This is a genomic window from Nostoc sp., assembly GCF_036917935.1.
Classification (GTDB): Bacteria; Cyanobacteriota; Cyanobacteriia; order Cyanobacteriales; family Nostocaceae; genus Nostoc.
Genome location: NZ_JBALEL010000022.1, coordinates 1 through 57,671, shown reverse-complemented (window position 1 = coordinate 57,671; position 57,671 = coordinate 1). Strand labels below are relative to the sequence as shown.

60 protein-coding genes and 2 pseudogenes are annotated in these 57,671 nt (G+C 41.7%); 27 read left to right on the top strand and 35 right to left on the bottom strand.

Features of this window, described 5'->3' with window-relative positions; genetic code table 11:
* Positions 1-637 precede the first annotated feature (637 nt).
* Positions 638-1,765 (bottom strand): succinylglutamate desuccinylase/aspartoacylase domain-containing protein, encoded by a 1,128-nt coding sequence (locus tag V7K62_RS09760; RefSeq protein ID WP_334863733.1) that lies wholly within the window; start codon positions 1,763-1,765, stop codon positions 638-640.
* A 342-nt stretch (positions 1,766-2,107) separates the two neighbouring features.
* Positions 2,108-2,746 carry a histidine phosphatase family protein gene (locus V7K62_RS09755; protein ID WP_334863731.1) on the bottom strand — a complete coding sequence of 213 codons (639 nt, stop codon included), beginning with the start codon at positions 2,744-2,746 and terminating at the stop codon, positions 2,108-2,110.
* A 137-nt stretch (positions 2,747-2,883) separates the two neighbouring features.
* On the opposite strand from V7K62_RS09755, the gene V7K62_RS09750 reads away from it, so the two are divergent.
* Positions 2,884-3,060, top strand: coding sequence for a hypothetical protein (locus V7K62_RS09750; RefSeq protein WP_334863730.1), 177 nt, complete (start codon positions 2,884-2,886; stop codon positions 3,058-3,060).
* Position 3,061: 1 nt separating this feature from the next.
* Here the strand turns inward: V7K62_RS09750 and V7K62_RS09745 are convergent, their stop codons facing one another.
* The 3 genes from V7K62_RS09745 to V7K62_RS09735 form a co-directional block, all read right to left on the bottom strand.
* Positions 3,062-3,346: a PEP-CTERM sorting domain-containing protein gene (locus V7K62_RS09745; protein WP_334863729.1), complete on the bottom strand. Its 285-nt coding sequence runs from the start codon at positions 3,344-3,346 to the stop codon at positions 3,062-3,064.
* 254 nt (positions 3,347-3,600) lie between these two features.
* On the bottom strand, positions 3,601-3,783 hold the full coding sequence (locus V7K62_RS09740; protein ID WP_099103871.1) for a CsbD family protein: 183 nt from the start codon (positions 3,781-3,783) through the stop codon (positions 3,601-3,603).
* A gap of 350 nt (positions 3,784-4,133) precedes the next feature.
* The gene (locus V7K62_RS09735; RefSeq protein ID WP_334863728.1) at positions 4,134-4,598 is read right to left on the bottom strand and encodes a hypothetical protein; all 465 of its coding nucleotides are present in this window, start codon (positions 4,596-4,598) and stop codon (positions 4,134-4,136) included.
* 254 nt (positions 4,599-4,852) lie between these two features.
* On the opposite strand from V7K62_RS09735, the gene uvrB reads away from it, so the two are divergent.
* The 6 genes from uvrB to V7K62_RS09705 all read left to right on the top strand — a co-directional run bounded on the left by uvrB (position 4,853) and on the right by V7K62_RS09705 (position 9,975).
* Positions 4,853-6,850 (top strand): excinuclease ABC subunit UvrB, encoded by a 1,998-nt coding sequence (gene uvrB / locus V7K62_RS09730; protein WP_334863727.1) that lies wholly within the window; start codon positions 4,853-4,855, stop codon positions 6,848-6,850.
* A gap of 114 nt (positions 6,851-6,964) precedes the next feature.
* Positions 6,965-7,525, top strand: coding sequence for a Uma2 family endonuclease (locus V7K62_RS09725; protein WP_334863726.1), 561 nt, complete (start codon positions 6,965-6,967; stop codon positions 7,523-7,525).
* Positions 7,526-7,729: 204 nt separating this feature from the next.
* Positions 7,730-8,611 (top strand): hypothetical protein, encoded by an 882-nt coding sequence (locus tag V7K62_RS09720; protein WP_334863725.1) that lies wholly within the window; start codon positions 7,730-7,732, stop codon positions 8,609-8,611.
* Positions 8,612-8,691: 80 nt separating this feature from the next.
* A complete protein-coding gene (gene vapB / locus V7K62_RS09715; RefSeq protein ID WP_334863724.1) occupies positions 8,692-8,922 on the top strand; it encodes a type II toxin-antitoxin system VapB family antitoxin in 231 nt (76 codons plus the stop codon).
* The gene (locus tag V7K62_RS09710; protein WP_334863723.1) at positions 8,919-9,305 is read left to right on the top strand and encodes a type II toxin-antitoxin system VapC family toxin; all 387 of its coding nucleotides are present in this window, start codon (positions 8,919-8,921) and stop codon (positions 9,303-9,305) included. Before vapB ends, V7K62_RS09710 begins: the two co-directional genes overlap by 4 nt.
* Positions 9,306-9,372: 67 nt before the next feature.
* The gene (locus V7K62_RS09705) at positions 9,373-9,975 is read left to right on the top strand and encodes a Uma2 family endonuclease (protein WP_334863833.1); all 603 of its coding nucleotides are present in this window, start codon (positions 9,373-9,375) and stop codon (positions 9,973-9,975) included.
* 119 nt (positions 9,976-10,094) lie between these two features.
* Here V7K62_RS09705 and V7K62_RS09700 read toward each other — a convergent pair whose 3' ends face one another.
* The 3 genes and pseudogenes from V7K62_RS09700 to V7K62_RS09690 all read right to left on the bottom strand — a co-directional run.
* A complete protein-coding gene (locus V7K62_RS09700; protein WP_334863722.1) occupies positions 10,095-11,570 on the bottom strand; it encodes an ABC transporter ATP-binding protein/permease in 1,476 nt (491 codons plus the stop codon).
* A gap of 36 nt (positions 11,571-11,606) precedes the next feature.
* Positions 11,607-12,035 carry a hypothetical protein gene (locus tag V7K62_RS09695; protein WP_334863721.1) on the bottom strand — a complete coding sequence of 143 codons (429 nt, stop codon included), beginning with the start codon at positions 12,033-12,035 and terminating at the stop codon, positions 11,607-11,609.
* 346 nt (positions 12,036-12,381) lie between these two features.
* Positions 12,382-12,693, bottom strand: a pseudogene (locus tag V7K62_RS09690) (tetratricopeptide repeat protein); the annotation flags it as partial.
* Positions 12,694-12,950: 257 nt separating this feature from the next.
* Here V7K62_RS09690 and V7K62_RS09685 point away from each other — a divergent pair.
* Positions 12,951-13,670, top strand: a complete 720-nt coding sequence (locus V7K62_RS09685; RefSeq protein ID WP_334863720.1) for a rhomboid family intramembrane serine protease — start codon at positions 12,951-12,953, stop codon at positions 13,668-13,670.
* Between the two features lie 127 nt (positions 13,671-13,797).
* Positions 13,798-14,469 carry a rhomboid family intramembrane serine protease gene (locus V7K62_RS09680; protein ID WP_334863832.1) on the top strand — a complete coding sequence of 224 codons (672 nt, stop codon included), beginning with the start codon at positions 13,798-13,800 and terminating at the stop codon, positions 14,467-14,469.
* A gap of 151 nt (positions 14,470-14,620) precedes the next feature.
* Here V7K62_RS09680 and V7K62_RS09675 read toward each other — a convergent pair whose 3' ends face one another.
* From V7K62_RS09675 to V7K62_RS09655, 5 genes are all read right to left on the bottom strand, one after another.
* A complete protein-coding gene (locus V7K62_RS09675) occupies positions 14,621-16,795 on the bottom strand; it encodes a GumC family protein (RefSeq protein ID WP_334863719.1) in 2,175 nt (724 codons plus the stop codon).
* Between the two features lie 219 nt (positions 16,796-17,014).
* Positions 17,015-18,376, bottom strand: coding sequence for a polysaccharide biosynthesis/export family protein (locus V7K62_RS09670; protein WP_334863718.1), 1,362 nt, complete (start codon positions 18,374-18,376; stop codon positions 17,015-17,017).
* A 231-nt stretch (positions 18,377-18,607) separates the two neighbouring features.
* Positions 18,608-19,330 (bottom strand): cyanoexosortase B system-associated protein, encoded by a 723-nt coding sequence (locus V7K62_RS09665; protein WP_334863717.1) that lies wholly within the window; start codon positions 19,328-19,330, stop codon positions 18,608-18,610.
* 200 nt (positions 19,331-19,530) lie between these two features.
* A complete protein-coding gene (gene crtB, locus V7K62_RS09660; protein WP_334863716.1) occupies positions 19,531-20,424 on the bottom strand; it encodes a cyanoexosortase B in 894 nt (297 codons plus the stop codon).
* Positions 20,425-20,546: 122 nt separating this feature from the next.
* Positions 20,547-21,731: a DegT/DnrJ/EryC1/StrS family aminotransferase gene (locus tag V7K62_RS09655; RefSeq protein ID WP_334863715.1), complete on the bottom strand. Its 1,185-nt coding sequence runs from the start codon at positions 21,729-21,731 to the stop codon at positions 20,547-20,549.
* Positions 21,732-22,486: 755 nt separating this feature from the next.
* On the opposite strand from V7K62_RS09655, the gene V7K62_RS09650 reads away from it, so the two are divergent.
* Together V7K62_RS09650 and V7K62_RS09645 are read left to right on the top strand one after the other, a co-directional pair.
* Positions 22,487-24,040 carry a GAF domain-containing sensor histidine kinase gene (locus tag V7K62_RS09650; protein ID WP_334863831.1) on the top strand — a complete coding sequence of 518 codons (1,554 nt, stop codon included), beginning with the start codon at positions 22,487-22,489 and terminating at the stop codon, positions 24,038-24,040.
* A 306-nt stretch (positions 24,041-24,346) separates the two neighbouring features.
* On the top strand, positions 24,347-25,765 hold the full coding sequence (locus V7K62_RS09645) for an IctB family putative bicarbonate transporter (protein WP_334863714.1): 1,419 nt from the start codon (positions 24,347-24,349) through the stop codon (positions 25,763-25,765).
* 197 nt (positions 25,766-25,962) lie between these two features.
* On the opposite strand, the gene V7K62_RS09640 is transcribed toward V7K62_RS09645, so the two are convergent.
* Both V7K62_RS09640 and smpB read right to left on the bottom strand, forming a co-directional pair.
* On the bottom strand, positions 25,963-26,241 hold the full coding sequence (locus tag V7K62_RS09640) for a WGxxGxxG family protein (RefSeq protein ID WP_334863713.1): 279 nt from the start codon (positions 26,239-26,241) through the stop codon (positions 25,963-25,965).
* A 180-nt stretch (positions 26,242-26,421) separates the two neighbouring features.
* Positions 26,422-26,889 (bottom strand): SsrA-binding protein SmpB, encoded by a 468-nt coding sequence (smpB, locus tag V7K62_RS09635; RefSeq protein ID WP_334863712.1) that lies wholly within the window; start codon positions 26,887-26,889, stop codon positions 26,422-26,424.
* A 560-nt stretch (positions 26,890-27,449) separates the two neighbouring features.
* Here smpB and V7K62_RS09630 point away from each other — a divergent pair.
* On the top strand, positions 27,450-28,133 hold the full coding sequence (locus tag V7K62_RS09630; protein ID WP_334863711.1) for a response regulator transcription factor: 684 nt from the start codon (positions 27,450-27,452) through the stop codon (positions 28,131-28,133).
* 136 nt (positions 28,134-28,269) lie between these two features.
* On the opposite strand, the gene V7K62_RS09625 is transcribed toward V7K62_RS09630, so the two are convergent.
* From V7K62_RS09625 to murC, 4 genes are all read right to left on the bottom strand, one after another.
* Positions 28,270-28,755, bottom strand: a complete 486-nt coding sequence (locus V7K62_RS09625) for a low molecular weight protein-tyrosine-phosphatase (protein WP_334863830.1) — start codon at positions 28,753-28,755, stop codon at positions 28,270-28,272.
* 76 nt (positions 28,756-28,831) lie between these two features.
* On the bottom strand, positions 28,832-29,179 hold the full coding sequence (locus V7K62_RS09620; RefSeq protein WP_334863710.1) for a YbaB/EbfC family nucleoid-associated protein: 348 nt from the start codon (positions 29,177-29,179) through the stop codon (positions 28,832-28,834).
* A gap of 243 nt (positions 29,180-29,422) precedes the next feature.
* Positions 29,423-30,472 carry a UDP-N-acetylmuramate dehydrogenase gene (gene murB, locus V7K62_RS09615; RefSeq protein WP_334863709.1) on the bottom strand — a complete coding sequence of 350 codons (1,050 nt, stop codon included), beginning with the start codon at positions 30,470-30,472 and terminating at the stop codon, positions 29,423-29,425.
* 124 nt (positions 30,473-30,596) lie between these two features.
* The gene (gene murC / locus V7K62_RS09610) at positions 30,597-32,060 is read right to left on the bottom strand and encodes a UDP-N-acetylmuramate--L-alanine ligase (protein ID WP_334863708.1); all 1,464 of its coding nucleotides are present in this window, start codon (positions 32,058-32,060) and stop codon (positions 30,597-30,599) included.
* A 403-nt stretch (positions 32,061-32,463) separates the two neighbouring features.
* Here murC and nadD point away from each other — a divergent pair, with 403 nt between their 5' ends.
* Both nadD and V7K62_RS09600 read left to right on the top strand, forming a co-directional pair.
* Positions 32,464-33,090, top strand: a complete 627-nt coding sequence (gene nadD / locus V7K62_RS09605) for a nicotinate (nicotinamide) nucleotide adenylyltransferase (RefSeq protein ID WP_334863707.1) — start codon at positions 32,464-32,466, stop codon at positions 33,088-33,090.
* Positions 33,091-33,206: 116 nt separating this feature from the next.
* Positions 33,207-34,220, top strand: coding sequence for a type I glyceraldehyde-3-phosphate dehydrogenase (locus V7K62_RS09600; protein ID WP_334863706.1), 1,014 nt, complete (start codon positions 33,207-33,209; stop codon positions 34,218-34,220).
* A 54-nt stretch (positions 34,221-34,274) separates the two neighbouring features.
* Here the strand turns inward: V7K62_RS09600 and thiL are convergent, their stop codons facing one another.
* Positions 34,275-35,297 carry a thiamine-phosphate kinase gene (gene thiL, locus V7K62_RS09595; RefSeq protein WP_334863705.1) on the bottom strand — a complete coding sequence of 341 codons (1,023 nt, stop codon included), beginning with the start codon at positions 35,295-35,297 and terminating at the stop codon, positions 34,275-34,277.
* Between the two features lie 89 nt (positions 35,298-35,386).
* Here thiL and V7K62_RS09590 point away from each other — a divergent pair, with 89 nt between their 5' ends.
* Positions 35,387-35,968, top strand: coding sequence for a Uma2 family endonuclease (locus tag V7K62_RS09590; protein WP_334863703.1), 582 nt, complete (start codon positions 35,387-35,389; stop codon positions 35,966-35,968).
* Positions 35,969-36,029: 61 nt separating this feature from the next.
* Here V7K62_RS09590 and V7K62_RS09585 read toward each other — a convergent pair whose 3' ends face one another.
* Positions 36,030-37,136, bottom strand: coding sequence for a peptidylprolyl isomerase (locus V7K62_RS09585; RefSeq protein WP_334863702.1), 1,107 nt, complete (start codon positions 37,134-37,136; stop codon positions 36,030-36,032).
* A 203-nt stretch (positions 37,137-37,339) separates the two neighbouring features.
* On the opposite strand from V7K62_RS09585, the gene efp reads away from it, so the two are divergent.
* The 3 genes from efp to V7K62_RS09570 all read left to right on the top strand — a co-directional run bounded on the left by efp (position 37,340) and on the right by V7K62_RS09570 (position 38,974).
* On the top strand, positions 37,340-37,897 hold the full coding sequence (efp, locus tag V7K62_RS09580) for an elongation factor P (RefSeq protein ID WP_334863701.1): 558 nt from the start codon (positions 37,340-37,342) through the stop codon (positions 37,895-37,897).
* 109 nt (positions 37,898-38,006) lie between these two features.
* A complete protein-coding gene (gene accB / locus V7K62_RS09575) occupies positions 38,007-38,564 on the top strand; it encodes an acetyl-CoA carboxylase biotin carboxyl carrier protein (protein ID WP_334863700.1) in 558 nt (185 codons plus the stop codon).
* A 62-nt stretch (positions 38,565-38,626) separates the two neighbouring features.
* A complete protein-coding gene (locus V7K62_RS09570; RefSeq protein WP_104909018.1) occupies positions 38,627-38,974 on the top strand; it encodes an ArsR/SmtB family transcription factor in 348 nt (115 codons plus the stop codon).
* Between the two features lie 84 nt (positions 38,975-39,058).
* On the opposite strand, the gene V7K62_RS09565 is transcribed toward V7K62_RS09570, so the two are convergent.
* Together V7K62_RS09565 and V7K62_RS09560 are read right to left on the bottom strand one after the other, a co-directional pair.
* On the bottom strand, positions 39,059-39,670 hold the full coding sequence (locus V7K62_RS09565; RefSeq protein WP_334863699.1) for a GerMN domain-containing protein: 612 nt from the start codon (positions 39,668-39,670) through the stop codon (positions 39,059-39,061).
* A gap of 319 nt (positions 39,671-39,989) precedes the next feature.
* Positions 39,990-41,804, bottom strand: coding sequence for a proline--tRNA ligase (locus V7K62_RS09560; RefSeq protein ID WP_334863698.1), 1,815 nt, complete (start codon positions 41,802-41,804; stop codon positions 39,990-39,992).
* A 142-nt stretch (positions 41,805-41,946) separates the two neighbouring features.
* Here V7K62_RS09560 and V7K62_RS09555 point away from each other — a divergent pair, with 142 nt between their 5' ends.
* From V7K62_RS09555 to V7K62_RS09520, 8 genes and pseudogenes are all read left to right on the top strand, one after another.
* Positions 41,947-43,329 (top strand): 1-acyl-sn-glycerol-3-phosphate acyltransferase, encoded by a 1,383-nt coding sequence (locus V7K62_RS09555; protein WP_334863829.1) that lies wholly within the window; start codon positions 41,947-41,949, stop codon positions 43,327-43,329.
* Positions 43,330-43,850: 521 nt separating this feature from the next.
* Entirely contained in the window at positions 43,851-44,780 is a 930-nt protein-coding gene (locus V7K62_RS09550) for an XDD3 family exosortase-dependent surface protein (protein WP_334863697.1), read from the top strand.
* 532 nt (positions 44,781-45,312) lie between these two features.
* Positions 45,313-45,474 (top strand): annotated as a pseudogene (locus tag V7K62_RS09545) (1-acyl-sn-glycerol-3-phosphate acyltransferase); the annotation flags it as partial.
* A gap of 114 nt (positions 45,475-45,588) precedes the next feature.
* Positions 45,589-46,431: a ParA family protein gene (locus V7K62_RS09540; protein ID WP_334863696.1), complete on the top strand. Its 843-nt coding sequence runs from the start codon at positions 45,589-45,591 to the stop codon at positions 46,429-46,431.
* Entirely contained in the window at positions 46,428-47,060 is a 633-nt protein-coding gene (locus V7K62_RS09535) for a hypothetical protein (RefSeq protein ID WP_334863695.1), read from the top strand. The genes V7K62_RS09540 and V7K62_RS09535 overlap by 4 nt, the downstream gene beginning before the upstream one ends.
* Positions 47,061-47,342: 282 nt before the next feature.
* A complete protein-coding gene (locus tag V7K62_RS09530; RefSeq protein WP_334863693.1) occupies positions 47,343-47,591 on the top strand; it encodes a FitA-like ribbon-helix-helix domain-containing protein in 249 nt (82 codons plus the stop codon).
* A 57-nt stretch (positions 47,592-47,648) separates the two neighbouring features.
* The gene (locus tag V7K62_RS09525) at positions 47,649-47,852 is read left to right on the top strand and encodes a hypothetical protein (RefSeq protein ID WP_334863828.1); all 204 of its coding nucleotides are present in this window, start codon (positions 47,649-47,651) and stop codon (positions 47,850-47,852) included.
* Positions 47,849-48,112, top strand: coding sequence for a type II toxin-antitoxin system RelE family toxin (locus V7K62_RS09520; RefSeq protein ID WP_334863692.1), 264 nt, complete (start codon positions 47,849-47,851; stop codon positions 48,110-48,112). Before V7K62_RS09525 ends, V7K62_RS09520 begins: the two co-directional genes overlap by 4 nt.
* A gap of 205 nt (positions 48,113-48,317) precedes the next feature.
* On the opposite strand, the gene V7K62_RS09515 is transcribed toward V7K62_RS09520, so the two are convergent.
* From V7K62_RS09515 to V7K62_RS09460, 12 genes are all read right to left on the bottom strand, one after another.
* Positions 48,318-48,866 (bottom strand): (2Fe-2S) ferredoxin domain-containing protein, encoded by a 549-nt coding sequence (locus V7K62_RS09515; protein ID WP_334863691.1) that lies wholly within the window; start codon positions 48,864-48,866, stop codon positions 48,318-48,320.
* 102 nt (positions 48,867-48,968) lie between these two features.
* Complete coding sequence (nifT, locus tag V7K62_RS09510; protein ID WP_334863690.1) at positions 48,969-49,172, bottom strand: putative nitrogen fixation protein NifT; 204 nt, start codon at positions 49,170-49,172, stop codon at positions 48,969-48,971.
* Positions 49,147-49,434 (bottom strand): nitrogen fixation protein NifZ, encoded by a 288-nt coding sequence (locus V7K62_RS09505; protein ID WP_334863689.1) that lies wholly within the window; start codon positions 49,432-49,434, stop codon positions 49,147-49,149. Before V7K62_RS09505 ends, nifT begins: the two co-directional genes overlap by 26 nt.
* A complete protein-coding gene (gene nifV / locus V7K62_RS09500) occupies positions 49,421-50,554 on the bottom strand; it encodes a homocitrate synthase (RefSeq protein ID WP_334863688.1) in 1,134 nt (377 codons plus the stop codon). The genes V7K62_RS09505 and nifV overlap by 14 nt, the downstream gene beginning before the upstream one ends.
* A 371-nt stretch (positions 50,555-50,925) precedes the next feature.
* On the bottom strand, positions 50,926-51,123 hold the full coding sequence (locus tag V7K62_RS09495; RefSeq protein ID WP_179064190.1) for a DUF2949 domain-containing protein: 198 nt from the start codon (positions 51,121-51,123) through the stop codon (positions 50,926-50,928).
* Between the two features lie 306 nt (positions 51,124-51,429).
* The gene (locus V7K62_RS09490; protein ID WP_334863687.1) at positions 51,430-51,675 is read right to left on the bottom strand and encodes an Asr1405/Asl0597 family protein; all 246 of its coding nucleotides are present in this window, start codon (positions 51,673-51,675) and stop codon (positions 51,430-51,432) included.
* A gap of 80 nt (positions 51,676-51,755) precedes the next feature.
* Positions 51,756-52,496: a serine O-acetyltransferase gene (cysE, locus tag V7K62_RS09485; RefSeq protein ID WP_334863686.1), complete on the bottom strand. Its 741-nt coding sequence runs from the start codon at positions 52,494-52,496 to the stop codon at positions 51,756-51,758.
* Between the two features lie 555 nt (positions 52,497-53,051).
* Positions 53,052-53,303: a hypothetical protein gene (locus V7K62_RS09480; RefSeq protein ID WP_334863685.1), complete on the bottom strand. Its 252-nt coding sequence runs from the start codon at positions 53,301-53,303 to the stop codon at positions 53,052-53,054.
* Between the two features lie 282 nt (positions 53,304-53,585).
* Positions 53,586-54,065, bottom strand: a complete 480-nt coding sequence (locus V7K62_RS09475; RefSeq protein ID WP_334863684.1) for a hypothetical protein — start codon at positions 54,063-54,065, stop codon at positions 53,586-53,588.
* A 238-nt stretch (positions 54,066-54,303) separates the two neighbouring features.
* Entirely contained in the window at positions 54,304-54,747 is a 444-nt protein-coding gene (locus V7K62_RS09470) for an HNH endonuclease (RefSeq protein ID WP_334863683.1), read from the bottom strand.
* A gap of 9 nt (positions 54,748-54,756) precedes the next feature.
* Positions 54,757-55,011: a hypothetical protein gene (locus V7K62_RS09465; RefSeq protein ID WP_334863682.1), complete on the bottom strand. Its 255-nt coding sequence runs from the start codon at positions 55,009-55,011 to the stop codon at positions 54,757-54,759.
* Between the two features lie 279 nt (positions 55,012-55,290).
* Entirely contained in the window at positions 55,291-55,515 is a 225-nt protein-coding gene (locus V7K62_RS09460) for a type II toxin-antitoxin system HicB family antitoxin (RefSeq protein WP_229470869.1), read from the bottom strand.
* 183 nt (positions 55,516-55,698) lie between these two features.
* Between V7K62_RS09460 and V7K62_RS09455 the strand changes: the two genes are divergently transcribed.
* On the top strand, positions 55,699-57,671 hold a 1,973-nt coding region (locus tag V7K62_RS09455; protein ID WP_334863681.1), incomplete at its 3' end, for a tetratricopeptide repeat protein.

The following is a 57,671-nucleotide window of genomic DNA, read 5'->3' as shown; positions in this document are numbered from 1 at the left end:
TAAACATCCTTTAAGACCGAATCGCAGGGTAATCTCTGATTTGAAATCCCTATAAATTTCAGCCGTTTGCTTATCAATTGAATAGACATCAATCCTTGGTAGAAACGCCTGAATTTTCATAATATTGGCTGTTCTCTGTTGAGAATTTTGCGCCATAAATCTTAGAGGATGTTTTAAAAATTCTCTGGTCGGTAGCAAAACATTTTAGATCCCCCTAAATCCCCCGATAAATTGGGGTACTTTGATTCCGGTTCCCCCCTTATTTAAGGGGGGTTAGGGGAGATATAGAAGTGCCTAAAATTACAGCCGAACACTTTTAAAACATCCTTATTCTCTCTTCAGTATCTTACACCAAACTTAACTATTTTTAATCCTAGCAGCATGATTGTATTTTATCTAAAAACCGACTCTACCGATCCCTTTATCTGACTTTTCACGTTGTATGGAAAAGCCTACGAAAGACCTAACCCCCTAACCCCCTTCCCGACACGGGAAGGGGGAAAATTCAAAGTCTCTCTCCTTGTAGGAGAGAGAAATAGAAGTGAGGTTTTCTAGATACCGTGAAAAGTCAGATCCCTATATAGAATCGAATAATAAATCAAACAGTGGAGTAGAGGCAGAACTTTAAATTTAGTTGCTAACTAATAACTCCCAATACAAACTCGCCTTCATTCACAGCTTGATTGGTTGCGACATCATAAACTAATCCATCTTGTTGAGCGCAGACATCAATTAGACTGGGTAACTTACCCTCTTTATTAAAACTGAGAATTTGATAGAGTTTTTCTCCCGCTTTTACATAACTACCTAATTCTATTCTCGCTTGAATCATGCCACCTGCGATCGCATAATATTTTTTCCGGTTGCTGCTAGATGCAAAAGTCATCTCATGGATTTTTGTGTCATTCAATAAATTAGAAATTTGCAGTACACCCTTTTGCGCTAAATAGTTTTTTACACCCCTTACACCTTTAGCGACTGAATCAGGGTTTATTTGCATTCCTGTTCCTAATTCCAGTGTCCAAGCTTCCACATCAAACTTAATTTCTCTACCAAACTCTTTAAAACAAGCTTCCAGTGCTAACCAAGGTTTAATAAAAGCTTCATCAAAAGCATCACCATCATATTTATCAAGTAAGATTCCAAAATCAAGACCGAAATATTTTGCACTGTCTTCTCGATTTCGGAAGTAATAAAGATAGTCTAAAGCTTGATTTGTAGAAGTATGTAAGTCAATTAAGTAGTCTGCATCTAAACTCAGATTTTGTAGTTTATAGCTAAAAAGCTCAGTGTAAGGCACACTACTGGGAGAATTAATTTTTTCTATAATTTTGGCAAATTGTTGCTTAATTATATTTAGATAATTTTGTCGAACGACTTCTAGATCAATATGAAGTTGAGATTTAGTAAAAGCTACTAAATCATCAGCTTCTTTCTCATAGTCCCAAAAGATGCGATTCCAATCTTTGGCTTCATAAACGCAATATCGACCAGGCGAAAAATGGTGCGATCGCTCATTCGTTCCCATTGGATTACAAACGGGAACTAGCCAAATTTCTCCAGTTAAATCTGGATCATTTATTGTTAATAAAAACTCAATTAATTGATGAATAACGGCATTACCAGCAATTTCTGCACCGTGAAGATTAGATTGAATGTAAACCTTTTTACCAGGTTGAGCGCCGATAAACTTGTAAACTTGTAAAGACAAGCGATCGCCCGAAGCCATTTGACGTAAGACAATAGTTTCAATAACTGGCAGCATGACACAACTCAGCGATGATTTTATTTAAGCATTGCTAGCGATCGCCTAAATATTACGATGTTAACGATGAATATTGCAATGTTGATGATGAATATTACGATATTGATAATGAATATTACAATATTGCTGATGAATATTACAATATTACTTATGAATGTTGCAATATTGATAACAAAAATTGCAATGTTGATGATGAATATTACAATATTACTTATGAATGTTGCAATGTTGATGATGAATATTGCAATGTAGACCATTATCAGCTAATGATTCATAAGTGCGATGTCTACGACAAAGGAAAAAATAATAACTCCTAACTCTTAACTCCTAACTCTTAACTTCTCATGTCCCTGGTAAATTTCGCAAACGCTCATCCAAATGACTACGCTCTGCCAAAACCTTTAATAGCGGCCCATGTGAGGTAAATTCTACAATACTGACCGAAGCAACGGGGCATCCCAAACGAAAACGGAAGCGTCCCACATCAATCCCCAGTAAACTACACAGAATAGTTCTGATAGTTGCCTTGTGAGAAACCACTAACACATTGCCACTGCTGTAATTTCGCTTGATTTCTTCAATTACCTGTATGGCGCGAAAAGCAATTGTAACTGCCATTTCTCCACCAGTTGGCCCATTCCAGGCGGGATCTGCTGACCAGCGAATATAATCATCGTGATATTCACGGCTAATTACTTCTGGGGTTTTTCCTTCCCACAAGCCATAGTTGATTTCCTTCAAACCATCCCTAAGTTGTGGTTCCATTCCGATGGACTCACATAAAGGTTTTGCTGTCAATACAGTTCGCCGCATTGGACTACAAAATATTGCTGTCCAATCCATAGAACTATATGCAGATGCAAAAGCCTTTCCCATCTCCAAGCCTTCTGGAGTAAGTTCTGAGTCTATGGAACCGCAAAAGGAATTATTGCGACTGCATTCTGTCTGTCCGTGACGGAGAAAATAAAGAGTTAGGCTCACGGTATATTCTCATCGATTGTGAATTTAAGAGCGCTAACAATCAGATGTAGCTGAAGATAGTTAATGCCCGTGCTATAGTACTACAATTTCATGATATTTGGAATTGAATTTTCAGATTGGGCAAAGTTAACGCAGCTATGCCCCTCGTAGACATCGCCTTCAAAGAGCAAGTCTTGCTTGGTACAGCGATCGCTTCTGATTTTATCGCTAGTCATGCCAAAAATGAAAAACCTGTTTTTTTGCAGAACAGGCTTGAGAAAGTTATGATTTTTTGGACTTATCCAGAAAACAAAAACCTCTTTAGAAGTTCTTAAGTTAAGCTTTTGCGATATCTTTTGGTTGCTGCTTGTACTTGCGGCAGAAAGCTAGACCAAAACGACCAACTGCTAATAAACCCAATGTAGTTAAAGGTTCGGGGACAGACACTTTAGTTTTGAATCTGCTGGTAACAAACAGACTATACACATTATCATCATTACTTGGGTTTAGAGTATTTAACGCGACGAACGTATCACCTGTCTGGACAAAAGGATTAGGATCGGCGCTATTACCAAGGGCTTTTATTTTATAAGGGCTAAAGTGCTTACTACAAACACTCAAAACTGGATTGCTAAAGTAATATAAATAGTTAAAATATCTAAGCTTTAAAAATTTTTGGGAAGTGTAGAGACGTGATTAATTACGTCTCTACAAAAATCTTGCCAATCAAGCTAATACTCTATTCTCTAGCCTTTACTTAGGGAATATCAAAAGAGTTTAGCTTGGTTCTCAAACAACTCATATCAGATTTTTCTGCAAAAATGGAATTCACCCCATTTATATCCCTAGAGTTTCTGCAAAAAAATCATGAATTATTAGTCAATGTTCTTCTTGACATTATCTTTCACATCTTCAATTCCGTGACGTACTTCGCTTTCAGCTTGCTTTGCTTTACCTTTGGCTTTATCTTCTGGATCTCCAGTTACATTTCCTAATGCTTCTTGAGCTTTACCTTCAACATTTTTAGCAGCAGCCTTTGCGCGATCTTCTATGCTCATTTTGTACTCCTTATTTAATGAAGAATTTATTTCAAAGCTATAAATTAACTTTGAAATCTTTTGTTATTACTTTTACACAGTAGCTTAAAGTTTTTGCTAAAGCCTTCCACCACAAGGCAGATTCACTAATTCAAAATTCAAAATTCAAAATTCAAAATGAAGAAAAGTAATTGTAGTAAGCATCCTGGCTGTTGGCTGAATATAAAATAAAGTAAGAATACTTGAGTTACCTATGCTAAAAGACATAGAACAAATGTAAATCTGATCATCTCTGCTTTTGACTGTTTAACTAAAAAAACCCAGTTTCGTATAAAAACTGGGTTAATTAAAGTTATGGGGATATTTTTTGTCTAATCTAGAAAACCCATCAGGCTTTCAGAATTGTCAACCTCATTTGATGCTATCGGACGATTACCGAAGGTGGAATAGCTTTCATCAATTACCAATAAACTTGAGCCAATTGGACGAATCCCAGAGAGGTTGATACTTTCAACAACTTGGAATGTATTAGCACCAATTGGACGAATACCCATTGAGTTATAGGTTTCAACTACTTCCAAGGTACTGGTGCTAATGGGACGCACCCCAGCAACTGAGAGGTGTTCAGCAACTTCTAAGTCGCTAGCGCCTATAGGACGAATTCCAGAAATGGCGAGTGTTCCAGAAGCTCCCACTGGCAGTTCATTAACTTCCTCGACTTTATCAGCATTCAAGCTCTGGTCTTGTTGATTTTCAACTTCCTCTGTAGCTTCCCCTGGAGACTTGGCATACTTTTGCCGAGAACTGCTTGCTTTGCCAGCGTTGCTAATAGTCATAAACGAAAACCTCTAGTTTGTTAATTGGATTTTACAATAATTAAGGAAAGATGAAATTTTTTCCCATATACCTTAAAGTTTAACCTTAAAAAACCTCATATAGATATAAGAATCTTTAAAACTGATAGATAAGTAAATTTAAATTATTAATTCTTGTAAATAATTATTACTATTTATTTAGTCTAATAAGCCAGCTACAATGGATACAGGGCGGAATCGTCACCATGAGATAGGGTATATTACAGCAAAACTGTATGACAGAATTTTGTCTTCAAGCTCCCTTTAGTCCCACAGGCGATCAACCACAAGCGATCGCTAAACTAACTGCTAGTATCCAATCAGGCAATCGTTACCAAACTTTACTAGGAGCTACTGGAACTGGCAAGACATTTTCGGTAGCAGCAGTTATTGAAAAAATTGGCAAGCCTACTTTAGTTCTGGCGCATAACAAAACCCTGGCTGCACAGCTTTGTAACGAGTTACGAGATTTCTTTCCCAACAATGCAGTTGAGTATTTCGTCAGCTATTACGATTATTATCAGCCAGAAGCGTATATTCCCGTTACCGATACTTATATTGAAAAAACGGCGGCAATTAATGATGAAATAGATATGTTGCGGCATTCAGCGACGCGATCGCTTTTTGAACGCCGTGATGTCATTGTCGTTGCTTCCATCAGTTGCATTTACGGTTTGGGAATGCCAGCAGAATATCTGAAAGCTGCCATCCCCCTTCAGATAGGTATGGAAGTAAATCAACGCCAAATTTTACGAGATTTGGCAAATGTTCAATATAGCCGCAACGACATCGAAATGGGCCGGGGAAAATTTCGCGTCCGTGGTGATGTCTTAGAAATTGGCCCAGCTTATGAAGACCGAATAATTCGTGTCGAATTCTTTGGTGATGAAATTGACGCGATTCGCTACATTGACCCAGTGACAGGTGAAATTCTCAAAAGTTTGGAAGCGGTGAATGTCTACCCCGCGCGTCACTTTGTCACGCCAGAAGAACGGTTAGAAGTAGCTTGTCACGACATTGCAGCCGAGTTAAAACAGCAAAAACTAGACTTAGAACAAGCTGGGAAACTATTAGAAGCGCAACGCATAGATCAACGTACACGCTATGACCTAGAAATGCTGCGCGAGGTAGGTTACTGCAACGGCGTTGAAAACTATTCGCGTCACTTAGCAGGAAGACAAGCTGGGGAATCGCCAGAATGTTTAATTGATTATTTTCCTAAAGATTGGCTATTAATTATCGATGAATCTCACGTTACCGTACCCCAAATTCGCGGGATGTATAACGGCGACCAAGCGAGAAAAAAAGTTTTAATTGAACATGGATTTCGTCTTCCTAGCGCTGCTGATAACCGTCCCTTAAAAGCCGAGGAATTCTGGCAAAAGATGAATCAGTGTATTTTTGTTTCAGCAACTCCCGGAAATTGGGAATTAGAAATTTCTGAAGACCATGTAATTGAGCAAGTGATTCGACCAACTGGGGTAGTTGATCCAGAAATTTCCGTGCGCCCCACAGAAGGACAAATTGATGATTTGTTGGGCGAAATTAAAGATAGAGCCGATCGCCATGAACGAGTGTTAATTACCACATTAACTAAGCGGATGGCGGAAGATTTAACCGAATATTTGCAAGACCACGGTATCAGGGTACGGTATTTACATTCTGAGATTACTTCTATTGAGCGCATCGAGATTTTGCAGAACTTACGCGAAGGAAAATTTGATGTTTTGGTTGGTGTGAATTTGCTGCGGGAAGGTTTAGATTTACCTGAAGTTTCTTTAGTGGCAATTATGGATGCAGATAAAGAAGGTTTCTTACGAACCGAGCGTTCCTTAATTCAAACTATTGGTAGAGCCGCGCGTCACGTCCAGGGACAAGCGATTTTGTATGCCGATAATATGACAGGTAGCATGATTAAAGCTATTGATGAAACAGACAGGCGGCGGGGGATTCAAACAGCACATAATCGACTTCATGGGATTACACCACAACCAATTGTCAAAAAATCAAGTAATGCGATTTTGGCTTTTTTAGATGTATCTCGGCGATTAAATGCAACTGACTTGAAAGTTGTAGATGAACATATAGATGAACTGCCATTAGAACAGATTCCAGGGTTGATTACTCTGTTAGAAGCGCAGATGAAAGAAGCGGCGAAAAAACTGGAATTTGAAGAGGCGGGGAAATTGCGCGATCGCATTAAGCATCTGCGGGATAAAATGCTAGGACATTAACGTGAATCTTATCGCAGTTCTCAGTTGAGTGAGGTACAAGAACCCCACCCCCAACCCCCTGCTCGCTCTTCGAGAGGGGGCTATGATTTAACTCATGTGATTAGGAAACGCTATATGCTTACCAATATTCGCCTAATTAGTGTTCAAGAATATCACCAAATGGCGGAAATGGGTATTTTTCATCCTGAAGAACGCTTAGAATTAATCGCGGGACAAATCATCAGAATGTCAGCAAAAGGAACTGCTCACGAATCAGCGATTACCCGCACAGAAAGGTTATTACGTCAACGTTTGGGTGACAAAGTTTTATTAAGAATCCAGTCACCAGTGCAACTTGACGATTACTCGGAACCAGAACCAGATATTTCAGTAGTGAAGCTGAATCCATTAGATTATGACGATCACCATCCTAATGCTTCCGAAGTGTTTTTACTGATTGAAATAGCTGATTCCAGTCTCAAGTATGATCGTGAAGTAAAAGCGAACGCTTATGCTAAGTCAGGGATCATTGAGTACTGGATTTTAGATGTCAATGGACGCAAGTTGTATATGTATCGTCTCCCCAGTCCAGACGGATATCACAGTGAGAACATACTTGCAGAGGACGTGACAATTTCACCTTTAGCTTTCCCGGATTGTGCGATCGCTATTCGGGAATTATTGCGAAAAATCTAGGAGGCGATCGCCAGAAAGCTTTCTGTTAGTATTAAGGTGAAATTGCCGTAAGGATTAGTTGTGGGACAATTAGGTTTAAGTTAAAACGCTATGGGCATTAGGTGTGAAGGAACTGCAAAACTAAGAATTCTGGAGACGGATGAAGTTTTTGAGGTTAATCCTGATGATTTAGAGTGGGAGTTTGTTGAAGCTGATCAGAGATCAATGGGAGCAGAATTACATTATTGTGCAGCATTCTACTTTGACAGTGAGCAAGAGGGATTTGAAGTAAAGGTTGAATGGGACGCTTGGGAGTATCCAATTGGATGTGTCGAGTGCAGTGATGTGGAATGCGAGGGCTGCGAACTGCTACAAGATTTCTATATCTATTCAGACAGCCTTGAAGAAATTGAACTAACTTTTACTGAATCTCCAAAAGCTATAGCAGAGGCATTCAGCGAATTAAAGATCAAGATACAGGATGAGTACAATAGTGAGCTTTCTCTCAAGGAGTATAAACTACTAGACGACGGTTCAATGATGATCATAGTCGCCTATCCATCACGAATTTCAGATGGTGACAGAATCATCAGAGAACCCTTGGAGCAAAGAGTTCGTGAGTTGGAGAATGAAAAGGCCCATCTAAAAGGAAAGCTTGAATCTAAGGATTTAGAAATGGCGAGACTCGAAAGACTTCTTGCAGCACCCAAAGTGCAAATTAACAATTCTGGCAATCTTCAAATAGGAAGCAAAAATAGCATGAGCGACAATCGCACAATTAATACAAATGGCGGTAATTACTATGAATCCATTAACACAAAAGGTGGTAATTATGTTCAAGGTAACTACATCAATATGAGCCAAAATCTGACTCAAGCCGCATCTCAAATTCAAGAGCTGATAGAACAACTGCAAAACAGTGGTGTAGCAGTTGATGTTGCTCAGGAGGAAGTAGCGAGGGATGTAGCGACTCAAGCTCAGAACAATCCTACGGTGAGGGATAAATTAATAAAATGGGGACAATCACTGGGAGACGCAACGATAAGTGATGTAGTTAAGGGTGTTGTCAAACTTGGGATTCGTTCAGTAGGAATTCCATTGCCATAAAATCGATTAACACCGAAAAATAAAATCTCTTCCAGAAATTCCCCTAAAATTAGAAGTAGGAGAACCTCTCAGGAGAAATCATGGCTATTGATGCAGAAATTTTACAAACACTAGATCAAATGCCAGAGCCACTTAAACAAGAACTCTTGCATTATGCTAAATATTTAGTTGAGAATTATTCAAAGGCTGTTCCCCAAGAGAGTTTACTACAAAAAAAGCGTCGTTCTGGCATCTTAAAAGGAACTTTTGTTTTACCTTTGCCTGATGACTTTGATGAACCTCTGGAAGTTTTTAAGGAATATATGGAATGAGTGATTTCCTTTTAGATACTCATGCCTTTATCTGGCTAACTGAAAATGACTCCAGCCTTCCAGATAATCTGAGGATGATGATCAATACCGCAGATATAGTTTATCTGAGCATCGCTAGTCTTTGGGAAATTTCCATCAAGTTGAACCTTGGCAAATTATCGCTTCAACAGAGCTATGAAACAATAGGTTCTGCGATCGACGCTTCAGATATTCTCATACTTCCGATATCTTTTGCCGATACAGTTCAAGTTCGGAATCTCCCGCTACATCATGGCGATCCATTTGACCGAATGTTGATTGCACAGGCTATCAATCATTCCTTAATTATTATTAGCAGCGATAAAAAATTCGATGCTTATTCTGTTCAGAGGATGTGGAAATAGTCATACTAAAAGAGAACGCCCTTTTTTCGCTATCCTAAATAAAGTGAATCATTAAGAGATCGCACCGATAGTTGCTTTACCTGACAATATTTTGATGAGTGCAGAAGAATATCTGATTTGGGAACCCACCCAAGAGGAACGCTACGAGTATTGGGATGGCGAAGTTGTGATGATGAGTGGTGCTACGCGCAACCATAATCGGATTTCTGCAAATTTCTTTAAACTCTTAGATGATGCCCTAGCCGATCGCTCCTGTGAAGTATACATTGTAGATGTGAAGGTTCAGGTAGAACCGGGGCGAAAGTATTTTTATCCAGATGTGGTGGTGACTTGCGACGATCGCGATGACGATCCACAATTGATACAATATCCCTGCTTAATTATCGAAGTGCTATCACCATCAACGGAAGCAGTCGATAGAGGCAAAAAGTTTGCCAAATATCGCCAATCTCCAACCTTGCAAGAATATGTCTTAGTACAAGTAGCTCAACCGGGTGTGGAAGTCTTTCGGCGCAACGAACAGGGAAAATGGGTGCTGTCAGAGTATAATTTGGGCGATATATTACGGCTGGAATCGGTGAATGTAGAAATTGCGATGTCTACGACGGGCTACGCCTACGCTCATTTGTACCGCCAAGTGCAATTTGAAGCCGAAGCCACGGAAAATTGACATGATAGATAGTCAATATCAGTCAGCGATGTTCATAATAGGATTCCAGATCAACGTTATAAAAATCTTAGCAATCTGCAACTAGAATCGGTGGACTCAGGTAAATCCTGTTGAATCTACTAAACGGCGCGATCGCGCTGATAAGACCAAGCCGCCAATAAACCAAAAGCACCACAAGCCCAAAGTAGCCAAAGTAAATGTAAAATTAGGTGGTTATCGTGGTTCAAGTTAACCGCCGATAGAATTAATTGCCGAAAGTGGTAGAACGGCGAGAATGCAATTAAATCTTGTACGATTTGCGGTACTGGAAGTGGAATTGAACCGCAAGCAACAGGAATAACAATTAGCGATAGGCTAAGAATGGAATCAGCACTTTTGGGATTTAGCAAGTACCCCAATGCAAGACCGAGAATCGCAAAAGGGATAATTCCTAAAATTAGGCTTGATATCAGAGCTAACCCTTGAGTCAAATCCATTCTCATCTCAAGTTGCCAGCTTGCTAATCCGAAGATTAATAAAAGGCTCACAGTACAAATGAGAAGCGAGGTAGCAATCTTAGCCGCCATATATACTGCTGGTGGTAAAGGTGTGGCTCTCAAAAGCCTCAGCCATTTTTCCGATCGCTCTACTGCAATTCGTTTACCCAGTCGGTCGATGACAATCGTGAAAAGTATGATGCCAGACAGGTAAACGACTGTTTCTGTTGCCTCTTCTCCTTTCAATCCTTGCAATTTTAACAACGGGACGAATCCCACCATTGCGAGTGTTGCAATTAAAAAGACTGGAGTGCGAAGTAGTTGAAGGATTTCAAACCAGAACTGTTGTTGAAAAATGCGTTGGATGTTTTGAGAAGAAGTTTCAGGTAAATTCTTTGTCTGTGTAGTATTTTCAGGCTGATTTAATAAAGCGTTATCTTCTAAATTTATTATCTCCTCAGTTAGCTGCCCTTCAGGGGGACTTTCAGTAATTTTATGGATAGTGACAAAGCGAGTTGCTAAGGTATTTAATCTATCCCGATCTGGTTCATTATTTGTCACCATTATAATAGTGACTCCTCGTTGACGGCAGAGTTTGATTTCCTGCCAAAATTTTTCACGTCCCGGTTCATCTAGACCTATAGTTGGTTCATCAAAGACGAGCAGTTCGGGATTACCTGCTAGAGCAAGGGCAAAATTAAGCCGCTGTTTATGCCCAAAAATTAATTTAATTGCCCAATCGTTTTCTTTATCTTTCAGCTTAACTTTGTTGAATATTTCTTCAGTTGAAAGTGGATTAGGGTAGTAGCTTATCCATATTTCAATAAGTTCCTTTACCTTAACATTTGTTGGAAACTGTACATCTTGGAAAACTACTCCAACATGGATTTTTGAGTTAGCACTCTGTGGTGAAAGCCCCATTAGCTCAACTTCTCCACTACTAGGTTTGACTAACCCTAAAATCAGATTCAGTAGAGTAGTCTTGCCAGCATTATTTTCACCGCGCAACCAGATGAATTCGCCTCGCTTAACAATCAGATTGATATCCTGTAAGATAGGAACTTGCTGGAATCCTTTGGGAACTACCTTGCAAACGTGCTTGAGTTCGATAATGTTCATAGCTTGTGTGAGGAAAAATATAGATAAGATTTAGAACTAATGGAGTGTCATTTGCATTAGAAACCAAACCGCAAAGGAAGCGGCAACAGCAGGCATTAACGAAACACCGAAAAAAGTGGTTAAAATTACGATTCCTGCTGTTCCTCCTGCAAATCCCCAAAAGTTGATAGCAAGAGAGTTGGTGGAATCAATTGGTGGTATACAAGTGCTGAATAAGCAAAATTCACTTCCTTTCGTTATCAGAAAGAATGTGGCAAGGATTGCAACTCCTAAAACTCCTAAAACAACCCATTTATTCAGGTGTAATGAAAATCCTGAACCGAGAATTTTTAAGGAAACGGCTGGAGTTTCTATAGGATTGGCATGAGATTGTATTTGTCCATCTGAACTTGGAACAACTTGCGGGTTGTTGGAGGAGGATTGCACAAGGTCGGGAGATTGTTGAGGGTTGTTAGAAGGTTGCATTTTGGTTGATTACTCCTTTATTTCGTGAAATATTCGACAAAGTTGGAAATTAAGATAGTTTTGCTAAAGCACTGTCTTAATTGCAAGCCATACTACTGCACCAATTCCGACGGCGACAGCTAGGGGAACACCGCCAATAACAGCCATAAGACTTGCAACTCCAATTCCAATAACACCGCCTGTGATGTCTGGATGCTCTTTTGCTCTCTTGAGAACATCTTCTCTCTCTGGCAGTTTAGGTGGTGGAGATATGCCAGGTGTTTGAGGTTGAGGAGTAGACCAGGGTTTAGGTGATAGACTACGATCGCTCTGTGCTATTTGCTTTTGTTCTTGAGAGCGATCGCGCAGCTATGCAGAGATATCGCCATACTGTTTCTTCTACATCTTGAGCATTTACAGTCAAATCTATTTCAAATTGTTCAGCGCCCTCAGCAAATCTTTCTGCATAATAATACGATAATCCCCGTTGCCAGAGGTACGGTTTGATACGGTTATCCAATTGCTCCGCCATATCAAAATCTTGAATAGATTCATCAATCTTGGCCAGTTGAAAGTTAACCATACCTCGACGAATGTAAGCATTAGGATTTTTCGGCTGATTGCGAATGGTTTCATGACAGCGCTGGAGTTGATTTTCCAGAGAATTTGAAAAAAACATGAGTAACCAAGCCTATATGAGAATTAACTAGCATATATCATCCTATGAAATATCTAAAATGAACAAAATCAGCACTATAGTCAAGCCCCTCCCCTTTCTTCTCTAACTGGAAATTTATGGCATGATGCTTACTGCTTCAAGGTAAGTCCTACAATAAATCTCAAATATTAAACTGAGATCCATCCACGAGGTAGAAGAAACTACTTACCAAATTCCGTATTGTAGAATTGCTGTCTTAAAATCAGGAAAAAACGCCCGTGGTTCCAATTAGCGATAATAATCCGACAAAAATCACGCCTTATGTAACTTATGGGCTGATTGCTGTCAATGTCCTCGCTTTTCTTTATGAAGCAAATCTTCCCCCGCAAGCATTAAATGGGTTTCTACACCTTGCGGCTGTAGTTCCACGAGAACTGACTTTAAGCTTTGCTGGTGTCTCTATACATCAACCAGTACCAGAGTGGGCAACTTTGATTACTTCCCAATTTTTGCACGGCGGTTTTTTGCACTTAGCCGGCAATATGTTGTTTCTTTGGATTTTTGGTAACAACGTTGAAGATAAATTAGGTCATGCCAAATATTTGCTGTTTTATTTATCTTGCGGTATTTTGGCATCATTGACACAGTGGTTCTTCGCTCAAGATTCTAGCATTCCTTCTTTGGGTGCGAGTGGTGCGATCGCAGGTGTCATGGGTGCATACATTCTCCGCTTTCCCAACGCTGAAGTTCTTGGCGTCGTACCTTTAGGATTTTTCTTCCCGACTTTCCGTGTCCCCGCATATTTCTTTTTAGGATTCTGGTTTCTCGAACAAGCCTTCTACGGACTTACTAGTCTCGAAGCACGTACCAATATCGGTATGGAAAGTGGCGGTATTGCCTATTGGGCCCATGCAGGTGGGTTTATCTTCGGGGCAATTCTCGGCCCACTTTTGGGTTTATTTAGCGATAAATCCCAGGAAGAATCTTGGTATAAGTAATTCTTTATGGTATCCTAGCGCCCCTCAATTATACTGTTTGATTTAATCGGTGATAATTGTCTAACCTTCGCAACAGCTAGCCTCACAAGCTATATTGCAGTTAGTCAATAATTTAGGAAAAACACCTGTGTTTCCCCTCTACGACGAAAATCCGACGCGAGTCACCCCGTATTTCACCTACGGGTTAATTGGCATGAATATTTTAGTTTTTATTCACGAGGTCAGCCTGTCAAATGCACAATTGAGTCAGTTTTTAAGTCAGTATGCAGTAGTGCCTCAAGAGTTAACCACCAATTTGAATGGAGAGTGGATAACGTTATTTACGTCACAATTCTTACACGGTGGTTGGTGGCACTTAATCTCGAATATGGTGTTTCTCTGGGTTTTTGGCAACAATATTGAAGATCGATTGGGTCATGCCAAATATCTGATTTTTTATTTGGCGTGTGGTGCTTTAGCTGCTTTGTGCCAATGGTTTATTGGTATGAATTCTGAGATTCCTTCTTTGGGAGCAAGTGGTGCAATTTCTGGGGTTTTGGGTGCGTACATTATCCGCTTTCCCCACGCTAAAGTCATGACCTTAATATTTTTGGGGTTTTTCATCACCACAATCAGAGTGCCAGCACTAGTAATAATTGGACTTTTCATTGTGCAAAATGTGATATCCGGTCTTGCTACACTGCAAACAGCCGCTAACATGACTGTAGAAACTGGTGGAGTTGCGTACTGGGCACATATCGGTGGTTTTGTTTTTGGGGTAATTCTCGCTCCCCTATTTGGCTTGTTTCGGCGCGACTAAGTACAGCATTTCCTAAAACTCGTAGCGAAAAAATTGCTACCTCTTAATCCTCTGCGTATCCTCTGCGCTAATCTTCTCTGCCAGACGCTGCGCTAACGCTAACGCCAACGCGATCCTTCCTCTACGTTAAAATTTTCACATTTGGAAACTATTAGTTTTTGTTGGCACTCGCTGAAACTTCTTCAGATTCTTCTACCTCAGATGTAAATGTTGATGATTTTGCAACTACTTCAGGTACAGAAACGATGATATCAGCACCATTGATAATTGCTCCCAATAACCCTAGTTCAGATTCAACCAATTGATCTATAGCTTCACCTAGCATATTCTCTTGTGTATAGTGTGGTCGCGCCACTAGTACGATCCCATCGCTGTAGGGTTGAATTAACAAAGGATCATTGGATATGCTGAGAGGACTAGTATCTAAAATTACTAGATCAAAGCGCTCGCGGACATCTTCTATTAGCCGCCTCATTTCGCTGGATTCAAGAATAGCAGCAGATTGCCGTACAGGGCCAGGGCTGGGAATAATGTATAAATTTTCTACATCAGGAACTAAACGAATACATTCACTCAAATTAGCGTAATAACGCAGGGGTTCAATAGTGGCTTCAGGGTCAGGAATTACTTTCAGCGATGCACTACGGGAAGGCGATCGCAAATCTGTTTCGATAATCAAGGTTCTTTTACCAGCACGGGCTGAAGCGATACCCAAGTTATAAGCACTTGCCGTTTTCCCCTCTAGGCTACTAGTGCTAGTAATTAATACTACCTTTAAGTTTTTACCACCAATCCGGCGCAGATTACTACGGAATTTCTCATAAAATTCTAAATAAGGAGAATCGGCGGAAAATAGCACCGGCACAGCGTCTTGATCCAAATCATCAACTGGCATTAAAGGCAATTCTCCCAACAGTGCCACTTCCCGTTGCTTGAGGCTCTCCCGAATATCCTCCCTGGTTTTGAAAGTCCCTTCCATCGCTCCCAACAAAAATATCACCCCGCCACCAATCACCACACCTAAGAAACCGCCCACAGCAAGGGTAATAGGCACACTCTTCGGAGGTTTGGGATCGATCGCGACTGCGGGGCGTCTGGCAATGCTGAGGCTGCTAGTAGTTTCTGCCTCTGCGGTTTTAGCATCGGTTAGCTTCACCTGCATTTGGTCATAGATGGCTTTTTTGAGTCCAACCTCCTGTTCTAAACGCGATCGCTCTAATTGCTTATTGGGTATCAAAGAATACTCTCGCCGTAATCGCGCTTCTTGTTGGATTTCTTGAGTTAGTTGTTGTTGCAGCGTCTCCCGTTGGGTTTGCAAACTCACCATCAGGTTGGCCAATTGTTGGCGGGCTGGATCTAAGCTGCTTTGAGTGCGAATACCTGCAACACTACCCTGAAGCGGAGCCGCCGTCCCCCCACCACCTAACACCTCCGCAGCACGTTGTTGTAGCAACTCCTCAGCAGCTTGTTTCTGACGCAGCAACTGAACCATCGTTGGGTGTTCCGGTCGCAAATCTTTTCTGAGTAAGGCCATTTGCGACTCACTTTGATAAATTTGCGCTCGCAAGTTACCAATAATTGGATCGGCGCTCAAAGCAGAAGAAATATAAGCTTGTCCGACTGTTAAGCCTAACTTATTTTGTAAACTGCGAAGTTGACCATCAACCCCAGAAATAGTTAATTGCATTTGTCGTTGGAGATTTTGGCTGGCAGTAATGGCGCTTAATAAGCTGCCATTCTCTGCTGCTAATATTGCTGTCCGCTCTATGCGATCGTACTGTTCCAGCTTCTTTTCAGCGACTTGCAGTTCCCGTTTAGTTTGTGGTGTGCGATCGTTAATCTTTTGAATGATTGCTTGTAATCGCCCAGTATTGATATCACTGCTCAACTTGATCATTGCTTGCATCAATTCCGCCAAGACCTGTATACCCCGTTTGGCGTCAGTATCTACATATTTCAATTCCAAAATACTAGATTCCAATTCTCCAGTTCTGGGGTTTTTTTTAGGTACAGAAAGGACGACACCGGCACCAAGCGTTTTCGGTTTGATACCGACTTTTTCTGCCACGGCTGCAATTATCTGGTTTGATAGTAAAACTTCCTCATTCAGTTCCTTTCCTTGCTGTTGGATTTCACTACCAGTTGCAGAGAAAGAAACTGGTGGGCCACTATAAGTAAGTGCGGCCGATGCTATATAGCTAGTAGGTGGCTCTGGTTGCATAGCCACCACAGTTGAACCTGCTACGACTAAAGCAAAACTAGCTAGTCCAATCCACTTATATTTATCAAAAGCAATAAGATAGCGCTTAACAATTGGTGGGGTCATGGTCGCTTCGCTCCAATTAAAAATTAAAAATTAAAAATTAAAAATTAGGAAGCACCAAACTAAAGATAGTGGCTTTGATACAAGAATGCTATCAACTTCCTACTATATATATAAATTAATATCTTTAATATTTTTCCATTAATAAATTCAAAGATAAGTTGGAAATGTGGCTTCCTACACTCCAAACTATTTCCAGCTTGCATCCTGCTTTTAAAGTTACTAATTTGACCCACCACCACCGAAGTTGTTAAAAAACCGCAGAAAGGACTGAACATTGAAGAAAGGTTGGGTAATAGTGGTCAGTAAATTAGTAATTCTACCAATGAGGTTCCGACCAACAACAATAACATCATTATCTTGAAGTGCCACATTTTCAGATGCATCACCGCCTAGAGCTTTTTTAGCATCAAGTTTTTGGGTAACAGCTTGGCCTCGTTCAGGATCAAAGCGAACCAGGGCGATATCTCTAAGATTAGCAGTATCGAGATTTACTCCTCCCAAAGCATCTACAAATGTACTGCCGTTAGGCAGTGCTTGAATGGAAAGACCTCCCGCAGCGTAGTTTAAAACCCGAACTCTAATCTGTGGTGTGGCCAAGGACGAACGCGCTACCAAATTGCGGTCATAACCATCATCATTACCGACTTCACGACGAGGCACGAGTATTGCATCTCCGTCTTGTAAGCGTAAATTCGGGATTGAACCGCCATTTTGCAGTGCTGCATATAAGTCGATAGTTTGTGAAATCACAGAACCATCGATTAACTTCCGGCGTACTTGCACCTGTCGCAGGTCTGCATTTAACGTTGAACCACCAGATATTAGCAAAGCATCAGCAACGCGGGGTGTTGTGGAATTAATCGGATAAATTCCTGGTCGAAATATTTCCCCGCTAATGGTAACTTGAACTGGTCGCGTTCCTGCCAAGGATACTACCACGATTGGATCTGGGAAAAAGCGACTCAAACCCAAGCGAATTTTTTCTTGAGCTTCTTCCAAAGTTAAACCTTGTAATGACACCGTTCCCACTTGCGGCACGATAATGTTACCTTCTGGACTAATTACAGCTTGAAAACTGATGTCTTGACGCTGCGTTGCTAAGGCTAAAACTATTACTGGATCAATTACATAACGATTTAAACCCAAGCGAATTTTTTCTTGAGCTTGTTGCAAAGTTAAACCTTGTAAGGAAACTGTCCCCAACAACGGCACCACAATATTACCTTCTGGGTTGATTAAAGCTTGAAAGCTCAAATCTGGAAAGCGCTGAACCGAAACACTAATTCCATCTCCTATGCCTAAGCGGTATGGGCCAGGAGGACGCTGAAGGACAACGCCAATTGCATCTCCTGGGCCCAAGAGGTAGCGGCTGAGTTGCGGGGAAATTTCGTCATTTGCACCTGGAGGTACAACTTCAGTACCTGGCACAGGCGAGGGGGGTTGCCTTGGTGATTGTCCTTGAGATGGAAAAGGCTGGGCAAGAACAAGTTGGATAGGTGTTGTTAAGAAAACTCCTACTTGAAGACTGACAAAACATAGGGCGCTGAATCCACGCATATAAAAACTGGGATCTATGAACATTGGTGCAGGAAAACTGATATAGGAATTAGTCGCGCCGAGTGGTTATTTTACTCTAAAAATGTCTTAGATGTCTCTTTTATCTGCAAGTATTTACCAAGAGAAAGAGAGGAATTTTACTGAATTTAATTTCTAACTTCATGTTGTTAACATCTTTTAGCTGAGTTTTAGCCTGAAGGCAATTTATAGAGATACTTTTGATAAATCTTTGCACAAGGGCATCTATCACAGACCCTATAAAGGGCCTGCCATCAATGCAGCTTGGACTGTTTCCCCAATAGACTCGGCTAAAGACCAAGATGTTTCTACTTGCCCTAAAGGTTCCATTGGAATTAAAATGCTCACGGCCACCCAAGGAGTGCGTTGCTTGCGCCACTGTGCCAATTGATCCGCCAAGAACCAGTGTAAAGGTGATGGATTTCCGCCGTCTGGCATAGCGTACCATTGCAAGACAGCGAAGGTTTGTTGTGGTGTGGAGGCGCGAAAGAACCTAGCTTCTACTTGAGTTTTGACATTAGAAGCCAATTTTGCAGATGGTTTCACAGTAAATTCAGCAGAACGAGATTGAGCTACATCCCACTTTCCCCAGCGCGATCTTCCCCAGCCGTTAACGTCTGTCCATTCTACTTCTGGTTGATCCATAGGGCCATTTTGCGGCAACAAAAGCAGGATTGCCTGGGATTCGGAACCTTCTTTTTTAATTACCTGCAAAGACCATTTATGTTCGCCAATTTGCTGTTGTGCTTGTTCAATCGTTTGCCAACCAGTCAGGGTTAACCCAGTCTTGTGGATCTGTTTTAATTCCTTGAGGGTAGTAACAGGGGGCGGCTGCTTCCATTGCCAGTGTCCTGTCAGGTATCCGGGAACCCCTGCCATTGCTAGCAGCAGTAGCAATAATAAAAGTGCTGCTACCTGAGTCAATTGGTTTTCCTTGAAAAACTTGGAGAAGGAAATCATCAGTAAAATTTGCAATACTTAGGCAAAATTTTACTTTATAAAATCACATTATGAGTTCAGTAATATTTAGGACTTACGTATAAGTGATGAAAAATTAAGGGAGTTGGGAGTGGGGAGTAGGGGAGAAGTTACAGTAAGTTTTTCCCTCTGCCCCTTTGCACCTCTGCCTCTTGTGCCCAATGCCCCCATATCCAATGGTTCTAACTTTCTGCTTCTTGTTCAGTTTCTAGAGATGCCGAGAAATAGCTATTAATCCAATTCAGTAAGGGCACTAGTGACACCAGCATACAAGCGGAGTAGAGATCGCCACCCCAACCCTCATGCAACCATTTAAAAGCCGCTTCTTGACCTGTGCCGTGAAAGAAAGTCAGTAAAGTATTACGAATGATATTGGCACTAGTACTAACGATCGCAGCAAGAGACAAAAAGGATATAGTTGTGCGCCGTGAAGACAAAGTATCTGTCCAATAAAGCAGCATCAAGCCGACGTAGAGAGTCGTAAACAACATTTTCAGTCCTGCACAATAGGGAGCAACTTCTACAATCCGTCCTCCCACGTAAAGATTTATCTCATTTACGGTTACTTCCATACCAAATTGATTCAGGATGAAACCTGCTGTGCCAGCGATGAAGCTTTGGAGAGGCATGGTATAGGGAGCAATGAGATAAGGTACTGCTGTTGGGGTTGCCAGAAATACTAGTAGCAGGGGGAATCCTTGCAATCGCAAACCTGCTATTCCCTTAAACCACAAGCATAATCCTGCCAATATAACGGGCAAGGATAGGTTAACCCACTCTGTAACACCGCTCAGATAAAAAACTGCCCCTAATAACAATAAAACAGCGCCCAAAGGATGGATGGTATCTGGCAAACGTCTCCACTTTTTCCGGTTCATCCAGCCCAGATAAGCCGCAAATGGTAAACCAATAATCCCGTGGCTGAAATATTCGTGTTCTGTACTGATATTTTTGTGCAGCCAACCATCCAACCAGTGTAACAATATCGGAGCATAAAGCAGCAGCAAAACGCCTAAAATAGCTAGATTTAACAAGCCTGATGCGTTGATGTTTTTAACCTGTTGCCGGAGTGCCATGATTTTAAGTAATTCAAAAACTTAGGTCATTGGTCATTGGTCATTAGTCATTAGCAAAGAATAAATGACAATACTAACGAAAAAATGTCTAATTTGAAATGCACATTAGGCAGGAATTAACTTCAGGCTAGCACGCTGCCAAGGTCAGCAGGGGCTAGGTTATCTGCCTGATAACTTGTTGAGACTGCATGAGCGATCGCTGCTACAACTTCTTTAACTTGGCTACTACTCAAACCAGGATACATCGGTAATGATAATATTTGCTTTGATAACTTCTCTGCTTGGGGAAAATCTCCTAGTTGATAGCCTAAGTTGGTGAATGCTGGCTGGAGATGACAAGGAATTGGGTAGTGAATGCCAGTTTGAATACCTGCTGCTGTGAGTTCTTCCTGGAGTTGCTGGCGTTCTATTGGGCAAGAATCATCAACTTTAATCACATAAAGATGATAAACGTGTCCTGTATCACTTTGGTTTTCTATAGGGATAATTCCAGCAGTTACCAAGGGTGCTAGTTCTCGATCATACTGCTGGGCAATAGTCAGGCGATCGCGATTCCACTGGGGCAAATATGGTAGTTTTTTGTGCAAAATCGCTGCTTGCAAAGTATCCAAGCGGCTATTCGTACCTGATTCCGTATGAAAATACTTTTGCGATGCACCATAATTTCGCAAGCGCACCATCTTCTGGGCGACATCTGAATCTCGTGTCAGCACCATTCCCCCATCCCCAAATGCGCCCAAATTTTTACTGGGATAGAAACTAAAAGCTGCTGCTATTCCTACTGAACCAGCGTGATATCCGTCTCTTTCGGCGAGATGTGCTTGGGCTGCATCTTCAAAAATTAGTAGTCTGTAGGTATCAGCAAAGTTCACTAAATCACGTGGTGATACCATCTGCCCATAGAGATGCACAGGAATAATTGCTTTAGTCTGAGGCGTAATTGCCTTTGCTGCTGACTCTAAATCAATTAAAGCTGTTTGGCGATCGCAATCTACTAAAATTGGCTTGGCACCTGCGCGTAGCACCCCAATTAAGGTTGCGACAAAAGTATTTGCGGGTAAAATCACTTCATCGCCAGCACCAATATTACACGCTTGCAATCCCAGAGCGATCGCATCTGTTCCTGATGCAACACCAACTCCATAAGCTGTACCAGACACTGCCGCAAATGCTGCTTCAAAATCTGAGAGTGCTTGCCCTAAAATAAAATCTCCCCGTTCCAATACAGATTGGATTGCATCTTGCAATTGCGTTTGAATTGGTTCGTGTTGTAACTTCAGGTCTACAAAAGGAATTCTAATAGTCATTTTATCCATTACCAGTTGTCCTCAAAAATATTTCCTCGCATGAAAAAAATAGAAAACCTTGCACAATTTTCGGCGTGAAATTGTAATAGATTTAATCTATTGGATAAAGACTTAGATCAACTATTTAGTCGGCTATGGGTAATTCAAAATTACGCCCGATTCATTTGAGCGCCTGAAGTTGCCATCAGACTTATGTAAAGCCGCCACTCCAACTTCTTGATCTCAAAATTCAAAAAGCTTATAAACTAAGCTTTTCACTAATTTGGTAGCTTGCTAACCCGTAGGGATATGGTTGGCCTATTTACGTCATCCTGCACTAGGATTATCATCTCTGGGTGCTAGCTGCTATCAGTAAAAGTAGTTACACTTAATTACACTAACATAGGAATTATTTTAAGTAATTTTACGTTTAATATGCCAGTAAAAATTTTCCCTTATATACATAAAGAATGACAGCTCCTTTGTATTGTATCCTTAGCATTAGCTTACCCTGGCTGAATCCAAATCTAACGCAGTCTGATTACAAAATCTCAAGCAATAAAGACTACACCAGTGCTAAATAAAGAGGATTCAGCACCAGTAATGAGTAACTAGCGGACACCATATCTCGGCTTAATGGAAGGTAGAAAAAATTTTTGCCCTAAATTTGTTTGTCGGAGGCAAAATTAGGGAATGCTTAAAAATAGCAATTGATAACCTAGAAATAGGACTTGTATCAATTACAGGATCGAGAAATTATTAAGGTAGCAGTGGCAATGATAGAGCCTGAAAACAAATTATTTGCCCTAAAGGATGGTTGGGATTCTCATGAATCAAGAGAACAGCAACGCCTCAAAGCTTTGTCAGCTTTAGGTTTGCGGCAACCAGAAACGATTCCAGTTTTTGAAGAAGCCACACAGACTGCTGCCCACTTTTTGGAGGCACCAATTTCCATATTGGGATTTGTGGATCAAGAACGCCACTGGTTCAAGTCGGCAGTAGGCTTATCTAGGCTGGGACTAATGAATCATTTGGCACAAAGCCGCCAACTACTACGCCGAGAATCATTTTGCACTCAGGTAGTAGAGAGCTTTCAAATATTTGTAATTAACGATACGCATAAACTTACAGATCCAGTCCTTGCTAGTAGCAAGTTGGTGCAAGATTATGGTATTCGTGCTTACTTAGGAGCGCCACTGATTGATGCTGAGGGGAATTGTTTGGGTGCATTGGCGGTGATGGATTTAGTCCCGCGCAATTTTACAACCCGAGACATAGAGTTTTTACAAATCATCGCTCGTTGGAGCATGAGTGAATTTGAACGTAACCGACTTCTGCAAGGAAAACACGAATCAAGCACTCCCAAGAACGCTCCGATATTTTCACTCAATGACGAACGTAAGACTGAGATTAAAATCACTGAATCCACTAAAGATAGCGACTCTGTTTCTACCAAGCAACTGAAGCTAGAACTTTTGGGTCAGCTAACTCAGGAATTACGCACGCCCTTAACATCTGTACTCGGTATGGCTAGTGTTTTAGGACGTGAGATTTATGGGCCTTTGACGACTAAGCAAAGAGAATATTTGGAAATTATCCAACACAGTGGTCGGTACTTACTTTCTTTAGTAAACGAAATTACCGAACTAGGAGCTATGGATGAAAACTCAACTGTGCTAAATATAGCTCCCGTGGATATTGAAATGCTATGCCAACAAGCTATCAATACCCTCGAAGAAGTGGCTAATCGCCGCGAGCAAGATATTCGCCTGTCTATAGAACCGGGACGCAATCGCATTTGGCCTTTAGATAAAGATAAGGTGCGGCAAATGCTGTATCACCTGGTTTTCAGTGTGATTCAACTTGCGGCTACAGGTAGCATTGTTCGCATTCATGTTTCTTACAAGGAAGATACGCTCAACATTACTATTTGGGTTTCCCATCCCTGGCTGGGGGACGGCATAACTGAGGTTGATCCCTACTTCCGTCTCAATTCTTTGTCACTGCTAGAACTGACAGGTGAGGTAGCAACTTACAATACTCATACACAAGGACAGGAGCAACTAGATACTTCATCAGTAGCAGTAGACAATTCAAAAAAATTGAGTGATTCCCACTCAAATTTCTTTGCTACTAGTTCAGGTATAAATTTAGCGAAATCACATGGAAGTCTTTCTCGTGAAAGCTTGGGTCTATTACTAAGTTGTCAACTAGCAGAATTGCATGGTGGACAGATTTTGATTCAAGGTTCACCAGAATCAGGATATCGTTATGTGCTTTCTTTACCACTGCAAGTGGCGACTCCCTCACAAGCAATTAGCGATGTCTAATCATGGGGATTGGGGATTGGAGATTGGGAAAGACGTATTTTCTATATTTCATTAATTCGTAGCTAATTCTCTGTGTGCTTCTGCGCTTACCTATGCCTTGAAATTTCAACCCTCAATTCGCCACGATTTTACGTAAAGCTGTACTAAGTACATGAAGAACTATCTTAACTTCCTATTGGCTGATGGCTAGGAATAAGAGCGCCATTATGCGATATTGCAATCTCCCTTATTACCTTTTTATAGGGGTATGCATTATGATCAATTCCAAGTTCTGCGTCGGCAGGCTAATTGATCGCAATGTTTTTTATGAATTTAGTCTGGCAACGATTTACTTTATCATCTTTACCGCTCAAAGAATATTTTGCTAGCAGTTACGTACACCGCTCTCTGGTGGGACTGTTAAGTTCTTGGCGGCAAACTAGCGTCTTACTCCAGTGGGGAGATGCGATCGCAGCGGCTTTACTCAGCTTAATATATGCTCTTGCACCTTTTGCTTCGAGTACGTTGGTGGGTTTGTTGCTGGTGGCTTGCGTCGGATTTTGGCTGTTGTTGACTTTATCTGATGAAGTAACACCAGCAAATGTCTCGTCAGTCACTCCCATTCACTTGCTAGTATTGCTCTACTGGGGAGTTGCCGCAGTTGCAACAGCATTATCACCAGTGAAAAAGGCGGCACTTAACGACTTGGGAACGTTGACCTTGTATTTGCTACTATTTGCCCTTTGTGCCAGGGTATTAAGGTCGCCTCGCCTCCGGTCTTGGATTATCATCCTTTACCTGCACGTATCGTTAATTGTTAGTGTATACGGGTTGCGGCAATGGTTTTTTGGAGCCACAGCACTGGCAACTTGGGTTGACCCAGAATCTCCTCTGTCTAAGACTACAAGAGTCTACAGTTATTTAGGCAATCCCAACTTATTGGCTGGATACCTTTTACCAGCAGTAATTTTTAGCTTAGTGGCAATTTTTGCATGGCAAAGTTGGCTCAAAAAAGCACTAGCATTAACGATGTTAATTGTCAATACCGCCTGCCTGATTCTGACTTTTAGTCGTGGTGGTTGGATTGGACTAGTAGTGGCAGTTTTAGCTGTGATGGCATTGCTAGTTTATTGGAAAAGCGTGGAAATGCCTCGTTTTTGGCGTACTTGGTCACTGCCAATTGTCTTGGGAGGTTTGATCGGGGTGTTGCTTCTAGCAGTGATATTTGTAGAGCCAGTTCGCCTGCGAGTGTTCAGTATTTTTGCTGACCGTAAAGATAGCAGTAATAATTTTCGCCGAAATGTGTGGGATGCTGTGTTTGAGATGATTCGCGATCGCCCGATTTTCGGCATTGGGCCCGGTCACGGCTCTTTTAATAAAGTTTATCCCTTCTACCAACACCCTCGTTTCACTGCTTTGAGTGCCTATTCGATTTTCTTTGAAGTGACTGTAGAAACTGGCTTTGTTGGTTTGGCCTGCTTTCTCTGGCTGATAATCGTCACATTTAATACGGCATTTTTGCAAGTGCGACGATTGCGAAAATTGAGGAGTGTAGAGGGATTTTGGTTAATTGGAGCGATCGCTATTTTGCTGGGTATGCTAGCTCACGGCACTGTGGATACTGTCTGGTATCGTCCTGAAGTCAATACCCTCTGGTGGCTCATCGTTGCCTTAATTGCCAGCTATTGGACACCTTTAGCTCAAAACCAGACAAATTCATCTAACTCAGAACCAGCACTAAATTAACATAGATTAAGTTGTCAGTTGTTTTACTCATGACAACTGACAACTGACATTTTTTGAATTTTGGAGATGGATAAGCAACTTGCCAAAGAGTATTTGGAGTTGCTTGTACCAATTTTAAAATTATTCCGATAGATGGATTCACAATGCTTAGACGCAGAAGATTATTCCTAATCCAAAATCCAAAATCTAAAATGGTATTAATCCCTATATGTCGTGGCACCTGGGGCTTTAGGATCGCGATAAGCTATAGGTTCGTTATCGCGTTTTTTACCAGCCAACCCAGCTAGACCAAATAGACCAATTAATCCTAGCCAACCCCAATTAAAATCGTTGCGATCGTGTGTGGTCGTTGTTGGAGCAGTAGTGGCTCCGGGGTCATTAGTTGTCTGAGCTTGTGCAGATAGAGTTAAAGGTAAAATTCCCATACTCAAGCTGAGAACGCCAGCGCCAACAGCTGTAATTAAATTACTTTTCATAAGTTGTGTAAATTCCTGATGCTATCCGAAGTTACTCACCACTGTATCGAGTCTCAACCTTAACAAAATCAATCTGCGGCTATAAACTAAGAATTTTCATAACTCACGCTGTGGATATAGAACATGGTTTTCACAGCAATCCCTTTCTCACTCTGCTGTGTAGTTTAGCAACATTGCTCCTCAATAGCTTTTCATTGCCCGTTGAATGTCACGCTGGTCTTGGCGTCGTTTCAGGTCTTCTCGCTTATCGTGGAGCTTTTTACCTTTGCCAAGGGCTATACTCACTTTTAGCCAGCCGCGTTTAAGATACATTTTCAAAGGGATTAAAGTTAATCCCTGCTGTTCTACTTTGCCAATTAGCTTACGGAGTTCTTGGCGATGCAATAGTAGCTTGCGTGTACGCCGTGGTTCATGATTAAAATATTGTCCACTCGCGTTGTAAGGTGAGATATGCACATTGATCAACCATGCTTCGCCATTGCGAAGCAAAGCATAACCATCTTGGAGATTGACTTTACCCTCACGAATCGACTTCACCTCTGTTCCTGTCAATTCAATTCCAGCTTCGTAAGTTTCTAGAATTTCATACAAATAACGGGCTTGACGGTTGTCGCAAATAACTTTGTAACCTTCGTTCTTGTCGCTCATTGATAATTTTGTGTGCTTTAAATGTACCTAAAAAATTATTTGAATTGGCTTGTGAATTATAGGGTGTATCTTAGAACCGCTATAAATGTTGAACTGTATATCACTAATCTAGCTTTTTTAAATTCACAATTAAGAGTTTTCTGATAATTTTAAGTTACTTGACACCAATAATCATTAGACCTCGTGGTTGACATCCACCCCACCGTAGAACGGCGAGGATTCCTAAACTTTAGATATTTATATCTACTAGGCTTTTGGGAAATTATTGAGTAAGTTAATATTAATTTACACTATGTGAGCATTTACTCTGCGTTATTGATGAGGTGTTAAAAATTAGAAAACTCTCTAGACCTGCCAACCACAGGGAGTTACTGGTGAGTTTAACTTCGTTAACCTTCCTAATGATTTAAGATTTTCTTCATAAATCAACCCTGAAGGCATTCATTAGCTGGTAATCCTGTCATAGTATGAAACATAAGAACATTATTATTGTCTGTGTTCACTGATGGAGCACGTAGAAGAAAATTTCTGAGTAAAAAAATGCTAGGGGTGTATTATCCATGCCCTTGACGATCCTTGTAGTGGATGATGATTTGGGCACTCGTCTGTCTGTTAGCGACTATCTTGAACTGTCAGGCTACTCGGTGATCACGGCTAATGACGGTCAAGAGGCTTTATTTATGGTGGATGAGTATCATCCTGATTTGATTGTCACGGATATCGTTATGCCACGGATGAATGGCTATGAACTGGTGCGCCGGGTGCGTCAACAACCAGTATTTCGTTTATTGCCTGTAATTTTATTAACGGCACGCACCAAGACACAGGAAAGAATTCTGGGCTACCAATCAGGATGCGATTTATACTTACCCAAGCCTTTTGAACTAGAAGAGTTAGCAGCAGCAATCCGCAATCTTTTGGAGCGATCGCAAATCATTCAATCTGAGTATCGCTTTTCTCATAAAGAGAGTTTGGGCATTTCCGGCTCGACAAAAGCGGGGGATGCCCATAATTCTCTGTCCACTCAAATTCAGAAATCCCATCTGCACTCATCCCTAACTCATAGAGAACAGGAAGTCTTAGAGTTATTGACTCATGGTCTTTCTAATGCTGATATGGGTCTTCAGCTACACCTGAGTCCTCGAACAGTGGAAAAGTACGTTAGCAGTTTATTGAGAAAAACCTCAAGCAGCAACCGAGCGGAATTAGTGCGTTTTGCGATGAAGCATGGTCTGGTGGAATAAAAAGTGAGGAGAGAAAATGAATGTAGAGACGTAGCAGTGCTACGTCTCTACAAGGGTTCTAGATAAGGTTTATTTGATTTCTGGAGATGTCTAGAGAAGCGGATATGATAAAATTCTCAATTCCTTACTGCTAACTTTAAATTATTGGTTTTTGGCTGTTAACGTATATAAGCAGACCTTCACAAGCATCGATCAGTAAATCAATAACCTGATTAAATCCCTCTTGACCACCGTAATAGGGATCTGGAACTTCCTTTAGGGTGTGTCGAGAGCAAAACTCGCACATCAAACGCACTTTCTGCTGATATTGCTTAGTTTGATCGAGAGTGAGAATGTTCTCATAATTTTCTTGATCCATCGCCAAAATCAAATCAAAGTCTTGAAAGTCTGACTTTTGAAACTGGCGTGCTCGACCACGCAGTTTAATTCCCAACTTTGTAGCCGCCGCAGCACTCATGCGTCTGTCAGGTGGGCTACCAATGTGATAACTAGATGTACCAGCAGAGTCACAGAGGATGTGTTCGTTCAAGCCAGCCTGCTCAATTAGATGATTCATGATGTTTTCTGCCGATGGCGATCGGCAGATGTTACCTAAGCAGACAAACAGCAACTTGTAAGGCATAGATATTATTTGTCCTTTGTCAATAGTCATTTGTCCTTTGTCCAATGACTAATGACCAATGACTAATGACCAATGACTAAAATCCAGGTAACTCCAAGCCACTGGTTAATTCTTCCATACGTTCCCGCATAGTTGCTGTGGACTTGTTGTAGGCTTCTTTCATTGCCACGGTCACGAGATCGGAAAGTACTTCTGCACCTTCCCCTAAAGCCTCTGGAGAAATTTCCACGCGCTTGGGTTCTTGGTTCCCACTGACAATCACCTTCACCAGACCACCGCCAGATTCTCCTTGAATTTCCATTTGCTCCAATTCTTCTTGGAGTCGCTTTGCGCCTTCTTGAACTTGCTGCGCTTTCTTAAAAGCTTCAGCCAATTCTTTCATTTTTCCTAAGCCAAAGCCGAATCCCTGTCCTTTTCCTGTCATAATTATTTGTACGCGTGTGCGTTGAATAACAAATCAAATTCAATTATAGATGCGGTAAGTAATTTGCCTCTTTTTTTACCAATAATTAATGCATCATAAAAATGGGAAGTAGGGAATTGGGAATTGGGCATTGGGTATTGGGCATTGAAAAGAGGCAGAGTGCAGAGGTAAACTCATCTCCCTTGCTTCCTGCTCTCTGCTAACCTGCTTCTTGCCCAATCCTCACTCCTCATCCCCCACTCCCTATCCACACGCACCTTGAAACTCTCCGAGCATTTTGACTTCTGGCTCTAAATTAATAGACCAACGTTCTTGTACTTGATGTTGGATGTGGCGAATGAGACAGAAGATGTCACTAGCTTTTGCTCCACCACGGTTAACGATAAAATTAGCATGGAGTAGTGCTACTTGTGCCCCACCAATTTGGTAGCCTTTCAGACCAGTTTGTTCAATTAACCAGCCAGCACTGTAAGGTTTAGGATTGCGGAACACACTGCCACAACTGGGGAAGTTGTATGGTTGGGTGCTTAACCGATGCTTTTTGTGTTCTTTGGTGATTGCTACAACTTTTGCGGGGTCAGCACCAGGCGCGAGTTGTAAAGTGGCTTGAGTGACTATGCGTTGGCGAAGCCTCTCCGTTCGCGCAGCGTCTCCGCCAGGAGAAGGAGACTCGCCACCTTGCAATAATGAAGTCCGGTAGCTATAACCTAACTGATCGGGGGTAAGAGTTTCCAGCGTGCCATCGGGTAAAAGTACTTGGGCACTAACTAGCATATCTGCGATACAGCTATTATGTGCCCCTGCATTCATCACGACGGCCCCTCCTGCTGTTCCAGGGATACCAACAGCCCACTCCAATCCTTGCCACCCTAATTCTGCTGCTGCCCATGCCAAGCTGGGAATTGATTCTCCGGCAGCAACGGTTAATTGACCTTTATCTGGATCAAAGTGGCTGAAGCGGAGATGACGAGTCGCAATGACTAAGCCTGATATACCACCATCACTCACGAGTAAGTTAGAACCTGCTCCCAGTATTGTCACTTTTAAAGCACGTTCTTTTGCGTATTTAAGACTTGCTTGCAGTGCTTCTAAGTTTCGGGGGGAAACGTACAAATCAGCTGCTCCCCCAACTCTATAGGAAGTAAACGCTGATAAGGAAGCCTGGGACTTGATCGCACAATCACTATTGGGTAAGTAAATTACCTCACTCTCCACCGAATTAGCTGTTTGCTGTTTCTTTGTATTCAAATCAGAAACTGTGCAGACGTTTCCAGCTGCCTGGGAAATGGTCATCTTTACTTTTTTTTGGTAAAATTTTTACATTAATTTACCGCAAAGATACGGTAATAGAGTTCACAGATGAAACCGTTGCTAGAGGGGCACCTTGCTCAGAAATAAAACTTCACAAAGTCTCCACTTAGGATGTGGCTTTAGCAGGTTCGCAAAGTGTCGTCATTACTTCAGGAATCACCTGGTTCAAGTTCCCAGCCCCCAAAAACAGCGCCAAGTCTCCTGGGCGTAGTGTTTCTAGCAAGTACTCACACACTGCGGGTAAAGTTGGTTGATAAACCACCTGGGAATGCTGTTTAGCAATTTCCGCCGTTAGACGTTCACCACTAATTTGCCCTAAATTAGGTTCGCCTGCACTGTAAATATCAGTCAGTACCACCAAATCAGCATGGGTAAAAGACTCGGCAAATTCTTCTAAAAAGGTCAGTGTACGGCTATAGCGATGGGGTTGGAAGATGGCAACCACTCTTTGCCCTGGTCTTGCCTGTAAACGTGCTGCGGCGAGAGTAACACGAATCTCGCTAGGGTGATGAGCATAGTCATCAATGAAGGTAATGCCATTGACTTCACCTCGGAACTCAAAGCGTCGTCTTGCTCCTTCAAAGGTGGCGATACCTTTGGCAATTGCTCCAAATTCTAAGCCCAAAACGCGACCAACAGCCACCGCTGCTAGGGCATTGCTGAGATTGTGCCGACTGAGCAACCGCAACTTCAACACGCCCAAAGCTTTGCCTCTTTCCCAAACTAAAGCCGTAGTCCCATCAGCACGATAATCAATATTGGTGACGGTGTAATCAGCGTCGGTATCTGAGTGTAAGCTGTAGCTGATTGTGGGTTGCAAGCGATCGCGCACTGTCGCACAGTCAATGCTACCTATTAAAGTTTTACAACCCTTAGCAAATGTCTGGAAGATGTCAATGACTTCTTCTAATGTATCGTAGTGGTCAGGATGATCGAGTTCAATATTGGTAATAATGCCAATCTCTGGAGCGTGTTTTACTAAGGAACCATCTGATTCATCTGCTTCGGCTACCAAATATTGGCTTTGTCCCAGTCGAGCATTGCCTTCCCAAGCATTGACTTCGCCACCTACTAAAATTGTTGGGTCTAGACCTGCTTCCAAAAGCATATAGCCAATCATGCTACTGGTTGTAGTTTTGCCGTGTGTCCCTGCCACTGCAATACTGTAGTACTCGGCAATCAAGGCGGCTAGTACATCTGAACGATGTAAAATGGGACAACCTAATTCCAGCGCTGCTTTGTATTCTAAATTATTAGTGTTAATTGCTGTTGAACAAATGACTTGAGGCAGTTTTGACTTACTATCAGCAGGTAATTGTTCTTGTGAATTTAATACTACTGCATTAGCCAATACCTGAGGGCGAAAGAATTCGAGATTGCTTGCCTCTTGTTTACCAAAAATATGAGCGCCGATAGATTCTAACTTGTGCGTAATATGATTTGGACGAAGATCCGAACCTGATACTGGAAATTGACGCTTTGCAAGAACGTATGCCAGAGCAGACATACCTATACCACCGATGCCAATGAAATGAAATGGTCTACCACTAAAATCTACAGAATTAGTCATTTATTGCTCCTCTTACACCACACCACACCATAATCACAAATGACACGCGTATCATAACAGGAATTTGATTTTTACCGTAACTACTCCTGTATCATGTTCATGTTTGATGCCCAAATGATGTTTCTGCTCTGGTTTTCCTGGTTCAGAATGATTTTACCTTGGTTGGAGGTTTTTCCTATTTCTGAACTGTTCTTAAGATTATTCTGAAAATTTTGGCCGCATCGGGAAAGAAATTCTTGTAATGTCAAATACATATTTTTGGCTACCTTACTGGAATTGGCTACATAATACATTGTTTAGTGAAACTAATTTGAAATTGCATCAAGTCTAGGCGTTAATTGAGTACAATAGTACATTGGTAATGAAACTATTTTTCAATTGCATAAAACCCAGGCTTAACTGGATGCAGCAACTAGCAATTTTTGGTGGCACATTTGATCCAATTCATTGGGGACACCTGCTCGTAGCCGAGACAGCTTTGCATCAAGTATCCCTTGAAAAGGTAATTTGGGTACCATCCCTAAACCCTCCTCACAAAGAAGCAGCTTTGTTTGAGCATCGTGTGCAAATGCTGCAATTAGCCATAAAAGATAACCCAGCGTTTACTGTCTCACGAGTGGAGACAAATCGCTCTGGGACTTCTTATGCCATTAACACCCTGATTGACTTATCTGCTTGTTACCCAAATACTCACTGGTACTGGATTGTAGGCTTGGACACTTTCCAAACCTTACCCGGTTGGTACCGTGGACACGAACTAGCACAAATGTGTGATTGGTTAATCGCACCCCGACTGCTAGGTGGTGAGACTATAACTCAAAGCAAATTAATCTGCAAGCAAGTGGAGGAACAACTCAGGAAGCACTCACACAACATTAACTGGCAACTCTTGAATACACCTTTAGTAGGAGTTTCGTCAAGTCTAATTCGCAAATTTTGCCGCGAACGCCAGTCAATTCGTTATTTAGTCCCGGAATCGGTCAGATCATATATCACTAACAACAATCTTTACTCCCACAAATCTGAATAAATTATGTGTTTTTTTATTGATCGAACACTTTATGGTTAAAAGTGCCCCCCCCCTTTGCGATATGATTGGGGTCAACGATATCAACATATAAGCATAAATACAGAGGGCAAGACACTGTGATTAGAGTTGCAATCAACGGTTTCGGGCGGATTGGACGTAACTTTGCGCGTTGCTGGGTGGGTAGAGAAAATAGTAGAATCGATCTTGTCGCTATTAATGACACGTCAGACCCTAGAACGAATGCTCACCTGCTGAAGTATGACTCGATGCTAGGCAAGATCAAAGGTGCTGAGATTAGTGCTGATGATAACTCTATCACCGTTAACGGTAAGACCATTAAGTGCGTATCCGATCGCAACCCAGAAAAGTTGCCCTGGAAAGATTGGGGAATTGACCTAATTATCGAAGCAACGGGGGTGTTTACTAGCAAAGAAGGAGCGCTCAAGCATGTGAATGCTGGAGCCAAGAAAGTTCTGATTACCGCTCCTGGCAAAAACGAGGATGGCACATTTGTGGTTGGTGTGAATCATCATGACTATGACCACAACATACACCACATTATCAGCAACGCTAGCTGTACTACCAACTGCTTGGCACCGATTGCCAAGGTGTTGAATGATAAGTTCGGCATCATTAAAGGTACGATGACCACCACCCACAGCTATACAGGCGATCAGCGCTTGCTAGACGCTTCTCACCGGGATTTGCGACGGGCGAGGGCAGCAGCGATAAACATTGTACCCACCTCCACTGGTGCAGCGAAAGCAGTGGCGCTGGTTATCCCAGACCTCAGAGGCAAACTAAATGGTGTTGCCTTACGCGTACCGACCCCGAACGTCTCAATGGTAGATTTCGTAGTTCAGGTTGAGAAGCGTACTATTACTGAAGAAGTTAACCAAGCTCTTAAAGATGCAGCCGAAGGCCCACTTAAAGGTATTTTGGCCTACAGCGAACTAGAATTGGTATCGTCTGATTATCAAGGTCATGATGCTTCTTCGATTGTCGATGCCAACTTGACTTTGGTCTTAGGTAATGACTTAGTAAAAGTTATGGCATGGTATGACAACGAGTGGGGTTACAGCCAACGAGTCTTGGATTTGGCAGAATTGGTAGCCGAGAAGTGGCAATAAATTAGTCATTGGTCATTAGCCATTGGTCATTAGTTTTGGACAAAGGACAAAGGACTATTGACTAAAATGTTGAAATCCCTGGCTAAGACTCAGAACTTGGTCGGGGAATTTTTTTTGTTCGTCGTGCAATAGTACTGTTGATCCGGTTGTAATCTTGCCCACGATCGCAGCATCTTCACCAAGATGTTGTACTAAGGCTGATGCTAACTCTTGTGGTAAACAAAGCACTAATTCAAAGTCTTCGCCACCGTATAGAGAATATTCTAGCGCTTGGTCTGGTGTCAGCCAATGGTTAAAAGTTTTTGGTACGGTAATTTGTCTGCGTTCTAAGACAGCGCCAACGCCACTGGCGCGGCAAATTTGCATAATCGCATCTGCCAAACCATCGCTGCTATCCATACCAGCAAAGGAAAGTTGGGAGTTAGGAGTTAGGATTTTCCAGAGGATTGGTAAGACATCTAATCGTGGTCGTGGGCGTTGGTGTGCGCGGATTAGAGCCGTCTTTTCTTCATTGTTGAGGTTGTGCCCCAATTCGGGATGCAAGAGCAGTTCTAAGCCAGCGCGGGAGGCTCCATGAACGCCTGTAACGACGATCGCATCCCCGACAACAGCAGCAGAACGGCGGATAATTTGACTAGGGTTAACTTGACCAAAAGCGGTAATTGCCAGAGTAGTTACAGGCGATCGCACAATATCACCACCAACAATTGAGGTATTGTATTTTTGCAGGCATTCTGTCATTCCCTGGTATAGTCGCTCAACCCAACTCACCCTAACTTCACCGGGAAGTCCCAACCCGACAGTGATTCCCAATGGGGAAGCGCCCATTGCTGCTAAATCTGATAAATTGGCAGCAGCAGCTCGCCAACCAGCATCTTCTGGGGAAGTGGTGAGGTTGCTAAAATGCACGCCATCAACCAGTACATCTGTAGTCACCACCAAAGATTGTCCTGATGCAGTCTCAAGTACTGCGGCATCATCGCCGATAATTTCTGGAGGACAGAAGCGCTGTAATCTTTCCAAAAGACCTTGTTCGCCAATGTCTTTTACTTGTTGAGAAGATAACTCACTGTTCACAATCGGTTTTTCGTGTTGCAAAATTACGAAGAAAACTGATGATTTACTTTACTGTTTAAGATAAGGGTATCGTCTAGGAGTCAGTTGGAATGGTAACAACACCAGTAACCAGCATCACGTTTGAGGAGTACTTAACCTATGATGATGGTAGCGATTTTCATTATGAATTGGTGGATGGGAAGCTAGAGTTAATGAACCCACCGACTATTGAACATTTCCTGATTGTCGATTTTTTGGATACTGCCTTGAAAGCAGAAATCAAACGTTGTAACTCTACTTGGCTGTGTTTTCGGGAAAGTGGGGTGAGAACGGGTAGAAATAAATCTAGGTTGACTGATTTGTCTGTAGTGACATTGGAGCAAGCTAGAGAATTGTTGAATGCTTCAGCAGTATTTGAGTCATCTCCGTTACTAATTGTCGAGGTGGTCAGTCCAGAGTCTGTGAAACGGGACTATCGTTATAAACGCTCAGAATATGCGGCCTTAGAGGTTCCTGAATATTGGATTGTAGACCCACTGCAAGCAAAAATTTCGGTGTTACTACTGGAAGATGGATTTTACGAAGAAACAGTTTTTACAGCCACTCAGCAAATAATATCGCGGATTTTTCCAGAATTACCGATCGCAGTTGATCAAGTGTTCGCTGCCGGCAATCTAAATCAGGGGAGTTAGGAGAGACGCGATGAATCGCGTCTGTACAAGAGTTAGGAATTATTCTCCCCCTGCTCTCTTCTTATGCAGCTTGCGGCTCAACCAGATTTTCTATGCCCTGAACCACAGTTGCCGATTCAATTTTGTCACCAGCCTTCAGTTTATCCAAAACTTCTCTTCCTTCGGTGAGATAGCCAAAAACGGCATAACGACCATCCAATAGGTTGCGTCCGGCGGGAGTGAGTTCGGGGTCAAACAAAAAGAAGAAAAATTGTGATGAACCTCCATTTACTTCGCTTTCGGGACGAGCCATCACCACTGCACCAAAGGCAGAAAAAGGCAGAACTGGCATATCAAGGTAACGACCAGCTTCTTCTAGAGTAATGCCATAAGTAGGTGCTTTATCGCCTTGAACTAAAACTTCTAAGGGAATGGCGCGATATTTGCCCGTTGTTGGGTCAATGAAACCCACGTCTTTCCCAGCAGGATCTCCAGTTTGGAGAAAGTAAGATTCTTCAGAACGGGTAAATTCTAAGCGATTATAAAAACCTCTCTGTACCAAATCTACAAAATTACCAGCAGTCACAGGGGCGCTGTAACCATCTACAACGACGGTTAAATCGCCTTTGTTGGTTTTGAATTCTACAGTGGCATGACCTTTAAGTTGCGGCAGGTTACTGTATTCAGCAGGCACTTCAAAGGGGAATTGTTTCACCATTGACTCTTCTAGCCCAGTAACGAGATTTAGCAGCTTACCTCTCTCTTCCAGAATTTGTTCTTTATCTTTGCTGTTCGCCAATTCTTGCAATTTACCCACCCCAGATTTTAACTCGGTAATCCAAGCTTCGGCTTGGGGTTGGCGTTCTGCGGGAACGCTTGTTAAGATTTGGGAAGGTTTATCGAGAATGCGGGATGCTTGGCTGATGTCTTTGGAAATAGCACCCCAACGCCGATTCGCCCGCAGTTGGGCAGAGATGTCCTCTAAACTGCCTTGTAGTTGCCGCACAGATTTGTTATCTATCGGGAGTGCATACCGCAACAAAGCCTTACCATCGGTAATTGCATTGCCAGCTGGTAATGCGGCGCTACTGGAGGGAGTCCACCCAGCTGTAGTTATGCCTAAAAATATTGTTACCAGCAGTATTGCCATTAGGCTGTTCTTCAGCCAGGATTTTAATAAGTTAAGCATGGGATAACTCAAATGCAGCATTAAATTGTTGACTGGACGTAACCCATAAATAATCTTCCCACGTTAGGTGATGAGTGGAGCAGAGGCCTAGGGCAGAGGATAAATGACTAATGACAAATGACAACCGACTAATGACAAATGCCCAATGACGACCCTAGAAGGGTACAATAAATGCCGATTGTCTTCCAAAATTTGAAAGTTTCATGATCTCCAGTAACGACTTTCGACCCGGTGTTTCAATTGTATTAGATGGGTCTGTATGGCGAGTGCTTGAATTCCTACACGTCAAGCCAGGCAAAGGTTCCGCCTTTGTACGAACTAAGTTAAGAAATGTCCAGAGTGGGAGCGTGATGGAAAAAACGTTCCGAGCAGGGGAAACCTTGCCGCAAGCCACCTTAGAAAAAAGTACGATGCAGCATACCTATAAAGAGGGCGATGAGTTCGTCTTTATGGATATGGAAACCTACGAAGAAGGCAGATTAACCCGCGCACAAATTGGCGATCGCGTCAAATACCTCAAGGAAGGTATGGAAGCCGAAGTTATCCGGTGGGGCGAACAGGTGCTAGGAGTAGAATTGCCTAAGTCTGTGGTTCTGGAAATTATCCAAACAGATCCAGGTTTAAAAGGTGACACCGCCACAGGTGGCTCAAAACCAGCAACTCTGGAAACTGGGGCAATTGTGATGGTTCCTTTGTTTATTTCCCAAGGAGAACGCATCCGAGTTGATACTCAAGAAGATAAATATATCAGCAGGGAATAACTTTCATCTCTACGGAGATGCTTGCTCCCGATTGAAATCCCTACATCGGGATTAATTCCCTGCCACACTTAAAATGCTAATTTACGGATAGGTCGAGGTAATAAAAACTGTGCCATTGGACTTTAATGAAATCCGCCAACTTCTGGCAACTATCGCCCAAACAGATATTGCAGAAGTCATACTCAAAAGCGATGACTTTGAGCTAACAGTCCGTAAGGCTGTGAGCGTTAGCAATCAGATGTTGTCGGTAGGTCAAGGGACTTTAGGCGGTGTGGTAGGTTCAGGCTTGACATCGGGTTCATCTGGGGGAAACCAGGTGAGCGGAAGTCAGGTAACGGAGGTGTCCACATCTCGCGTGTTTGAGAATACTGGTACTAGCACACAAATGCAGTTGTCAGTAAATCCTCCCTCAACCATTGACCAGAGATTGGTAGAAGTGCCTTCCCCAATGGTAGGAACGTTTTATCGCGCTCCTGCGCCGGGGGAAGCGACATTTGTGGAAGTGGGCGATCGCGTCCGCAAGGGTCAAACAGTCTGTATCATTGAAGCCATGAAGCTGATGAATGAAATTGAAGCCGAAGTCTCTGGCCAGGTGATGGAAATTCTTCTGCAAAATGGCGACGCTGTAGAATATGGTCAACCTTTGATGCGAATTAACCCCGATTAAGTATTAATGTATATATCAAGTGAGTAATTGTTAAAACTTTCAGTCTTTGCGGGTTAATCCTGATGAAACAAACGTTGCCTTTACCACCAGAAGTGGTGCAACAAGTAGCTGAATACTTCAGCCTCTTAAGTGAGCCAATGCGCCTGCGGCTGCTACACTTATTACGGGATGAAGAAAAATGCGTGCAAGAGTTGGTAGAGGCAACACAAACTTCTCAGGCAAATGTGTCAAAACACCTGAAGGTAATGTGGCAAGCAGGTATTCTTAGCCGCCGCAGTGAAGGAACTTGCGCCTATTACCGGGTGGAAGATCAAATGATTTTTGATTTGTGTAATCGGGTTTGCGATCGCCTCGCCACAAGGTTGGAGCAGCAAGCCCGTAATTTTCGTGTATTAAATAGCAAACGTTAGTCTTTTGTCATTTGTCCTTTGTCATTTGTCACTTGTAAAAAACTAATGACCAATGACTAATGACGAATGACCAATGACCGATGATTAAAGCGGATAATCTTTTTGAAACTGTTCACGAGTTAGCGGTTGTTGTATCTCTACACCCTCACCGCCTAAAACATCCAACGGTTTGCCGTTCACATCAATGTACACCTTGGCTTTGGGATTTAAAGTTGTTGCAGTGTAAACAACTTGCCCTACACGGCCCATCATGGAGGTGCTACCACCACCGCTGGTAAAATCTTCAGATAAATTAACGTGAACTTCATTATTTTCCGCCTTCAGCCCCAATAGCTTGGTTCCTTTAGGGATAGTTGTCGAATCTGTCCCTGCTGTTGGGCCTGCTAACAAACTTTGGAAAGCTGCTTCTAAAGCCTGGTTGGGTAGTACCGAAGCTACTTTAACCGGCTGGGGAACCAAAGTAACATTTTTGTCCTTTGGTCTTAGCCAATAAACGTTGGGGGTTTGCTCATTACCTGGCTGCCTAGTTGATGGCTGTGCTGGCTGTTGAATGCGGCTAGAAGGATTTGATGGTGTGGGAGTATTGCTGGATTGTGTGGTAAACCAAGCTACACCACCACCCACCGCTACAACCACTGCTGATACAGCTGCAATTACGCCTGAAGAAATACGATTAGATCCTTGTTGGTCTTTCATGTTCAAAACCTTCCTAACTGAGGGCTGATATGGTAGTTATGTGAGGAGCAGCCTGGTTAAAGACGATACTTACAAGTGGAGAGTTTCCCACAAGTTGGAGGAGACTTTATGCCTTTTAATTCTGCAAGTCCCTGACTCAATTTTAGAATTTTTATTTGTAATCCGTCACCTGCCAAATTATGTAAATCTCATTCTTTCTGGAGATGATTAAATTTACAACGCAAAGGAACGCTGTAGACGCTTTTGCGGCTTGCCGCAGGCTGGAAAACGCAGAGGAACGCAAAGTAAAGTATTTATTCCTCTGCGTAAATTTTGGTGTTTAATTTTTTACCTGAATTGCTTCGGTAATCCACTGTTTGAGTGTTGTTGTAACTTCATCAATGACAATTTCTTGCGATTTACGGGTGGCTCTTTCTACAATTTCAACTTTGCCATTAGCGATCGCCCGCCCGGTTACAATTCTATAAGGGATGCCAATTAAATCAGCATCTTTAAATTTCACTCCCGCCCGTTCGTCGCGGTCATCAAGTAGGGTTTCAATTCCGGCTTGATTGAGTTCTGTGTAAAGCTTTTGGGCGATTTCGATTTGTTGAGCATCCTTAATGTTAGGAATTGTGACGATCGCGTGGTAGGGTGCGATCGCAACTGGCCAAATAATCCCATCCTTATCGTAAGATTGCTCTACGGCAGCTTGCGCTAGTCGTGATACACCTACGCCAAAACAACCCATAAATAGCGGCTTTTCTTCACCCTGTTCATTGGTATAAGTTGCACCCATCGCTTGGGAATATTTAGTACCTAATTGGAAGATGTGACCTGCTTCAATTCCACGGGCGCTTGCAAGATTTTGTTCGGGATTATGAATGGCGCGATCGCCTGGTCTTGCCTTGCGTATATCTACTATACTACTTGGCAACTTAAATTGCTCACCCCAATTAGCACCAACTACGTGATAACCAGCTTCATTCGCACCTGTAGCAAAGTTTTTTAAATCAACGGCTGTTTGATCTACCAAGCGCAAAAACTTGGGATGGATCTGCTTAGTGGCAGTAATATACTCATCTGCGATATCAGGCGCAATGTAACCTAAAGGTAGAGATTTAGCTGTCCATACTTGCTGGGCTTCTAAATTTGGTACATTTAAACTAATAATAGTTTTAGCACCATACTCAGAAGCTAATTTGGTCAATTCATTTTGCAACTTGACTTCATTAACTTCCTGATCGCCTCGGATGCTCACCAGAACTAACACCGTTAAACCATTATCATAAACTGTTTGATAAAGGACATTTTTGACTAATTGAGTGGGAGAAGAGTTGAGGAGTTGACAAACCTTTTCGATAGTTTCTGTTCCAGGTGTATCGCGTTTCTCATAGCTTGTAAACCGTGAGGTTTCGGCATCAATTGGTAAAGAAACAGCCTTTTCTACGTTAGCGGCGTATTTGCCATCCTCAGTGTAGAGAACTTCGTCTTCACCAGCTTCCGCCAAAATCATAAATTCTGTGGAACCAGAACCACCAATTGCACCAGAATCAGCTTCCACTGCCCGAAAAGCTAAACCAGAACGCCGCAGGATATTGCTGTAGGCTTTATACATATCCTGGTAAGTTTCTTTGAGGCTGGCTTCATCGGCATGGAAAGAGTAGCCGTCCTTCATGATAAACTCCCGTCCGCGCATTAAACCAAAGCGGGGACGAATTTCGTCGCGGAATTTGGTTTGAATTTGGTAGAGGTGTAGTGGTAGCTGACGATAAGAGCGAATCATATCACGAGCGATCGCTGTGATTACTTCCTCATGAGTTGGGCCTAATCCTAATTGTTGCTCACGGCGGTCAATTAGGGAAAACATAATTCCCTCAGCTTTAGTGTAAGTGTCCCAGCGTCCTGATTCCTTCCATAAATCAGCCGGTTGTAATTGCGGCAAAAGACATTCTTGTGCGCCTGTAGCGTTCATTTCTTCCCGCACAATCTGGGAAACTTTTTGCAGTACCCGCCACATCAGCGGCAGATAAGCATAAAGACCGCTACCGACGCGACGAATGTAACCTGCACGGAGTAATAATTTATGACTAGGAATCTCAGCATCAGCTGGGTCATCCCGGAGTGTAACGAATAACATTTGTGATAGTCGCATCGTTTATAGCCTTTCTTTGATCACTAATTTCTGTGTCAACTAAAGTATGAAGTATTAAGGATGAAGTACAAAGTACACAGTGTTATTTATTTTTACTTGTAGCTTTCCGCCTTTCTTGATCACAGCTTTAGGAGAAACTACTTTGGCAGATGTAATTTATCAAGCACAGGCACCCTTAGAATTTATTCCTCCGGCGTTTAACCCCTTATTACTACGAGTCGTCCATCTGTTGCTACCCAGTTGGATAAACTGGCAAACAGCTATTACCCAAATTGAAGCAGACAACGTAGAGGTTTTGGTGGATCTCTATCGCCAGTTTCAGGAGGATAAGATCCGTTTTATGCTGGCATTTCGCCATCCGAAAACAGACGATCCACTTTGTTTAGGTTACTTGTTTTCTCAACTCGTGCCAAAGGTAGCACGATCGCAAGGCACAGCGCTACAACTTCCCATCCACGCTCATTTTATCTACGATCGCGGCATTCCTCTATGGGCAGGTTCTCAGGTTGGTTGGATTGCTTCTCATTTAGGTGGTACTCCAATTCAGCGAGGTAAAGCTGACTGGACGGGATTACGTTCGGCGCGTGACTTGTTCGCCAATGGAAAATTCCCGATGGCGGCTGCACCAGAGGGCGCAACCAATGGTTTATCAGAGAATATCAGCCCCTTGGAACCCGGTATCGCCCAATTAGGCTTTTGGTGTGCTGAAGACTTGCACAAAGCTGGACGCGACCAACAGGTTCTAATTGTACCAGTTGGGATTAAATATAGTTACGTTGATGCTCCTTGGGATGCGATCGCCAATCTTTTAAGTGAATTGGAAGCGGCTAGTGGTTTACCTGTGAATCCACCAGAAAATGCTTCTGTGGAGTCGCTTTATCCCCGATTGTTGACTTTGGCAGAACATTTACTTTTGCTAATGGAAGAATTTTACACCCGGTTTTATCATCAAAAACTGGCAGATCCCAAGATTGTCACTGGGCAAATTCCAGATAGAAATGAAGCCTTAGCAGTTCGTTTGCAAGCTTTGTTGAATGCAGCGCTGTTAATATCAGAACAGTATTTTAATTTGCAGTCAAAAGGGAGTTTGAGAGACCGATGTCAGCGAGTAGAACAAGCGGGTTGGAATTATATATTTAGAGAAGAATTTAAGGATGTAAAAGGAGTATCTGCGGTTGAAAGAGCTTTAGGCGATCGCATTGCTGAAGAAGCGAATGCGCGGATGTGGCACATGCGTTTAGTAGAAAGTTTTGTGGCTGTTTCTGGTAATTATATTCGTGAAAATCCAACAGCAGAAAGGTTTGCTGAGACGACTTTAATTTTATGGCAGATGATTGCTAAAATCAAAGGCGATAAAGGTGTACATCGTCCGCAATTGGGTAAGCAAAAAGTCAAAATTACTGTGGGTAAACCGATATCTGTTTCTGAGCGCTACCCGACATATCAAGGGAATCGTTTGGCTGCTAGGCAAGCTGTTGCTGATGTAACGAATGATTTGCAACACGCCTTGGAAGGATTGATTTGATTAGGAGGGTTACATCTTTAGCTAGGAACCAGAATAAAGGTGTCAGTCGTCAGCAGGCTTATTGATTTCGACCCCTGGCTCCTGACTCTCTTAACTAGTAAGGTGTAATGTAAATGCCCAAGTGTTCATCCGAATCGGATATTACTTTCTAAAGTAGATAAATGCAGACAAAAAACTTCTAGCGATCGCGGGTTTAGATGCCCTGTACGGAGATGCTGGGGGGATATGGTTTATTAAGCTTACACAAACCCAAAAATTTTTCCAACTATCTAATTAAATGGGTGTAGAAAATCGTAGGCTACTAGACGTACTTGGTTTTGCTCCTATTTCACCTCTAACACCATTGGGTTAGATAAAAGCAATTTTCAGTAAAAATATCATTTTTTATTTGAGTTGTGTAAAATAACCGTTAAGTTATCCAAATTATATTTTCCGAAGAATCACGCTTTTCTGTTTTTGTAGTTCCAATTACAAATAGAGAAGTCCAGAAAATTGTGATTCTCTAAATCAAGTTATAAATAATGAAAACTCAAAGCTTATTCAATTTACTCAAGGTTGGCATTGCTACTTTTGGAATCTTCTTTGTGGCTGGTCAAGCAGCGTATGCCTCCGACTTAAAAGGAACAGCATTTAGCATATCTTTGGAGTGTATGAACGACACTACCGGTCTTTTGATGGGTCAAACCTCCACTGATGCTAACGGCTGGCAGTATGCACTTGATTCAAACAAAGATGGGATGAACGGTAATTACTGGGTTGGTGCCGCGCCAGGGACAGTAAATCCCTACGATATCTCTGGTATGGCTATCAAAGAAACTGCTACCAGCTTCATTGTGGCAATCAATGGAAATATGAAGTTAACAGGAGAGGCTGAACAGGGTGCTCTAGGTGGTCAGATTGGATATGGTGATTTGTTCTTCAACATGGCAGGTAAGACCTTTGAAAATGCTATGAGCAGTGGGGATTTGTTTGGTATTCACTTCTCCTCAGTGAATGCTTCAGGAGTCCAACAACTAGGTGTTTATAGTGGTGTTCAGGCAAAGACAGTTACTGATAGCAAAGAAGGCTACAGTGTTGGATATGGTGGTTTGGCAGGAGATGGATGGATTTCTTACGAAACTCAGGTAAAACAAGGTGGTGGTGTTGTCGGTTATGGTGATTTGACCAGTAGTTACTTTACCAATAACGGCAAGGACAAAACATTTAATCTCAATGTCATCGACTCTGGAAAATATCTTAATGGAATCTCGTTTCTAGCACAGGGGGATGTAACGCAGCAGTTGCTAACCACTGGCTATAATGCCAACAAATTCAACGGCACACAAACCATTGCATTTGAATTCAAGAAATCTGGTATAGTCCAATCGACTCCTGAGCCTGCTAGTCTCGCTGGTTTAGGAATCGTCGGTCTGGCCTTGGCTGGTAGCAAGCTACGCAAGAAATCAGCGTAGCAATTGGGTGGGGACTATTCGCAATAGGGCTTGATTTCTCTTCAGTGATTATGGACACGAGAAAAGACGACATTTTTCTCAAAAAAAATGATCGCTGGAGTAATGGAATTTTGGATAAAGCTTAAGCTAAAAGTATCTCAATCTCTATAGATTTCCCCACTCAACATTAAATAATTAAATTTCAATGCTCTTACTAGAAAGTAAGGGCATTTTTTATCTCAGAGAGTTATCAAATACAAAAACTACTCAGGCAATTCTCCAAACAATCTCGGTAACGCTCATAAGATTTGTCAAACGCAAGCAGACAAGCCGCTAGTTATTCTGCAAGTTCTAGATATAGCTGTGTCATACTGATGACATATCCGAAAAATAATGTAAAGACGTAGCAGTGTACGTCTCTACAAGGGTTCTGGATAATACATATTTAATTTCCTTTAACTTTTTATCCGACAAAGCATCAATCGGGTAATTCACCAAAACATTTCCGGTAAGGCTGCAAAAGTTGTTCAGCTAATTGTCGTTGCTATCGTTACAGCATCTACAATTGGATAAACAAAAAGTCAAAATTACTGTGGGTGAACCCATATCTATTTTCGAGCGTTACCCGGCGTATAAGGAAAATCGTTTGGGTGCTAGGCAAGCTGTTGCTGATGTGACGAATAATTTGCAGCACGTGTTAGAAGGATTGATCTGAAAAGGATGGTGAGGACAATTGCTTCAGATACCTCAAATCTTATGTTTCTATATATACAATTGGATTTGATACATCAGAAAACGATACATCTTCTAAACCTTAAAAGGATTATACATGGCTAAAAAAGTTTCCATTATCAATATGAAGGGTGGCGTTGGCAAGTCAACCCTCACTGTTAATCTTGCTTGGCACTTTGCTGCATACAGACATTGGTCACAGAAAGTTTTGGTTGTTGATCTTGACCCACAGTTCAATGCAAGCCAATACCTACTTGGCGTGAGTAAGTATAAGGCAATACTTGACAACGGTAAGCCAACTACATGGGATATTTTGGAACAGAACACACGTACACCTACAGGAGTTAGCAAAATTATTGACCCACACAAACCTATTCATAATGTTGTTACTTTTGTCAATAACGGCAGGATAGACCTTATCCCCTCAAGACTTGAACTCGCTTTCTCCCTGAAGAATCCTGCACAAAAGGAGAGACAACTTTCCAAAATACTTGCCAAGATAGACAATGAATATGATTTGATACTAATTGACTGTGCTCCAACTGAGTCAGTCTTGACTACAGCTGCGTATCTTGCCAGTGATTATCTGCTAGTTCCAGTAAAGCCAGAGTATCTTTCTGCTATTGGACTCCCTCTTTTGGTAAATTCCATGAATGATTTCAAGAACGAAAATGAGGAGCATAATTTGAGCCTTGCGGGAGTGGTTTTTAATGCCGCAGAGAATTATTATCCAGAAGAACAACTATCAAAAAACATGGTGCGAGATTTAGCTTCTAAACAGGGTTGGTATGTATTTCAAGCAGAGGTTCCTTACTCTAAATCATTTCCCAAAGGTGCAAGAGAGGGTAAGCCTATTATTAACACTTCATATGCTCGTACAGTTCAAAAAACACGTTTTATGAACTTTGCAGAAGAATTTGCTAAGAGGATTAGTCTGTGACAGATAAACCAGAATTTGAACTACTAATAGAAATTGCTAAACTGCTCAAAAAGCACAGTCCAGAGTTTTCTAAGAGTCTTGCTGAACTTCTTTCCTCGCCAAAAGTTATAGAACACTTAGTTTCGGTTCTCTCAAGTACTAACACAATAAGTTCAATAGGTATAACTCAGCAAATAAAGCCAACAGCAAGTAATCAAAACTTGAAAACACCTCGCTCATCATTAACCAAAAAAGCTAAAACATCTCAACAAAAAGAAAGTCAGTCAGCAAAAGGCAGTTTATCTGCAAGTGGCTCTTATCCGTCATTCTTAAAGGAGCTAGAGAAAACAGATCCTGAGAAATCAGCATTGCTTGTCAAACTTTATCATAGCCTGATGAACAAAACTCTCTTACCTAATCTGCAAGATATTCGCAATTTTGCATTAGATACAGGCTTATCAACAATAAAGGCAACCTCTCGCAACAAGGCAATCATTCCTCTTGTCAAGGATTTATTATCTTTGAATATTGAGGAATTAAAGACAAAACTTGATGGACTGATGCCAGTTTTGCCCCAAGATGATCGCAGTCTTGAAGCTTGGGCAAATATAATTTTAGATAAAGAACGGCAAACAAAACAAGAAGACTGAATTGAGTGAGTTATCTATTCAGGCAATTCATCAAAACGTTCTCGGTTTTGTAGTTCATTATCCACAGGAGTATCGTCGGAGCAAGGTAGCTCTTCTGAGGAAGGAACATACTCAGGTGTGTTGTAGTCTAACATGACAATTTATAGTCAAAATCTATGAATAAACGTCCGCTGATTTCACATTGAGATGACACCAGGATCAGCGCAAAAGAGCAATCATAACCGATTATAGCGTGTATACAAGCTATAATGGAAATTGACATAAAGATGCTATCAATTAATTTTGAACAATATTACTATATCTAATCTTGATGATGACATCAAATCTCGTTTACAAAAACGATCCGAAAAACATGGTCGTTCCCTTGAAGAAGAAGCTAGAGAAATTCTTCGTATTGCTCTAACAGAAAATCATGAACATCCCTTAAACTTAGCTAGGATGCTTGAGGAGCGTTTTGCAAATTTGGGAGACTTTGAATTACCTGAAATTAATAGAGAACCTATTCGCACCGTATCAACCTTTGAAGAATAATTATTATTGATAGCTAATATCCGAAAATTACAAATTTTGCAGTTGCAGAGGTTAATGATGGAAACCACAACGAAAAGACAAGAATTGTTAAAAGCAATTAATAAAAGACTAGAACAAGCTTATGAAGACACTTTAGAAGATGTGTTAGAACTTTTAGATATTAGGAAAGGAGAGGATGAAGAGGATATTAAAGCCTTTGAAGAAGCGGAAAATGAACCTACTATTACTTGGGAACAATACAAACAAGAATTAGAATCGTGACCTATCAAATAGAAATTTCAAACAGGGCTGTAAAACAATTAAAAAAATTATCTACTGATATTCGAGATAGAATTAACGAGAAAATTTTAGACTTGGCTGAAAATCCCTGTCCTAGCGGCGTTGTCAAGCTAGAAAATACTGATAATCAATATCGTATTCGTGTTGGTAATTATCGTGTTTTATATGAGATTAAAGATGATGTACTGATAGTTAAAGTTGTCAGAGTAGGACATCGAAGAGATGTTTATCGAGATGAGTAGCAGCAGTTATAACTTAGCCTTTGACAAGGGTGCTATGTAACCTTTCACACTCCCCCCTACTCTCAACGATAAATCAGGGGTTTCGACCATTTTGCAGGGAGGGAGTGAATAATTACGGTGCTACACAGACGATATTTACAACAAATAGGGGTAAAAATTTTACCCCTACAAAATTGTGTATTATTTTAAGAATAGCTAGAGAAGGTTATTGCTCTGAAGTTAAGTGACTTTCTAGCAAAGATGCGATCGCATCAGGATGAATATTCTTGTATTTCTTTTTACCAAGCTGCAAAACACAGTTGGGAGCGCTGCCACAGCATTTTTGGCAACTTGTATGTTCAATGGTAACTTTGTCTAATAAACCGCGATCGCACAAAGTTTTTTCTAATTCTGATAATAAACCTTTACCACCACGTTTCAGGCAACCTCCCTTTTGACATACCATAATCCTCGCTTTGGGTTGAGGTGGTAAATCTTGCTTTGGACACACATCAATTGGTGTCACCCGATAGGCTTTGATTTTTATTTTACTTGTGCGCGAGTCTACCTGACTATGACCACAAATGCGAATTTGCTGACCAGGAACTAAGGACGAACTTAGTAAACAACGCAACTCTTTAGGCAGTTTAATCTCTACATTTCCAGATGGAACTGCCAATTGCAAGTATTTATATTTTCCTGGTTCACCACCAACAAAACCTAGTAACTGTCCCTCAAGGTTCAATTCTGATAACGTCAAATACTTGTTACCCATGATTGATAAAAAGTTAGGAGTGGGGAGTTAAAAGCGAGGAGTTAGGAGTGAGGAGTTAGGAGTTAAAATTTATAACTCATAACTCTTAACTCCTAACTGTTTTTAAGCTAGGCGTTTAGCTTCTACTGTTTGAGGTAAATTTGCTGTGTCTGGGAAATTACTAAATTCCAATTCCCAACCATTTGCTAGGGTGAGAATCTTGCCATCATTCCCATCGGTTTGTTTGACGACTTCTTCTTCTAGGTCTTTTTTAGCAACGTAGACTACTAAAGTACCAGCATCATTCATCCGTAGCATTACTTTCATGAGATTCCTCAACAGATTCTAGTTCTTTTTTCATACAGCCGACGACGAACCCTGTTTCTAAGAAATGCACAGCATATATATAGGAAGTCTGCAAATATGTGCCTATACTTGCTATGTAGCCCATATCTCCCTTGTTTACCAAAACTTGGCCGACTTCCTTACCAGGAAAAGTACCATCGTTTTTCAGCAGTTTCCGAACTCTGACTTTTTCACCAATTTCAAAAGCAGGTGGCAAGTTTAGTTCTAATTCATCGCGTTGCATGAGAGTACCTCTGTTCTCTGACCAAGTTTAATAGTTCTTCTGTCGTCAAACTGCGTTTTTTCTGTACCGATTGATGGCGCACTGCGTCTAAAACAGATTGGGTTTCTTGGGGGTTCAAGAAAATTCCATGCTGTTCTAGCAAGTTAGCAACTAAATGCCGTCCAGAATGTTTTCCTACTACTAAACGCCGTTCCCAACCCACCTCTTCGGGAGCAAATGGTTCGTAGGTAATGGGGTTTTGCAATACCCCATGAGCATGGATGCCAGATTCGTGAGCAAAGGTATTTTCGCCAACGATCGCCTTCCAGGGTGGTACACTAGCACCTGATGCGGCTGCAACTAGTTGAGACAGTTCCAGCAAACTGGGAGTGTCAATGCCCAAATCAATGCCGTAGATGCGTTTGATCGCCATGACAACTTCTTCTAATGCTGCATTTCCCGCCCTTTCACCCAATCCGTTGACTGTGGTACTCACTGATGAGGCTCCAGCTTTGATACCCGCAAGCGCGTTGGCAGTTGCCAGACCAAAATCATTATGCGTGTGGATTTCTAAGGGAATCGTCAACGCTGAAACCAGCCGTTGGACTTTGGTGTAGGTGGTGAAGGGGTCGAGAACTCCTACAGTGTCGCAGAAGCGGAAACGGGATGCACCCCATTCTTGGGCATAAAGTGCTACATCTAAAAGGAAGTTTTCATCAGCCCTGGAAGAATCTTCTCCGCCGACTGCTACCCAAAGACCTTGATCGAGGGCGAAGTTGATTGAGTCTTTGAGTTTCTGTAAACTTACTCGCCACTGACCATGAAATTTAGTGGCAATGTGGATACCTGAGACGGGAATGGCAATATGCACCCGGTTCAAACCACAGGCGATAGAAGCCTTAATATCTGAGATGACAGCGCGGTTCCAGCCCAAGAGTTTTGCTTGTAAACCCAAGTTAGAAATTGCGGTGATCGCCCGTGTTTCTTCATCACCCATTGCCGGTATCCCGACTTCTAATTCCGGTATACCAATGGCATCGAGAAACTTAGCTATCGCTACTTTTTCTTGTAGGGTAAAAGCAACACCTGCTGCTTGTTCGCCATCACGTAATGTAGTGTCATTAATTATGATTTGATTCATTGCAAATATCCCTCTCTTGGAAGTATTCTTAATATCCTTTCCCTCTACAATCCCCAGCGATAGCAAATGCTAAAAATATCACAATTCATAATGTAGGATACATGATCCTTAATTATTGCCCCATTATTAGCATCACATCTGTATGGCAGGGAACTAAAACAATGTATAATTTACTAATCGTTTTTACCGATGTCAGTTGAAATGTCTTCGAGTAGCAATGAACTAATATAACTATTAGCAAATCCGGAACAAAGTAATACACAGAATCCAGCAATTAAGGATGTAATCATCTTCGTAACCTCATCTTTTCTAGTGGATTTGGGTGTAATTTAGGCTGGTAATGGTACTCAAAGCTAAAGGGTACAAATTTGCTAACTGTGGTCTGCTAGCCAATCAAATATCTTTCCTAACTGCTCCAAGTCAACTAAACCATACTGCCAGAGGAGCATCGGTAGTGGCCCATTTTCTAATTCACGGTGTCGCAGAGCTACAGCAATATCAGCATTTGAAAGTTCAAGTTCATTGTGCAAAAAATTGAGGAGTTTTATATCTCTGTTCCGAGTCGCCATAATTGATTGAACTTTCAATTTATTAATTTGGGAAAAAATTAAAAATCGGAAATCCCAATTTATATTTGAGAATTTCGCCTTTTTAATTGTTGCTATATGTCAGAGAAGTTTCAGATTTAGTAGACCCAACAAAATCTAAACCCCGTCTAATCCATCTCAGTCTGCAACAAATTCTCCTAGCGGACAGTAGCTTCAACTTCTAAACCTATTTGAGCTTTGTGCATCTATGGACAAAAAGGATAAAGTCCAGTACTTGCGTCATGAATTCAAGATTAATCGTCTCTGAATTAGGTCTTTTAGAAATAATCATGACTGATCGCTGTAATCCCAGCAACGCTCTAGCCACTCTAATAATTCGTGACGAGAAGCAAGAAGTTGCATAACTGTACTACGAATCAGAATGACTTCTAGCAAATTGTTCACTTGCACTCGTAAAGAACCATCGGGGGGACAGTAGCTCTTAATTTTTAACTCTTGCAAACGGTGATAGATTCGCCAGCGATCGCTCAAAGGAATCTGCAAAACTTGATCGCCTAAAGTATTATTTGTCATTTGTCCTTTGTCCTTTGTCTTTTGTACGTCGTCCTTTCTCATTTGTCCGTTGTCATTTGCAAATGACCAATAACCAATGACTAATGACTCTTGACTTCTAAAGTTTGCAGTTGTTTTTCGAGTTGCTCGATGCGCGAGAGCAAAGAACGAATCACGGTTGCTTCCATATCAGGTAGCTTTCCATGTTCTAAAGGAGAAAGGCTGGCGCTTTCGTTCCGAGAAATAATTCTGCCGGGAACTCCTACAACAGTGCGATCGCTGGGGACATTCTGCAAGACAACCGAACCAGCACCAATACGGACGCGATCCCCAATTTGCAGATTACCCAAAACTTTCGCACCCGCCCCAATCACTGCATTTTTGCCGACTGTGGGATGACGCTTACCAGTTTCTTTACCAGTTCCGCCAAGGGTAACGCCCTGGTAAATCAGTGTGTAGTCGCCCACGATCGCAGTTTCGCCAATCACAACACCCATTCCGTGGTCGATAAACACGCCTTGACCAATCTCTGCACCTGGGTGAATTTCAATTCCGGTCAAAAATCGCCCCAAATGAGAAATTAAGCGGGGGATAAAACCGACTCCTCGACCATCTAACCAGTGAGCAAGACGATGCAAACATAGCGCGTGCAATCCAGGGTAGCAAAACACCACTTCTAGCCAATTACGTGCTGCTGGATCGCGCTCAAAAATAATGCGAAAATCACTCAATAATGGCTCAAAAAAAACGCCAGAGAGGAGATTTTTCAGCATGGATGTATGGGCAGAATCCTGCGTTTTGGTAGTTTGGGAATCACTAATACTGTCTAAAGACTGTTGCATCGGTAATGTCTATCTGGTAAAAAGAGTCATCTGCTATTTTTATGCTTATATCAGGTGACTTTCAACTCGATAGAAAACCCAATGCTGATTGGATTTATTGGATTGATTAAACTTGTACTCAAACGCCAAGACCCCGACTCAAGATAAACTTAAAATTTGTCTTGGGATAGGGGTGCTAGTATTTAACGATGGGGGTACTAGTATTTTTGGGGCAGGGGTTAAGAATTTCTGTTCTCGCTACAAGAAACTTTACCCGTAAGCCTTTGCTAAGATTTCGTCAAGATATTTTGCAATATATTAAGCTGTACTCAGATGCACTCAAATATGAGTTAGATGAGACTACAAATCAATATTCTGTATATGCTACTACTATTATTATCCTATTATTTGGTTAGACGAAAGACAGGTTTCTTTATTTTCTCTTAGGATTTGCTGTCTGTATGTATCTATACGTTTCAAAATATAGTTATCGCTCATCGTAACTGTTTTCTTATTATATAGATGTGTAGGAATAGCGATCGCAAAATCCTAGAACAACATAATAGGTAAATGTTCTCATAGCGCCCCTACCAACGAAACCTCTAAAGGTGGATTCATCCGGTTCAAATACTCGACGACGGAGATAAAAGGTGGATTCATCCGGTTCAAATACTCGTTAACGGAGATAAAAGGTGGATTCATCCGGTTCAAATACTCGACGACGGAGATAAAAGGTGGATTCATCCAGTTCAAATACTCGACGACGGAGATAAAAGGTGGATTCATCCGGTTCAAATACTCGACGACGGAGATAAAAGGTGGATTCATCCAGTTCAAATACTCGACGACGGAGATAAAAGGTGGATGAACAAAGTAAGGGCGTACATCTGTACGCCCTTACAGCAAATGTATTTATAGTGCTTCTGTGTTGAGTTTAATACAGACCTAACCCCCAACCCCTTCCCTACAAGGGAAGGGGAGTAAGATTCAAAGCCTCTCTCTTCTTAGGAGAGAGGTTTGGAGAGAGGTCAAAAGATATTGCACACAAACGAGAAGCCTATATTGCAAAGATGTTAGAAAATAATATAAGACTCGCCGATGAGTATTAACTTATGAAGCAACGGAAGTTTTTGCAGATTTTCCTTTACCAATAGCTTTAAAACGTTCCCCCAACTGTTCAGCGACAGTTTTTAAGCCTGGAGTCTTTTTCGATGCAGTCTTCACGTAATCATAAACAGTCAAACTGCTAGTCATAGCTTCACTACCGACAGCCATTAGGGTATCATCTACCTGTTCGGTAAGTTGCTGCATTGAGGTTAAAAGTTCGGTAAGCGCAGCTGCTAATTGATAATCTTGAACCAGTTCCTCAACGTCAAAAGTTGCTGGAAGAATTTCGCGGTTAGACTGAGCAGCAGTAATGCTATTGTTCACAAAGGCTAGGCTTTTATCGCCCATTTTTACTAACTTACGCCGTTCTTCAGTGCTGAGAGTAATTAGAAACGGCATCTTTTTTTGGACAGTCTGTAGCGCGGCTTTAATTTCTTGGATATCTTGTGGCGAAAGGGTGGCTGCAATATTTTGATAAGCCATTATATATTTACCTTAAGGGTTCTAACGGTGAAGTAGCAAGTGTTGCTAAGTATAGAATTCCCATTTGTCAGCGCGATCGCACATTTTCTGATAATTTTTAGTTTAGTAGGGTGTCTTAGGGCAGCGTAACGCACCGCAATACAACTAGCTAATTAATAATCCCGAACAATTTCTTCAAGCGATGTCTACGACGGACTTCTCTACGAGAGGCTACGCCAACGCCGACGCACATCATAACCTATTTATTTATCTGTTTTAGCGCTGATGCTGAGGGATACTGACCAGATGCAATCAAAGCTTGTCGTTCAATAATCCTTTCGTCGCCGTTAAAATCTAGAATACGTGCGGTGACTTCACCAATATCTGTTTGATGCACAATTACAGCCTCATCTAGTCGAAAATGCTCACCCCAAAAGTCTCTGCGTGGGTTAAAAAATCGCACAAGTTCGCCAGTTTGCCAATTAATTGACCCCAAATCCGTGCCTTTTTGCAGGTTACAGAAAATACAGGCATAGCAGAGATTATCTGCTGTTGTAGCGCCGCCGTGTTTGACACTGATTATATGGTCAACTTGACAACCCGATGATCTATCTACTTCAGAAACGAGACAATACTCGCAAATATGCTCGGCGCGATCGCTAACTAAACGCCGCAATTCTGCATTAATATATAGACGAGACATTTTGAATACTTACTTAGGGTTAACGTACTGATTAGCTCTTGCTTTTGCCAAAGTCATAATATGCTCTAGCGTGAGGAAATGATCTAACTCTCGCTGGTCACTTCCTGTAAGACCTTCAGTTTTTGCGCGGTAAACGAGATCCTCTAAACGGTCTTTGGCTGTATCCGAAAGTTGGAAATCGATAACGCTTTGGGGAGTGGTTCCAGCAGCAATAAACTCTATAATTTCGTCGTAGACTTTGGCTGTATTTACAGATGTAGTCATGAGATTACCTCTTTTTATTTAATTTTACTGATTTACAACGCTACTTTTAACGACTTTCCTAGCGTTTTAGAGGATGTTTGAAAAGTCTTCTGGTCGGTAGCAAAACATTTTAGATTCCCCTAAATCCCCCGATCAATTGGGGGACTTTGATTCCGGTTCCCCCCTTTTAAAGGGGGGTTAGGGGGGATCAATAACTGCTTAAATAGATAATACTAAGCTTTTCTTTTGCATCTGTTTACATTTTCACTCCCCTGATTTACCACTACTCTCTTTGCTTATCTATGCAACTTCCAAAGATTTTCCTAGCGTTTTAGGCTCTGGTAGAGGTTCACCATCAGCTAAAGATGATTCAATCAGCATTTCTAAAACTTCTTGAGCATTTTTAAGAGCATCTTCATAAGTCTCTCCGTGAGTGCAAGGCTGCATTATATGCGTAAACTCAGGTAAGAAAACTACATAACATTGGTCTTCTTCTGACCATTGAATCACGATTGTATATTTCATTCTTCTGTCTCCTCGTCTTCTTTCATTTTATTGAGTTCTTCTAGTGCTTCATTGACTTGCTTTTCTAAATAAGGTTTGGCATCGCTACCATCTCTGCCACTTATCTACTATTTTGCGATTTCTGAGATGAATAGCTTATAGTGAAGCGATAATAATTACATTTTGCCAATAAAAGCACAGTTTATGACCTGCTGCCTGAATCCAGTTTGCCACAATCCGCCCAATAGCGATCGCACAATGTTTTGCACAAACTGCGGCACAGGATTGGTAGTGTTCAGAAACCGCTATTGCCCGATTAAATCATTAACTAGTGGGGGATTTGGTAAAACTTATTTAGCAGAAGATATAGACAAACTCAATGAGCCTTGTCTCATCAAACAATTTGCACCCCAAGTACAGGGAACAGCATCACTCAACAAAGCCACAGAACTATTTGAGCAAGAAGCAAGGCGACTGCAACAGTTAGGCAAACATCCCCAAATTCCCACACTCTTGGCGTATTTTAATGAAGATAATCGCTTGTATTTAGTGCAGGAGTTTATCGACGGGCAGAATTTATTAGCGGAATTACAACAGCAGGGAATTTTCAACGAGCAAAAAGTCAGAGAATTATTGCTTGATTTATTAGATATTCTCAAAACAGTTCATCAACAGAAAGTCATTCACCGCGATATTAAACCAGAGAATATTATTCGTCGCGGTGATGGGAAGTTGGTACTGATTGACTTTGGTGCATCCAAACAATTGACAGCAACGGTGATGACGCAAGTAGGAACAGCGATCGGTTCATTTGGTTATGCGCCATTAGAACAGATGCAGGGAGGTGAAGCTTACCCAGCCAGTGATTTATATAGTATCGGTGCAACTTGCTTTCACCTGTTGAGTGGAATTCCCCCTTGGGATTTGTGGAAACGACAAGGTTATGGCTGGGTTAGTACTTGGAGAAAGCATTTGCAGCAACCAGTGAGTCAGAATTTGGGGCTGATGCTGGATAAATTGTTGCAAGAAGAACACCAGCAGCGTTATCAATCGGCTGAGGAAGTTTTAAAAGCGTTAAATTCACAGTCTGTTTATTTGCTAGAACTGACAAATCCAGTAACAATAGAACAGAAAAGTGTTGATACTTACTATAACGAAGGATTAGAAAAATACAACAACAAAGATTTCCTCGGTGCAATTGAAGATTACACCCAAGCCATCACAATTAATCCCAACTATGTAGATGCTTATTGCAATCGGGGTTTAGCTCGCTCGGAATTAGGAGATCAGCAAGCAGCAATTGCAGATTACACCCAAGCTATCAATATTAATCCCAACTATGCAGATGCTTACATGAAGCGGGGTTATGTTCGCTTTGCTTTAGGAGATAAGCAAGCAGCAATTGAAGATTACACTCAAGCCATCAGAATTAATCCCAACGATGCAGGAGCTTATTTCTACCGGGGTTATGTTCACTCTGAATTAGGCGATCAGCAAGCAGCAATTAAAGATTACAACCAAGCTATAAAAATTAATCCCAACGATGCACTAGCTTACTACAACCGGGGTTTCGCTCGCGGTCGATTAGGAGATAAGCAAGCAGCAATTGAAGATTTCACTCAAGCTATAAAAATTAATCCCAACGATGCACTAGCTCATTTCTACCGGGGTTTAGCTTGCGATGAATTAGGAGATAAACAAACAGCAATTGCAAACTACACCCAAGCCATCAACATTAATCCCAACTATACAAATGCTTACAACAACCGGGGTTTAGCTCGCTCTGAATTAGGAGATCAGCAAGCAGCAATTGCAGACTACACTCAAGCTATCAAAATTAATCCTACCGATGCAGTAGCTTATTGCAATCGGGGTTTAGCTCGCTCTGAATTAGGAGATCAGCAAGCAGCAATTGCAGATTACACCCAATCCATCAACATTAATCCCGATTTTGCAGTAGCTTATTTTTACCGGGGTTTAGCTCACTATAAATTAGGAGATCACCAAGCTGCAATTGAAGACTACACTCAAGCCATCAAAATTAATCCCAACGATGCACTAGCTTATTGCAACCGGGGTCATGCTCGCTCTGAATTAGGAGATCAGCAAGCAGCAATTGCAGATTACACCCAATCCATCAACATTAATCCCGATTTTGCAGTAGCTTATTTTTACCG

Excerpts from the sequence above, each read along its gene's own strand:
- V7K62_RS09760 (WP_334863733.1), bottom strand. The coding sequence starts at position 1,765 with ATGCTGCCAGTTATTGAAACTATTGTCTTACGTCAAATGGCTTCGGGC.
- V7K62_RS09750 (WP_334863730.1), top strand. The coding sequence starts at position 2,884 with ATGCCCCTCGTAGACATCGCCTTCAAAGAGCAAGTCTTGCTTGGTACA.
- V7K62_RS09740 (WP_099103871.1), bottom strand. The coding sequence starts at position 3,783 with ATGAGCATAGAAGATCGCGCAAAGGCTGCTGCTAAAAATGTTGAAGGT.
- V7K62_RS09735 (WP_334863728.1), bottom strand. The coding sequence starts at position 4,598 with ATGACTATTAGCAACGCTGGCAAAGCAAGCAGTTCTCGGCAAAAGTAT.
- uvrB (WP_334863727.1), top strand. The coding sequence starts at position 4,853 with ATGACAGAATTTTGTCTTCAAGCTCCCTTTAGTCCCACAGGCGATCAA.
- V7K62_RS09725 (WP_334863726.1), top strand. The coding sequence starts at position 6,965 with ATGCTTACCAATATTCGCCTAATTAGTGTTCAAGAATATCACCAAATG.
- V7K62_RS09720 (WP_334863725.1), top strand. The coding sequence starts at position 7,730 with ATGGGAGCAGAATTACATTATTGTGCAGCATTCTACTTTGACAGTGAG.
- vapB (WP_334863724.1), top strand. The coding sequence starts at position 8,692 with ATGGCTATTGATGCAGAAATTTTACAAACACTAGATCAAATGCCAGAG.
- V7K62_RS09710 (WP_334863723.1), top strand. The coding sequence starts at position 8,919 with ATGAGTGATTTCCTTTTAGATACTCATGCCTTTATCTGGCTAACTGAA.
- V7K62_RS09700 (WP_334863722.1), bottom strand. The coding sequence starts at position 11,570 with ATGAACATTATCGAACTCAAGCACGTTTGCAAGGTAGTTCCCAAAGGA.
- V7K62_RS09695 (WP_334863721.1), bottom strand. The coding sequence starts at position 12,035 with ATGCAACCTTCTAACAACCCTCAACAATCTCCCGACCTTGTGCAATCC.
- V7K62_RS09675 (WP_334863719.1), bottom strand. The coding sequence starts at position 16,795 with ATGACCCCACCAATTGTTAAGCGCTATCTTATTGCTTTTGATAAATAT.
- V7K62_RS09670 (WP_334863718.1), bottom strand. The coding sequence starts at position 18,376 with ATGTTCATAGATCCCAGTTTTTATATGCGTGGATTCAGCGCCCTATGT.
- V7K62_RS09665 (WP_334863717.1), bottom strand. The coding sequence starts at position 19,330 with ATGATTTCCTTCTCCAAGTTTTTCAAGGAAAACCAATTGACTCAGGTA.
- crtB (WP_334863716.1), bottom strand. The coding sequence starts at position 20,424 with ATGGCACTCCGGCAACAGGTTAAAAACATCAACGCATCAGGCTTGTTA.
- V7K62_RS09655 (WP_334863715.1), bottom strand. The coding sequence starts at position 21,731 with ATGACTATTAGAATTCCTTTTGTAGACCTGAAGTTACAACACGAACCA.
- V7K62_RS09650 (WP_334863831.1), top strand. The coding sequence starts at position 22,487 with ATGATAGAGCCTGAAAACAAATTATTTGCCCTAAAGGATGGTTGGGAT.
- V7K62_RS09645 (WP_334863714.1), top strand. The coding sequence starts at position 24,347 with ATGAATTTAGTCTGGCAACGATTTACTTTATCATCTTTACCGCTCAAA.
- V7K62_RS09640 (WP_334863713.1), bottom strand. The coding sequence starts at position 26,241 with ATGAAAAGTAATTTAATTACAGCTGTTGGCGCTGGCGTTCTCAGCTTG.
- smpB (WP_334863712.1), bottom strand. The coding sequence starts at position 26,889 with ATGAGCGACAAGAACGAAGGTTACAAAGTTATTTGCGACAACCGTCAA.
- V7K62_RS09630 (WP_334863711.1), top strand. The coding sequence starts at position 27,450 with ATGCCCTTGACGATCCTTGTAGTGGATGATGATTTGGGCACTCGTCTG.
- V7K62_RS09625 (WP_334863830.1), bottom strand. The coding sequence starts at position 28,755 with ATGCCTTACAAGTTGCTGTTTGTCTGCTTAGGTAACATCTGCCGATCG.
- V7K62_RS09620 (WP_334863710.1), bottom strand. The coding sequence starts at position 29,179 with ATGACAGGAAAAGGACAGGGATTCGGCTTTGGCTTAGGAAAAATGAAA.
- murB (WP_334863709.1), bottom strand. The coding sequence starts at position 30,472 with ATGACCATTTCCCAGGCAGCTGGAAACGTCTGCACAGTTTCTGATTTG.
- murC (WP_334863708.1), bottom strand. The coding sequence starts at position 32,060 with ATGACTAATTCTGTAGATTTTAGTGGTAGACCATTTCATTTCATTGGC.
- nadD (WP_334863707.1), top strand. The coding sequence starts at position 32,464 with ATGCAGCAACTAGCAATTTTTGGTGGCACATTTGATCCAATTCATTGG.
- V7K62_RS09590 (WP_334863703.1), top strand. The coding sequence starts at position 35,387 with ATGGTAACAACACCAGTAACCAGCATCACGTTTGAGGAGTACTTAACC.
- V7K62_RS09585 (WP_334863702.1), bottom strand. The coding sequence starts at position 37,136 with ATGCTTAACTTATTAAAATCCTGGCTGAAGAACAGCCTAATGGCAATA.
- efp (WP_334863701.1), top strand. The coding sequence starts at position 37,340 with ATGATCTCCAGTAACGACTTTCGACCCGGTGTTTCAATTGTATTAGAT.
- V7K62_RS09570 (WP_104909018.1), top strand. The coding sequence starts at position 38,627 with ATGAAACAAACGTTGCCTTTACCACCAGAAGTGGTGCAACAAGTAGCT.
- V7K62_RS09565 (WP_334863699.1), bottom strand. The coding sequence starts at position 39,670 with ATGAAAGACCAACAAGGATCTAATCGTATTTCTTCAGGCGTAATTGCA.
- V7K62_RS09560 (WP_334863698.1), bottom strand. The coding sequence starts at position 41,804 with ATGCGACTATCACAAATGTTATTCGTTACACTCCGGGATGACCCAGCT.
- V7K62_RS09550 (WP_334863697.1), top strand. The coding sequence starts at position 43,851 with ATGAAAACTCAAAGCTTATTCAATTTACTCAAGGTTGGCATTGCTACT.
- V7K62_RS09540 (WP_334863696.1), top strand. The coding sequence starts at position 45,589 with ATGGCTAAAAAAGTTTCCATTATCAATATGAAGGGTGGCGTTGGCAAG.
- V7K62_RS09525 (WP_334863828.1), top strand. The coding sequence starts at position 47,649 with ATGGAAACCACAACGAAAAGACAAGAATTGTTAAAAGCAATTAATAAA.
- V7K62_RS09515 (WP_334863691.1), bottom strand. The coding sequence starts at position 48,866 with ATGGGTAACAAGTATTTGACGTTATCAGAATTGAACCTTGAGGGACAG.
- nifT (WP_334863690.1), bottom strand. The coding sequence starts at position 49,172 with ATGAAAGTAATGCTACGGATGAATGATGCTGGTACTTTAGTAGTCTAC.
- V7K62_RS09505 (WP_334863689.1), bottom strand. The coding sequence starts at position 49,434 with ATGCAACGCGATGAATTAGAACTAAACTTGCCACCTGCTTTTGAAATT.
- nifV (WP_334863688.1), bottom strand. The coding sequence starts at position 50,554 with ATGAATCAAATCATAATTAATGACACTACATTACGTGATGGCGAACAA.
- V7K62_RS09495 (WP_179064190.1), bottom strand. The coding sequence starts at position 51,123 with ATGGCGACTCGGAACAGAGATATAAAACTCCTCAATTTTTTGCACAAT.
- V7K62_RS09490 (WP_334863687.1), bottom strand. The coding sequence starts at position 51,675 with ATGACAAATAATACTTTAGGCGATCAAGTTTTGCAGATTCCTTTGAGC.
- cysE (WP_334863686.1), bottom strand. The coding sequence starts at position 52,496 with ATGCAACAGTCTTTAGACAGTATTAGTGATTCCCAAACTACCAAAACG.
- V7K62_RS09480 (WP_334863685.1), bottom strand. The coding sequence starts at position 53,303 with ATGAATCCACCTTTTATCTCCGTCGTCGAGTATTTGAACCGGATGAAT.
- V7K62_RS09475 (WP_334863684.1), bottom strand. The coding sequence starts at position 54,065 with ATGGCTTATCAAAATATTGCAGCCACCCTTTCGCCACAAGATATCCAA.
- V7K62_RS09470 (WP_334863683.1), bottom strand. The coding sequence starts at position 54,747 with ATGTCTCGTCTATATATTAATGCAGAATTGCGGCGTTTAGTTAGCGAT.
- V7K62_RS09465 (WP_334863682.1), bottom strand. The coding sequence starts at position 55,011 with ATGACTACATCTGTAAATACAGCCAAAGTCTACGACGAAATTATAGAG.
- V7K62_RS09460 (WP_229470869.1), bottom strand. The coding sequence starts at position 55,515 with ATGAAATATACAATCGTGATTCAATGGTCAGAAGAAGACCAATGTTAT.